Raw genomic sequence first — 55118 nt, 5'->3', positions numbered from 1 at the left:
ACATTCTGGCAGCAGTGACGGAATTTGAGGCTGGTGGCTTCCGGCAATTCCGGGAGCGCTGGCAGCGCCGTGACATCTTTAGCGGCCTGCCCCTCGTCACCCGTGAAGGTGAATTAAAGGGCCTGGGAGGCGGTATCGACGAAACCGGAAACTACCTCCTGAAAACAGCAGAGGGCGAAATACCGGTGCGGGCGGGCGATATCAGTTTGCGGGTGTCTGAATGATTCTGTTGATTGACGCTGGTAATACCCGCCTGAAATGGCGACTGACTGGAACAGGCGGCCCTCTTGAAGGGGCAGCGGTCATGGCAGATGCTGAGCCCCTGACAGGACTTTCAGGGTACTGGTCTGACATCGAAAGAATTCTGGTGTCGACGGTGGCCTCGGAAAGCGCCCGCGCGCAACTTCATGAACTGTTGCTTGCCCGGGCCAAGGTGCCTGTTGAATATTGCTGGGCTGAGTCGACGCGCGATGGCCTGTCCAATTCCTATGGGGATGTGTCGCGCATGGGGGCTGATCGATGGCATGCCATGCTGGCAGGCTGGGTCAGGTGTAAGGCTTCTTTCGCCGTTGTCGATGCTGGTAGCGCCGTCACCGTGGACTATGTGAATGCCAGCGGGCGACACCTCGGTGGCTACATTCTTCCTGGGCTCCAGATGATGCGCCGTAGTCTGAAAGTGGATGCGGCACGAATTGGATTTGAGCAGAGTGAGCAACTCGCCACCCGCCCGGGACAATCGACCGGCGAATGCGTCAACCACGGTCTGGCCTGGCTCACCGAGGCCCTTGTCCAGGGGATTCATCGCGATGCAAAAGCCTTTGGACTCTCTGCGATCTATCTGACCGGTGGCGATGCCCGGCGTTTGCAGGCCCTTGGTCTTGAGGCAAACGTAGTTGAGGGTATGGTGCTTGACGGTCTTGAGCGAATCGCCAGGGCGGGCGTTCTGTGATGAAGTGGCTGGCGTTTCTGTTGGCAGCTCTCAATCTGGCCGTTTGGTTTGTGCCGGCCTGGATCGAGCCATCCCGTTATGTTGGCGTTTCATCTGGAACCCTGCCACGTGTCTCCAGTCTGAAAGTGGCTTCCGAGACCATGGAGAGCCTCTCCCGGGAAGAGAGTTGTCTACGGATAACGCTCGGAATGTTTGATGCGAGGGATGACGCCGAGAATGTGGCGGCCGGTCTCAAGCATAGAGTCGGCATTGTTGAGGTTGAGAAGGAGTTACCGCCCCTGCATTGGGTATTGATTCCTCCGCAGCCGCCGGAAGCCGCGCGAGCCCAGTTCCGTGAGCTCTATCTTCAGGGCGTGGAATCGTACATTGTTTCCCGTGGAGAGTACCGTAACGCCATTTCCCTGGGGCTGTTCGAATCCCTTGAGGCTGCGCAATCGGTAATGGCAGAAAAAAAACAGGCAAATCTGAATGTAGTGCTGGCCAAGTTCCCTCGAAATCGTTTAGGATACGCGCTCGTTTTTGAGGTTGAATCCATGGCAGAAAGTGAATGGGTTCAAGCGGTTGAAGCGGAAACCGGTTACGAGTTCGATTTCGTTGAAAGCAATGCTTGTGAAGGTGTTGCAAGGCCGGAAAAAAATCCGTAGTATACCGCCCTCGCTGAACAGGCGAATGTGAGCTGGCGTAGCTCAGTTGGTAGAGCAGCTGACTTGTAATCAGCAGGTCGGGGGTTCGATTCCGTCCGCCAGCTCCACTTTAAGTTTTAAGCAGGTTCGCTTTTGCGGATTTGTTCGGGAGGGGTTCCCGAGTGGCCAAAGGGATCAGACTGTAAATCTGACGCGAAAGCTTCGCAGGTTCGAATCCTGCCCCCTCCACCACTAATTGCTCGCGGGCATCGTATAGTGGCTATTACCTCAGCCTTCCAAGCTGATGACGCGGGTTCGATTCCCGCTGCCCGCTCCAATTTGGTTTCAATGCTCATGTAGCTCAGTCGGTAGAGCACATCCTTGGTAAGGATGAGGTCACCGGTTCAATTCCGGTCATGAGCTCCATTTTTTATCCGGTCAACGTTGCGATCCTGGTTGATTAGGGAGATTGGTCGAAATGTCTAAAGCAAAGTTTGAGCGTAACAAGCCGCACGTAAACGTGGGCACCATCGGTCACGTTGACCATGGTAAGACCACTCTGACAGCCGCCCTGACTCGTGTGTGTCACGAAGTTTGGGGCACTGGCGAGAGCCGTGCTTTCGATCAGATCGATAACGCACCGGAAGAGCGTGCGCGTGGTATTACCATCGCGACCTCTCACGTAGAGTACGATTCTCCGACCCGTCACTACGCCCACGTAGACTGCCCGGGCCACGCTGACTATGTGAAGAACATGATCACTGGTGCGGCACAGATGGACGGCGCGATCCTGGTTTGCTCCGCAGCTGACGGCCCCATGCCGCAGACTCGTGAGCACATCCTGCTGTCCCGTCAGGTTGGCGTTCCTTTCATTGTCGTGTTCCTGAACAAGGCCGACATGGTAGACGACGAGGAGCTGCTGGAGCTGGTTGAGATGGAAGTTCGTGACCTGCTGAGCCAGTACGACTTCCCGGGTGACGACACTCCGATCATCACCGGTTCTGCCCTGATGGCGCTGGAAGGCAAAGACGACAACGAAATGGGTACTACCGCTGTCAAGAAGCTGGTAGAAGCCCTGGACGACTACATCCCTGAGCCGGAGCGTGCGATCGATCAGCCGTTCCTGATGCCGATCGAGGACGTATTCTCCATCTCCGGTCGTGGTACCGTAGTAACTGGCCGTGTTGAGCGTGGCATCATCAAGGTTGGTGACGAAGTGGAAATCGTGGGTATCCGCGACACCACCAAGACCACCTGTACCGGTGTTGAGATGTTCCGCAAGCTGCTGGACGAAGGTCGTGCCGGCGAGAACGTTGGTGTTCTGCTGCGTGGTACCAAGCGTGACGACGTTGAGCGTGGTCAGGTTCTGTGTGTGCCGGGCTCCATCAAGCCGCACACCAAGTTCGAGTGTGAAGTGTACGTACTGTCCAAAGAAGAAGGTGGTCGTCATACTCCGTTCTTCAAGGGCTACCGTCCGCAGTTCTACTTCCGGACCACTGACGTGACCGGTTCTTGCGAACTGCCGGAAGGCGTAGAAATGGTAATGCCGGGTGACAACGTGAAAATGACCGTCACCCTGATCGCTCCGATCGCCATGGAAGATGGCCTGCGCTTCGCGATTCGCGAAGGTGGTCGTACCGTTGGTGCCGGCGTGGTCGCCAAGATCATCGAGTAACCTTCGGGTTACTCGTTTGTTGTTGCGCTGAGTTGTTTCGGTGCAGGCCAGTAGCTCAATTGGCAGAGCAGCGGTCTCCAAAACCGCAGGTTGGGGGTTCGATTCCCTCCTGGCCTGCCATTTTTCAACATCCGGATACATAAGCTGATTCCTATGGAGTCAAAAGCCGTTCAGTCGACCAGCCGTTTCGATGCTCTGAAATGGCTGGTTGTTTTTGTTCTGATTGCCGTTGGTGTGGTTGGTAATCAGTATTTCAGTGCCGAGTCTGTGCTGTATCGGGTTCTGGCTCTTGTTGGGCTGGGTCTTGTTGCTGCATTTGTTGCGCTGCAGACCGAGCGTGGCCGTCGTTTTGCCACCCTGTTGAAGGAAGCACGCGTAGAGATCCGGAAAGTCGTCTGGCCCACCAGGCCTGAGCTGGTTCAGACCACGATTATTGTTGTGGTGTTTGTTCTGGTTGTGGCTCTGATCTTGTGGGGTATGGATTCGCTGATCAGCTGGCTGGTCGCCGGCTTCATCGGCTAACGGGAGTGGGCAATGGCTAAACGCTGGTACGTCGTTCATGCGTATTCTGGCTTTGAAAAGCACGTAATGCGCACTCTGAAGGAGCGTGTGGCGCTCGAAGGCATGGAAGACAAGTTTGGCGAGATCCTGGTTCCGACCGAGGAAGTCGTCGAAATGCGCGATGGCAAGAAGCGCAAGAGCGAGCGCAAGTTCTATCCCGGGTACGTATTGGTCCAGATGGAAATGGATGATGCCTCATGGCATCTTGTCAAGAATACTCCTCGGGTACTCGGCTTCATTGGTGGTACCAAGGACAAGCCGGCACCCATTACCGAACGCGAGGCTGAGGCAATCCTGCGTCGTGTAGAAAGCGGTGCTGACAAGCCCAAGCCGAAGACATTGTTCGAGCCGGGTGAGATTGTACGCGTTGTTGAAGGTCCGTTTGCAGACTTCAATGGCGTTGTTGAGGAAGTCGACTACGAGAAGAGTCGAGTTAAGGTTGCGGTCCTGATCTTTGGCCGTTCAACTCCGGTAGAGCTGGAGTTTGGTCAGGTCGAGAAAGACTGAGCGTAGCCTGAAAACCTGAGAGCTCGCGCGCCACGGCGACGCGGGCTTTTTGTGTCTGCTGAAGGCAGTTATATAAACGGGGAGCCGAGAGGCGTCAGAACCCACAGGAGAACTATCATGGCAAAGAAAATTGAAGCCTATATCAAGCTTCAGGTTGCTGCCGGTCAGGCCAACCCGAGTCCCCCCGTTGGTCCGGCCCTGGGTCAGCGCGGCGTAAACATCATGGAATTCTGTAAGGCCTTTAATGCCAAGACTCAAGGCATGGAGCCGGGCTTGCCGATTCCGACTGTCATCACCGTATACAGTGATCGCAGCTTTACCTTTGTTACCAAGACCCCGCCGGCGCCGGTGCTGCTGAAAAAAGCGGCTGGCATCAAGAGCGGTTCCGGTCGTCCGAACACGGACAAAGTGGGTACGGTAACCCGTGCTCAGCTGGAAGAAATTGCCAAGACCAAAGAGCCGGATCTGACTGCTGCCGACATGGAAGCAGCGGTTCGTACCATTGCCGGAACTGCCCGCAGCATGGGCCTGAACGTGGAGGGTCTGTAAGATGGCAAAGCTGAGCAAGCGTCAGAAGCTGATTCGTGAAAAAGTAGACTCTACCCGTGCCTACACCGTTGATGAGGCGGTAGCACTGTTGGCCGAGCTGGGCCAGAACGTCAAGTTCAAAGAGTCTGTAGACGTGGCCGTTAACCTTGGTGTTGATGCGCGTAAATCTGACCAGGTCGTACGTAGCAGCACTGTTCTGCCGCACGGTACTGGCAAGACTGTTCGTGTAGCTGTGTTCACTCAGGGTGCCAATGCCGAGAAAGCCACTGCTGCCGGTGCAGACGTGGTAGGTATGGATGATCTGGCTGACGAAGTGAAAAAAGGCAATATGGACTTCGACGTGGTTATTGCCACTCCGGATGCCATGCGTGTGGTTGGTCAGCTGGGCCAGATCCTTGGTCCGCGCGGCCTGATGCCGAACCCGAAGGTTGGTACTGTAACTGCAGACGTTGAGACTGCGGTCAAGAACGCCAAAGCCGGCCAGGTTCGCTACCGTACTGATAAAAACGGCATTATCCACGCTCCGCTGGGTAACGTTGAATTCTCTGCGCAGAACATCAAGGAAAACCTTGAAGCTCTGGTGGCAGATCTGAAAAAGGCCAAGCCTGCATCGTCGAAGGGTGTGTATCTGAAGAAGATCACCATCTCTTCCACGATGGGTCCTGGCCTGACTATCGATCAGGGTACTCTGAGCATCTGAGGCTCTGAGCGGTAGTTACTTTGTAGTCTGGGCGGAAGCCAAGGCTGTCAAAGACCGCAGGCCCCCGCAGCGCCCTCTTGAAGGGCGCCTCAAGGGTTAAAGCAACGCCTGCGCAGACGGTGTGACGACGTTCTCTCTGAACCCAAACACCGTTAGGCGTCCCGCGAGGGACATAGATGGGTTTGCTGGCATAAGCCGGCGAAATCGAGGAGAAAACCAGTGGCAATTAGACTCGAAGACAAGAAAGCGATCGTCGCTGAAGTCAACGAGACTGCTGGTACTGCTCTGTCTGTGGTTTTGGCTGACTACCGTGGTGTCACCTCCGGTGACATGACGGCGCTGCGTGCCAAGGCTCGTGCCGAAAACGTGCGTCTGAAGGTTGTTCGTAACAACCTGGCAAAGATCGCGATTCGTGGTACCGAGTTCGAGTGCATTGATCCGGCGCTGGTTGGTCCGACCATTCTGGCTTTCTCAATGGAAGATCCGGGTGCCGCTGCGCGCCTGCTGAAGGATTTTGCCAAAGAGAAAGAGGCGTTCGAAATCAAGGGTCTGGCTGTCGGCGGTGAGCTGATGGGTGCAGAACAGATTGATCGCCTGGCTACGCTGCCGACGCTGCACGAAGCGTTGACCAAGCTGGCCATTGTTACACAGGCACCAGTTACCAAGCTTGCACGTACCCTGAACGATATTCCGGGCAGGATCACACGTGTTGTAGCTGCAGTCCGAGACCAGAAGCAAGACGCTGCTTGATTCTGTTGAACACCATTTTTTACATTTTTGGGAGAAAGTCATGGCTCTGTCTAAAGACGATATTTTGAATGCAATTGCTGAAATGAGCGTAATGGAAGTTGTTGAGCTCGTAGAAGCAATGGAAGAGAAGTTTAACGTTTCTGCTGCTGCCGCTGTTGCTGCCGCTCCGGCTGCTGCCGCTGCTGGCGAAGCCGCCGAAGAGAAGACCGAGTTCGACGTAGTTCTGACCGGCGCTGGCGAGAAGAAAGTAAACGTTATCAAGGCCGTTCGTGAACTGACTGGCCTGGGCCTGAAAGAAGCCAAGGAAATGGTTGACGGCGCACCTTCTACTGTTAAGGAAGGCGCAAGCAAGGACGAGGCTGAAGAAGCCAAGAAGAAGCTTGAGGAAGCAGGCGCTTCTGTTGAGCTCAAGTAAGAGTCGGCTGTTGATCGACACCGTGCGTTAAGCATGGACGGGCTGGTGGCTTCGTGCCACCGGCCTTTTTCTGTTGTATATGCTATAGAGTCTGGTGTGCAATTGCAGGTTGATGTCAGATCTATAACCTACAGCCAGAGTCTTGTTCAAGACGGCGCGATAAGCCGAGCAACTCGGCCCCGAAGCAGAACATTTGATTGCTTCTTGATACCAGGTATCAGGTCTAAAGCTGGGGAATGCAGATGACTTACTCCTACACTGAGAAAAAGCGGATTCGCAAAGACTTTAGTAAATTGCCTTCCGTGATGGAAGTCCCCTATTTGCTGTCTATTCAGCTGGATTCGTTCCGGGACTACCTCCAAATGGAAACTGCGCCTGAAGACCGCCGGGAAACTGGTCTTCATGCAGCATTCAAATCCGTATTCCCGATCGTCAGTTATTCTGGCAACGCCGCGCTCGAGTATGTGAGCTACCGAATCGGCGAGCCAGTCTTTGACGTCAAGGAATGTCAGCTCAGGGGCGTAACTTACGCCGCGCCGCTACGGGTGAAGGTCCGCCTGATCATTTATGATAAGGAATCGTCCAACAAGGCGATCAAGGACATCAAAGAGCAAGAAGTCTACATGGGCGAAATGCCCCTGATGACCGAGAACGGTACCTTTGTTGTTAACGGTACCGAGCGTGTTATCGTTTCCCAGCTCCACCGTTCACCTGGTGTGTTCTTCGATCACGACAAGGGTAAGACCCATTCCTCCGGCAAGCTGTTGTACTCAGCCCGGGTGATTCCTTACCGTGGCTCCTGGCTGGACTTCGAGTTCGATCCGAAGGACGCCGTGTTCGTTCGTATCGACCGCCGTCGTAAGCTGCCGGCCTCCATTCTGTTGCGTGGTCTGGGCTACACCTCTGAGCAAATGCTCGAGATGTTCTTCGAAACCAGTAAGTTCAGCCTGGGCGCGGAAGTGTGCAAGCTGGAGCTGGTGCCAAGCCGTCTGCGTGGCGATATCGCAACCTTCGACATCAAAGACAATGACGGTAACGTAATTGTTGAAGAAGGCCGCCGGATCACTGCCCGTCACATCAAGCAGCTGGAAAAAGCCGGTATCACCGAGCTGGAAGTGCCGACCGAGTATCTCTACGGTCGTGTCCTGGCCAAGGACATGATCGATCAGTCTACCGGCGAAGTGCTGGTAGAATGCAACACCGAACTGACCGAGGAAGTGGTTACCAAGATCCTTGATGCCGGTGTTAAAGACATTGAAACCCTGTACACCAACGACCTGGATTGCGGTCCGTTCATGTCGGATACCCTGCGTATCGACCCGACCCGCACCCCGCTCGAAGCGTTGGTGGAAATCTACCGCATGATGCGCCCGGGCGAGCCGCCTACCAAGGAATCTGCGGAGAATCTGTTTAACAACCTGTTCTTCTCCGAAGAGCGTTACGATCTGTCCGCCGTTGGCCGGATGAAGTTGAATCGTCGCCTGGGCCGGGAAGAAAGCACCGGCGAAGGCACGCTGACGCACGACGATATCATCGACGTACTGAAGACTCTGATTGCCATTCGTAACGGCCAGGGCCAGGTGGATGACATTGATAACCTGGGCAACCGTCGTGTGCGTTGCGTGGGTGAAATGGCCGAAAACCAGTTCCGTGTTGGTCTGGTGCGTGTTGAACGTGCGGTTCGTGAGCGTCTGAGTCTCGCCGAAAGCGAAGGCCTGATGCCGCAGGACCTGATCAACGCCAAGCCGGTTGCGGCCGCTGTGAAAGAGTTCTTTGGCTCCAGTCAGCTGTCCCAGTTCATGGATCAGAACAACCCGTTGTCCGAGGTTACCCACAAGCGTCGTATTTCCGCGTTGGGCCCAGGTGGTCTGACCCGTGAACGCGCTGGCTTCGAAGTCCGTGACGTACATCCGACCCACTACGGCCGCGTGTGCCCGATCGAAACTCCGGAAGGCCCGAACATCGGTCTGATCAACTCGCTGGCAACCTACGCCCGGTCCAATTCCTACGGCTTCCTTGAGAGTCCGTACCGGAAGGTGGTTGATGGTGTGGTGACCGACGAGGTGGTTTACCTCTCTGCGATTGAAGAGAGCAACTACGTGATCGCCCAGGCCAGCGCCGCTACCGATGAAGGCAAGCGTCTGACTGACGAGCTGGTTACGGTGCGTCACCAGAACGAATTTACTGTAGCGCCTCCGGAAGCGGTTAACTTCATGGACGTATCTCCGCGCCAGGTTGTATCGGTCGCGGCGTCTCTGATCCCGTTCCTGGAGCACGACGATGCCAACCGGGCCCTGATGGGTGCGAACATGCAGCGTCAGGCGGTGCCGACCTTGAAGTCGCAGGTGCCTTTGGTGGGTACCGGTGTTGAGCGCACGGTGGCTCAGGACTCTGGCGTGTGTGTAACCGCGCGTCGCGGTGGTGTGATCGAAAGCGTGGATGCGGCCCGTATCGTGGTTCGCGTCAACAACGAAGAAACCGAAGCCGGTGATGCAGGTGTGGATATCTATAACCTCACCAAGTACACCCGCTCCAACCAGAACACCTGTATCAACCAGCGTTCTATCGTGCGTCAGGGTGACGTGATTGCCCGTGGCGATGTGTTGGCGGATGGTCCTTCTGTGGATCTGGGTGAGCTGGCTCTGGGTCAGAACATGCGCATCGCGTTCATGCCCTGGAACGGTTACAACTTTGAGGATTCCATTCTCATCTCCGAGAAAGTGGTTCAGGAAGACCGTCTGACCACCATCCACATTCAGGAACTGACCTGTGTGGCTCGTGATACCAAGCTGGGCAGCGAAGAAATCACCGCAGATATTCCGAACGTGGGTGAAAGCGCACTGTCCAAGCTGGATGAGTCTGGCATTGTCTACATCGGCGCTGAAGTGGGTCCCGGCGACATTCTGGTTGGTAAGGTAACGCCGAAAGGCGAAACCCAGCTGACCCCGGAAGAGAAGCTTCTGCGTGCCATCTTTGGTGAAAAAGCGTCTGACGTTAAGGACACATCTCAGCGTGTGCCGACCGGTACCCGTGGTACGGTCATTGACGTTCAGGTCTTCACCCGTGACGGTATCGAGAAAGATGCCCGAGCGTTTTCGATCGAGAAAGAGCAGCTGGACAAGTACCGTAAGGACCTGAAAGACGAGTACCGCATTGTTGAAGGTGCGACGTTCGAGCGTCTGATGGCCGCTCTGAAAGGTCAGGAAGTGATCAGTGGTCCTGGCCTGAAAAAGGGTGCGAAGCTGGAAGAAGCCTACCTGGCGGAACTGCCGCGAGCCGACTGGTTCAAGCTGCGCATGAAAGACGAAGCTTTGAACGAGTTGCTGGAGAAATCCGAGCAGGGCCTCGAGGATCGCAAGAAAGAGCACGAAGCTCGCTTTGACGACAAGAAGGGCAAGCTTCAGCAGGGCGACGATCTGGCTCCTGGCGTACTCAAGATTGTTAAGGTTTACCTGGCAATCAAGCGTCGTATTCAGCCGGGCGACAAGATGGCTGGCCGTCATGGTAACAAGGGTGTTATCTCTGCGGTTATGCCGATTGAAGACATGCCCTACGACGAGTTTGGCAATACCGTCGATATCGTTCTGAACCCGCTCGGTGTACCGTCGCGGATGAACGTTGGTCAGGTGCTTGAGACTCACCTGGGTGCTGCGGCGAAAGGCCTGGGTGAACGGATCAGTCGTATGCTGGACGAGCAGCGCAAGGTAGCTGAGCTTCGTAAGTTGCTGGACGAGATCTACAATCACTCGGACGAAGTGTTCAAGGTTGACCTTGATAGTCTGACTGACAAAGAGATTTTCGAGCTGTGCAACAACCTGCGTGGTGGCGTTCCCATGGCAACACCGGTCTTCGATGGTGCCAAGGAAGCTGAGGTGAAGAGAATGCTTGAGTTGGCTGGCCTGGATACTACCGGTCAGACCAAGCTCTATGACGGCCGTACCGGCGATGCGTTTGATCGTCCGGTAACTGTTGGCTATATGTACATTCTCAAGCTGAACCACCTGATCGACGACAAGATGCACGCTCGTTCTACCGGCTCTTACAGCCTGGTTACCCAGCAGCCGCTGGGTGGTAAGGCTCAGTTCGGTGGTCAGCGCTTCGGTGAGATGGAAGTCTGGGCTCTGGAGGCATACGGTGCCGCCTATACCCTGCAGGAAATGCTCACCGTCAAGTCTGACGACGTAAACGGTCGGACCAAGATGTACAAGAACATTGTCGATGGCGATCATCGTATGGAGCCGGGCATGCCTGAATCCTTCAACGTTCTTGTCAAGGAAATCCGCTCGTTGGGTATCGACATCGAGCTGGAATCCGAGTGAGCCGAATTGTTTTTGGCAGCGTGAGCGGGCACTCCGTGTGCCCGCCCGAGATTAACGCCATCCGGAGCTTTAACTGATGAAAGATTTGCTGAATCTTCTCAAGAGCCAGAATCAGAGCAAGGAATTCGACGCCATCCGCATTGGTCTGGCGTCGCCTGACATGATTCGTTCCTGGTCTTTTGGCGAAGTAAAAAAGCCTGAGACCATTAACTACCGTACCTTCAAGCCGGAGCGTGACGGTCTTTTCTGTGCCAAGATCTTCGGCCCGATCAAGGACTACGAGTGTCTGTGCGGAAAATACAAGCGCCTCAAGCACCGCGGTGTCATTTGCGAAAAGTGTGGTGTCGAGGTTGCCCTGGCGAGCGTTCGCCGTGAGCGCATGGGCCATATTGAGCTGGCCAGCCCGGTCGCCCATATCTGGTTCCTGAAGTCGCTGCCGTCCCGCATCGGTCTGATGCTGGACATGACCCTGCGTGATATCGAGCGGGTTCTTTACTTCGAGAGCTTTATTGTTATCGATCCGGGCATGACCACTCTGGAGAAGGGCCAACTGCTGAACGATGAGCAGTATTACGAAGCCCTGGAAGAGTTTGGTGACGAGTTCGACGCCCGCATGGGTGCGGAAGCCGTCAAGCAATTGCTGGAAGACATCGATCTGCAGGCCGAAGTTGACGCGCTGCGCGAAGAAATTCCGCAGACCAACTCCGAGACCAAGATCAAGAAATTCAGCAAGCGCCTGAAAATTCTGGAAGCGTTCCTGTATTCCGGTAACAAGCCGGGCGACATGGTCATGACCGTGCTGCCGGTTCTTCCGCCGGACCTGCGCCCGCTGGTTCCGCTGGATGGTGGCCGTTTTGCCACTTCCGACCTGAACGACCTGTACCGTCGGGTGATCAACCGGAACAACCGCCTCAAGCGCCTTTTGGAGCTGAATGCTCCGGACATCATCGTGCGTAACGAGAAGCGGATGCTGCAGGAAGCTGTGGATGCCCTGCTGGACAATGGCCGTCGTGGCCGTGCTATCACCGGCACCAACAAGCGCCCGCTGAAGTCCCTGGCTGACATGATCAAAGGTAAGCAGGGTCGTTTCCGTCAGAACCTGCTGGGTAAGCGTGTCGACTACTCCGGCCGTTCCGTCATCGTGGTTGGTCCGTACCTGCGCCTGCATCAGTGCGGTCTGCCCAAGAAGATGGCCCTGGAGCTGTTCAAGCCGTTTATTTTCTCCAAGCTTGAGCACCGCGGGCTGGCGACCACGATCAAGGCCGCCAAGAAGATGGTCGAGCGCGAGGAAGGCGTGGTCTGGGATATCCTGGACGAGGTCATCCGTGAGCACCCGATCCTGCTGAACCGTGCGCCGACCCTGCACCGTCTCGGTATCCAGGCGTTTGAACCGGTTCTCATCGAAGGTAAAGCGATTCAGCTGCACCCGCTGGTGTGTGCGGCCTACAACGCCGACTTCGACGGTGACCAGATGGCGGTACACGTACCGCTGACTCTGGAAGCCCAGCTCGAAGCCCGCGCGTTGATGATGTCCACCAACAACGTGTTGTCGCCCGCCAACGGCGAACCCATCATCGTACCGTCTCAGGACGTGGTACTGGGGCTGTACTACATGACCCGTGAGCGCCACGCCGCTCTGGGTGAAGGTATGGTCTTTGCTGACGTCAAGGAAGCCCATCGCGCCTACGGTGCCGGTCAGGTTGACCTGCAGGCGAAGGTGAAGGTCCGGGTCAAGGAAGTTGCGGTTGACGAAGACGGTAATCGTACCGAGAGCTTCCGCATTGTCGATACCACCGTTGGTCGCGCTCTGCTTTACGATATCGTGCCGGACGGCCTGCCGTTCGAGATCGTCAACAAGCCGATGGTGAAGAAGGCGATTTCCAACCTGATCAACACCTGTTACCGGGATGCTGGTCTGAAAGACACGGTCATCTTCGCTGACCAGTTGATGTACATGGGTTACCACTACGCAACCCGTTCCGGTATCTCGATCGGCTTTAACGATTTCGAGATTCCGCCGGAGAAGTACGAGCTGGTGGATGCGGCTTCCGACGAAGTAAAAGACATCGAAAACCAGTACGCATCCGGTCTTCTGACCCAGGGTGAGAAATACAACAAGGTGATCGACATCTGGTCCCGTGCCAACGACAAAGTGTCCAAGGCAATGATGGAGCGTCTGTCCAAAGAGCAGGTTATTGGCCCTGATGGCCAGCCAGTGAAGGGCGAAGACGGTGAAGACCTGATGCAGGAGTCCTTCAACTCCGTCTACATGATGGCCGATTCCGGTGCGCGGGGTTCCGCCGCCCAGATCCGTCAGCTGTCCGGTATGCGTGGTCTGATGGCCAAGCCGGATGGTTCCATCATCGAAACGCCGATTACGGCTAACTTCCGTGAAGGTCTGAACGTACTCCAGTACTTCATCTCGACTCACGGTGCTCGTAAAGGTCTGGCAGATACTGCACTGAAGACCGCGAACTCCGGTTACCTGACCCGCCGTCTGGTTGACGTGTCTCAGGATCTGGTGGTGACCGAGGAAGACTGTGGTACCGATGAAGGCCTGCTGATGACGCCGCACATCGAAGGCGGCGACGTGGTTGTGCCGCTGGGCGACCGGGTTCTGGGTCGTGTGACGGCTCGTGATGTGTTCACGCCGACTGACAAGGACAACGCTGTTGTTCCTGCGGGCACGCTGCTCGACGAAAAGACTGTCGAAATGGTTGAGCGCGCGGGTGTAGACGAAATCTGGGTACGCTCTGCGATTACCTGTGAGACCCGTCACGGCATCTGTTCCAAGTGTTACGGCCGTGATCTGGCCCGTGGCCACCAGGTGAACGTGGGCGAAGCGGTAGGTGTTATCGCAGCCCAGTCCATCGGTGAGCCGGGTACCCAGCTGACCATGCGTACCTTCCACATTGGTGGTGCCGCGAGCCGGGCGTCTGCGGTTGATAATATCCAGGTGAAGCATGGTGGTACGGTACGCCTGCACAACCTGAAGTCGATCGAGAAAACCGACGGTTCGCTGGTGGTGGTGTCCCGTTCCTCCGCGCTGGCCATTGCCGATGAGCAGGGTCGTGAGCGCGAGTGGTACAAGCTGCCGTACGGTGCCGTGCTGTCTGTGAAGAACGGTGATCAGGTAGAAGCCGGTGTTGTGGTTGCCAAGTGGGATCCGCACACGCACCCGATCATCGCGGAAGCGAAGGGCACCGCCAAGTTCGTCAACATGGAAGAGGGCATTACTGTCCGTACCCAGGCTGACGAGCTGACCGGTCTGTCCACGATGGAAGTGATTGACCCGAAAGAGCGTCCGGCTGCGGGTAAGGACATTCGTCCGGCCATTCAGCTGGTCGACGACTCGGGAGAGGAAGTGGAGCTGCCCGGGGGCGGTACCGCGATCTTCTTCCTGCCGGCTAACGCTCTGGTAACCATGGCGAATGGCGCCAAGATCGAGCTGGGTGATGTGGTCGCCCGTATTCCGCAGGAAAGCTCGAAGACCCGGGACATCACCGGTGGTCTGCCTCGGGTTGCCGACCTGTTCGAGGCCCGTCGTCCGAAAGAGTCCGCGATCCTCGCGGAGATCAGTGGCGTGGTTTCCTTCGGTAAAGAGACCAAAGGCAAGAAGCGCCTGGTGATCACGCCGAAGGATGACGATGCCTATGAGGTTCTGATTCCGAAGCATCGCCAGCTCAACGTGTTCGAAGGTGAAACCGTTGAAAAGGGTGAGGTGATCTCGGATGGTCCGTCGAACCCGCACGACATCCTGCGTCTGCTGGGTGTGGTCGAGCTGGCCAAGTACATCACCAACGAAATCCAGGACGTTTACCGTCTGCAGGGCGTTGTCATCAACGATAAACATATCGAGGTTATCGTTCGCCAGATGCTGCGCAAGGTCGAAATCACCGATCCGGGTGATACCACGCTGCTGTCGGGCGACCAGGTAGAAATTACCCAGGTGATGGAAGAGAACGAGAAGGCGAATGCGGCAGACAAAAAGCCTGCACGCTTCGAGCGTCTGCTGCTTGGTATCACCAAGGCATCGCTGGCGACCGAGTCCTTCATCTCTGCGGCCTCGTTCCAGGAAACCACCCGGGTTCTGACCGAGGGTGCGGTGACTGGCAAACGGGACTACCTGCGCGGCCTGAAGGAAAACGTGGTGGTAGGACGTCTGATACCGGCGGGTACGGGTCTTGCCTATCACAACGAGCGCCGTCGCAAGCGTGACCTGGAAGAGCAGGGCGTGACTGCGGCCGATGTCGAAGAAGCTCTGAGCGCCGAACTTAACCGCGAAAGCTGAGTTCACGCGCGCCACCCTCGGGGTAGATACCTACCTTCAGGGTGGTTAAAAAGAGATCAGTCATCTTGACTGACTCGGGGCGCAAGCTTAAACTTGCGTCCCTTAAATTTTACCCCCTGCATTGGGGGTAAGTTTCATTGGTATGGTTTTTTTTGGAGTTTGCTTACATGGCAACGATTAATCAGTTGGTGCGTAAGCCTCGTAAGCGCAAGGTAGCCAAGAGCGACGTTCCCGCGCTCCAGGCTTGCCCTCAGCGCCGTGGTGTGTGCACTCGTGTATACACCACTACGCCGAAGAAGCCGAACTCAGCACTGCGTAAAGTGTGCCGTGTTCGTCTGACTAACGGCTACGAGGTTTCCTCATACATTGGTGGTGAAGGTCACAACCTTCAGGAGCACAGTGTTGTGCTGATCCGTGGCGGTCGAGTAAAAGACCTTCCGGGTGTGCGCTATCACACTGTTCGCGGTACTTTGGACACCCAGGGTGTACAGAACCGTAAGCAGGGCCGCTCCAAGTACGGTGCAAAACGACCCAAGTCCTGATGTCCCGAGCGGGTGTCTTTTATCGTTGCTTGTCAGAACGGTAAGAGTAAGGCTGAGTAGCAGATGGCTATCTCAGGGGTTCCTGAAGACCTTTTAGATATATAAGGGCTTATCGATGCCTAGAAGAAGAGTTGCAGCTAAGCGGGAAATCATTCCCGATCCGAAATTCGGCAGTGCACGTCTTGCCAAGTTCATCAACCACGTGATGGAAAGCGGTAAGAAGTCTGTTGCAGAGCGCATTGTTTATGGCGCGCTCGATATTGTTGCCGAGAAATCCAAGGAAGAGCCGATCGAAATGTTCGAAAAGGCCCTGGAGAACATCCAGCCGATGGTGGAAGTAAAATCCCGTCGCGTGGGTGGTGCTACTTACCAGGTGCCTGTAGAAGTACGGCCTTCCCGTCAGAACGCGCTGGCTATGCGCTGGCTCGTCGAATACTCACGGAAGCGTGGTGAGAAGTCCATGGCGCAACGTCTGGCCGGCGAAATTCTTGACGCGGCAGACAGCAAAGGTGCCGCGGTGAAGAAGCGCGAAGACGTGCATCGTATGGCAGAAGCCAACAAAGCATTCTCTCACTTCCGTTTCTAACAAGCCGAGGTTTATATCGTGGCACGCAAGACTCCTATCAAACGTTACAGAAACATTGGTATCTGTGCGCACGTGGATGCGGGCAAGACCACTACAACCGAGCGTATTCTTTACTACACCGGTCGTAGTCACAAAATGGGTGAAACCCATGACGGCGCTTCCACTACAGACTGGATGGAGCAGGAGCAGGAGCGTGGTATCACCATCACGTCTGCCGCTGTTACAACCTTCTGGCAGGGTATGGACAAGCAATACCCCGAGCACCGCATCAACATTATCGACACACCGGGGCACGTTGACTTCACTATCGAAGTAGAGCGTTCTCTGCGGGTTCTCGATGGTGCCGTGGTTGTGTTCTGTGGTTCCTCTGGTGTTGAGCCGCAGTCTGAGACTGTATGGCGTCAGGCCAACAAGTATGAAGTTCCGCGCATGGTGTTCGTCAACAAGATGGACCGTGCCGGCGCTAACTTTATGCGCGTTGTTGAGCAGATCCGTAACCGTCTGGGCGCGACCACTGTGCCCATCCAGCTGCCGATTGGCGCGGAAGACGATTTCGAAGGCATCGTTGACCTGCTGCGCATGAAGGCCATCTACTGGAACGAAGCTGACCAGGGCATGACCTACGAGCTTCGCGACATTCCGGAATCCATGAAGGCGGAAGCCGAGAAGGCTCGCGAGCAGATGATTGAAGCTGCTGCCGAAGCCAACGAAGAGTATATGGATAAGTATCTGGAAGGCGAAGAGCTGACCTACGAAGAGATCAAGAAGGGTCTGCGCGATCGTACCATCGCCAACGAAATCGTTCTGGCGACCTGTGGTTCCGCGTTCAAGAACAAGGGTGTGCAGGCGGTACTTGATGCCGTTATCGAATTCCTGCCGGCTCCGGATGAGGTTAAAGCCATCCGCGGTGAGGTTGACGACGAAGGTACAGAAGAGACTCGTCCGGTTGACGACGATGCGCCGTTCGCTGCTCTGGCGTTCAAGATCGCCACCGACCCGTTCGTGGGCACGCTGACCTTCTTCCGGGTTTACTCCGGTAAGCTGGAATCCGGTAATGCTGTGTTCAACTCGGTTAAAGGCAAGAAAGAGCGTGTGGGCCGTATGGTTCAGATGCACGCCAACGACCGTGAAGAGATCAAGGAAGTTCTGGCGGGCGACATCGCCGCTGCCATTGGCCTGAAGAACGTGACCACCGGTGACACCCTGTGTGACGAGAACAACAAGATTGTTCTGGAGCGCATGGAGTTCCCTGAGCCGGTTATCTCCGTAGCTGTTGAGCCGAAGTCCAAAGCTGACCAGGAGAAGATGGGTGTGGCGCTGGGCAAACTGGCTCAGGAGGATCCTTCGTTCCGTGTTCGCACCGACGAAGAGTCCGGTCAGACCATCATCTCTGGTATGGGTGAGCTTCACCTGGACATCATCGTTGACCGTATGCGTCGCGAGTTCAAGGTTGAGGCCAACATCGGTAAGCCTCAGGTGGCTTATCGTGAGTGCATCCGTAAGCCGGTTGACGTTGAAGGTAAATTCGTTCGTCAGTCTGGTGGTCGCGGCCAGTACGGTCACGTAAAAGTGAAGTTGGAGCCGCTGCCTCTGGATGATGAAGATGGCGAAAACTTTATCTTTGTGAACGAGATCGTTGGTGGTGTGGTTCCCAAGGAATACATTCCGGCGGTTCAGCAGGGTATCGAGGAGCAGATGCAGAACGGCTGTCTGGCCGGCTATCCGCTGCTGGGTATCAAGGCGACGCTGTACGATGGTTCCTACCACGACGTCGACTCCAACGAAATGGCGTTCAAGATCGCTGGTTCCATGGCGATGAAGAAAGGCGCCCTCGAAGCAAATCCTGCCCTTCTTGAGCCGATCATGAAGGTAGAGGTTGTTACCCCTGAAGACTACATGGGTGACGTTGTTGGCGACCTGAACCGTCGTCGCGGCCTCGTGCAGGGTATGGATGAGAGCCCTGCGGGCAAGGTCATCCGTGCAGAAGTTCCGTTGTCGGAGATGTTCGGTTACGCCACCGACCTGCGTTCTGCAACACAGGGCCGGGCGTCTTATGCGATGGAGTTCTCCCGCTATGCGGAAGCTCCTTCGAACATTGCCGAAGCGATCATTAAAAAGGGTTGATCCCAGGACTTAAGAAACAGGAAGAGGTGTAACCGTGTCCAAAGCAAAGTTTGAGCGTAACAAGCCGCACGTAAACGTGGGCACCATCGGTCACGTTGACCATGGTAAGACCACTCTGACAGCCGCCCTGACTCGTGTGTGTCACGAAGTTTGGGGTACTGGCGAGAGCCGTGCTTTCGATCAGATCGATAACGCACCGGAAGAGCGTGCGCGTGGTATTACCATCGCGACCTCTCACGTAGAGTACGATTCTCCGACCCGTCACTACGCCCACGTAGACTGCCCGGGCCACGCTGACTATGTGAAGAACATGATCACTGGTGCGGCACAGATGGACGGCGCGATCCTGGTTTGCTCCGCAGCTGACGGCCCCATGCCGCAGACTCGTGAGCACATCCTGCTGTCCCGTCAGGTTGGCGTTCCTTTCATTGTCGTGTTCCTGAACAAGGCCGACATGGTAGACGACGAGGAGCTGCTGGAGCTGGTTGAGATGGAAGTTCGTGACCTGCTGAGCCAGTACGACTTCCCGGGTGACGACACTCCGATCATCACCGGTTCTGCCCTGATGGCGCTGGAAGGCAAAGACGACAACGAAATGGGTACTACCGCTGTGAAGAAGCTGGTAGAAGCCCTGGACGACTACATCCCTGAGCCGGAGCGTGCGATCGATCAGCCGTTCCTGATGCCGATCGAGGACGTATTCTCCATCTCCGGTCGTGGTACCGTAGTAACTGGTCGTGTTGAGCGTGGCATCATCAAGGTTGGTGACGAAGTGGAAATCGTGGGTATCCGCGACACCACCAAGACCACCTGTACCGGTGTTGAGATGTTCCGCAAGCTGCTGGACGAAGGTCGTGCCGGCGAGAACGTTGGTGTTCTGCTGCGTGGTACCAAGCGTGACGACGTTGAGCGTGGTCAGGTTCTGTGTGTACCGGGCTCCATCAAGCCGCACACCAAGTTCGAGTGTGAAGTGTACGTACTGTCCAAAGAAGAAGGTGGTCGTCATACTCCGTTCTTCAAGGGCTACCGTCCGCAGTTCTACTTCCGGACCACTGACGTGACCGGTTCTTGCGAACTGCCGGAAGGCGTAGAAATGGTAATGCCGGGTGACAACGTGAAAATGACCGTCACCCTGATCGCTCCGATCGCCATGGAAGATGGCCTGCGCTTCGCGATTCGCGAAGGTGGTCGTACCGTTGGTGCCGGCGTGGTCGCCAAGATCATCGAGTAATTTATTCGATTGATCAGGAAAAAGGGGCTGAGCGTTCAGCCCCTTTTTCTGTTTAGGTCGCAAATGTCGCTCAACCCTGTCAATGGCAATGCTGTTGACAGGGTTGGGTATTATGCATACAATGCGGCTCCTTTTTTTGAAGGTCGGCTAACTAGTAGCTGCTACGAGTGGAGTTTGGTGCATCATGCAAAGCCAAAAAATTCGAATCCGGTTGAAGGCGTTTGATTATCGCCTGATCGACCAGTCCACGCAGGAGATTGTCGATACCGCCAAGCGGACCGGCGCTCAGGTGCGTGGTCCCATTCCTCTGCCGACGCGGAAGGAAAAGTACACGGTATTGATCTCTCCGCACGTCAACAAAGACGCGCGTGATCAGTATGAAATTCGTACGCATAAGCGTTTGCTCGACATTGTTGAGCCGACGGAAAAGACAGTAGATGCTCTGATGAAACTGGACCTGGCAGCAGGTGTAGACGTTCAGATCAGCCTCGGCTAATACCGCCCGGTATTAGTCTGTGTAACTGTCATAGGCCATAGAGGGTGCAAGCCCCGTACACTTAAGAGGTGAAACATGGCAATTGGTGTTGTCGGTCGTAAGGCCGGTATGACCCGTATTTTTACGGATGAAGGGCAGGCGCTGCCTGTCACGGTAATTGAGGTTGAGCCCAACCGCATTACCCAACTCAAGACCCTCGAAAGCGACGGCTACCGTGCAGTGCAGGTAACCGTAGGTTCTCGTCGTTCCTCCCGTGTAAACAAGGCGGCTGCCGGGCACTTTGCAAAAGCAGGTGTTGAAGCTGGTCGTGGCGTTTGGGAATTCCGTCTGGCTGATGGCGAAGGTGAAGACCTGGCCGCCGGTGGCGAGCTGACCGTTTCCGTGTTTGAAGACGGTCAGGTGGTTGACGCAGTAGGTCAGTCCAAGGGTAAGGGTTTCCAGGGCGGTGTTAAGCGCTGGAACTTCTCCATGCAGGACGCTACTCACGGTAACTCCCTGTCTCATCGTGCTCCGGGTTCCATTGGTCAGAACCAGACTCCGGGTAAGGTGTTCAAGGGCAAGAAGATGGCCGGTCAGATGGGTAATGCGCAGGTTACTGTGCAGAACCTGAAAATCGTCCGTGTCGATGCCGAGCGCAACCTGCTGCTGGTAAGTGGTGCCGTACCTGGCGCAACTGGCGGCGACGTTGTCATCAAGCCTGCAGTTAAAGCCTGAGGAGCGGTGCGATGGAATTGACAATTACTGGTAGCGGCAAGGGGATTTCTGTTTCCGACGCTGCGTTTGCCAAAGATTTTAACGAAGCTCTGGTGCATCAGGTGGTTACTGCTTACATGGCAGCTGGCCGTCAGGGTACCAAGGCCCAGAAGACACGTTCCGAAGTCAGTGGTGGTGGCAAGAAGCCATGGCGTCAGAAGGGTACTGGTCGTGCCCGTGCTGGTACCATTCGTAGCCCGATCTGGCGTTCAGGCGGCGTAACCTTTGCTGCCAAGCCCCGTGACTTCGAGCAAAAGGTTAACCGCAAGATGTACCGTGCGGCGATGCGTTCCATTTTCTCCGAGCTGGTACGCCAGGAGCGTCTGGTTGTGGTTGACGACATGAATGTCGATACACCCAAGACCAAGGCCTTCACTGCCAAGCTGAGCGATCTGGGTGTGTCCAACGCCCTGATCCTGTCTGAGAATGTTGAGCAGAATCTGCACCTGGCTTCCCGCAACGTTCCTCATGTGGACGTTCGCGATGTGGCAGGTCTGGATCCGGTCAGCCTGGTTGCCTTCGAGAAAGTCGTGGTGACTGTTCCCGCTCTGAAGAAGATCGAGGAGATGCTGGGATGAATCAGGAACGTATTTACAAGGTCCTGTTAGGGCCGCACGTATCAGAAAAAGCGTCTCTGGCGGCAGAGCGTGGTCAGGTGGTGTTTCGTGTAGCGCCTGATGCGACCAAGCCCGAGATCAAGAAAGCCGTTGAGCAACTGTTCAACGTCACCGTCGAAGGTGTTCAGGTTCTGAACCGTAAGGGTAAGCTCAAGCGCACTATCCGCGGGTTCGGCAAGCGTAATGACATTCGTAAGGCTTACGTCAAGCTGGCAGAAGGTCAGGACATCGATTTTCTGGATGTGGAATAAGGTAAAGGGGTCGTAATATGCCGATCGTCAAAACCAAGCCAACATCTGCCGGACGCCGTCACGTTGTAAAACTTTACAACCCGGATCTGCACAAAGGACGTCCTTACGAGCCGTTGGTAGAAACAAAGAGTAAGTCTGGTGGCCGTAACAATGTTGGCCGCATTACTACTCGTCACATTGGTGGTGGTCATAAGCAGCACTACCGTGTTATCGACTTCAAGCGGACCAAAGATGGTATCCCGGCGGTCATTGAGCGCCTGGAATACGATCCTAACCGCTCTGCGCACATTGCACTGGTCAAATATGCCGATGGCGAGCGTCGTTACATTATCGCTCCCAAAGGTATGAAGGCTGGTGATCCTGTGCGCTCCGGCGTCGACGCGCCGATCAAGGTGGGCTCCACGCTGCCGCTCCGGAACATTCCGGTCGGTTCCGTAATCCACTGCGTCGAACTCAAGCCTGGCAAAGGTGCACAGCTGGCTCGCTCTGCGGGCGCATCCGTACAGCTGGTTGCTCGGGAAGGGGCGTATGCCACCATCCGCCTGCGTTCAGGTGAAATGCGTAAGGTGCTTGTAGATTGCCGTGCCACTCTGGGCGAAGTGTCCAACAGTGAGCATAGCCTCAAGCAGCTTGGTAAAGCGGGTGCATCACGTTGGCGCGGCAAACGGCCAACAGTACGTGGTGTTGCTATGAACCCAGTTGACCACCCGCATGGTGGTGGTGAAGGGCGTACCTCTGGCGGACGTCACCCGGTTACTCCGTGGGGTGTTCCGACCAAAGGGCATAAGACTCGTAAGAACAAGCGTACTGACAAGATGATAGTACGTCGTCGTTCGGCCAAGTAAACGACTACATAGAGGTAATTGCTGTGCCACGTTCTTTGAAGAAAGGTCCTTTTATAGACCTGCATCTGTTGAAGAAGGTCGAGGCAGCTCTGGAAGCAAATGACAAGCGGCCCATTAAAACCTGGTCCCGCCGGTCAACAGTCTTCCCGGAGATGGTAGGCCTGACCATTGCAGTCCACAACGGCAAGCAGCACGTGCCGGTTTATGTCACCGAAGATATGGTTGGACATAAGCTGGGTGAGTTCGCGGCAACGCGTACTTATCGTGGTCATGCGGCCGACAAGAAAGCTAAACGCTGATTCTGAGGTAATAGAAATGGAAGTAGCAGCCAAGTACAAGGGCGCTCGCCTCTCAGCTCAGAAAGCACGTCTTGTCGCTGACCAAGTACGCGGCAAGGCTGTTGAGGACGCCCTGAACATTCTGACTTTCAGCCCTAAGAAGGCAGCGGTTGTGATCAAGAAAGCTCTTGAATCCGCCATTGCCAACGCTGAGCACAACGAAGGTCTGGACGTAGATGATCTGCGGGTTTCCACCGTGATGGTGGATGAGGGCCCAACGCTCAAGCGAATCAAAGCTCGAGCCAAGGGGCGCGCTGACCGTATTTTCAAGCGCACCTGTCATATCACCGTCAAGGTCGCCGACAAGTAGGAGATGCTCAGATGGGTCATAAAGTAAATCCAACCGGCATTCGCCTGGGTGTGATCAAAGAGCACAACTCAGTGTGGTACGCCGACAAAAAGGACTACGCGAAGAATCTTCTGAATGATATTCAGGTTCGCGAATTCCTGGACAAGCGTCTGGTTAAGGCGTCTGTCAGCAAGATCGTGATCGAGCGCCCTGCTCAGAACGCCCGGATCACGATCCATACCGCCCGCCCCGGTATTGTTATCGGTAAGAAGGGTGAAGATGTTGACCGTCTGCGTCGCGAAGTCAGCGACATGATGGGTGTGCCTGTGCACATCAACATCGAAGAAGTCCGCAAGCCGGACCTGGATGCCCGCCTGGTAGCGCAAAACGTTGCCGGCCAGCTGGAGCGTCGTGTGATGTTCCGTCGCGCTATGAAGCGTGCGGTTCAAAACGCCATGCGTCAGGGAGCCAAGGGTATCAAGATTCAGGTTGGCGGTCGTCTTGGGGGTGCTGAAATCGCACGTTCCGAGTGGTATCGCGAAGGTCGTGTACCTCTGCACACACTGCGTGCAGATATTGATTATGCAACCTATGAAGCGCACACCACTTACGGCGTTATCGGCGTAAAGGTATGGATCTTCAAAGGTGAGATTCTTGGTGGTATGGAGCAGGTCCGTGCTGACAAGAAAGCCTCTGGGAAGAAAGGTTCTAAGTAAAGGGGCACTCTTATGCTGCAACCAAAACGCACCAAATTCCGCAAGGTAATGAAAGGCCGTAACACCGGTCTTGCTCAGCGCGCAAACAAGGTGAGCTTCGGTGAATACGGATTGAAGGCGACCAGCCGTGGGCGTATAACTGCGCGCCAGATTGAGGCAGCGCGTCGTACCATGACTCGCCGCATCAAGCGGGGCGGTAAGATCTGGATCCGCGTATTCCCGGATAAGCCGATCACCGGTAAGCCGCTGGAAGTACGTATGGGTAAAGGTAAAGGTTCTGTCGAGTATTGGGTGGCTGAGATTCAGCCAGGCCGCATGTTGTACGAGATGGAAGGTGTCGCGGAAGAAATCGCACGCGAAGCTTTCACTCTGGCTGCCGCCAAACTGCCGGTACAGACCACCTTTGTTAAGAGGACGGTGATGTGATGAAAGCAACAGAGCTGCGTGAAAAGTCAGTCGAGGAGCTGAACAAAGAGCTGATCGACCTCCTGAAGGAGCAGTTCAACCTGCGCATGCGCAAGGCGACAGGTCAGCTGAATCAGTCTCACCTTCTCGGCAAGGTGAAGCGCGATATCGCTCGCGTGAAAACAGTATTGAACGAAAAGGCAGGACAGTGACATGACCGAAGCTACCCAAACTGCCAGAACTCTGAGCGGCAAGGTCGTGAGCAACAAGATGGACAAGTCCATCGTGGTCCTGGTTGAGCGTCAGGTTAAACACCCGCTGTACGGTAAGTACATGAAGCGTTCAACCAAGATTCATGCACACGATGAAAGCAATCAGTGCAACATTGGTGACACCGTAACCATCCAGGAAACCCGTCCGGTCTCCAAGACCAAGAGCTGGGCCCTGGTGGAAGTTACCGAACGCGCTGCCAAGGTGTAATTCGCCCGGAGAACAACCATGATTCAGACTCAAACAATGCTTGAAGTCGCGGATAACAGTGGTGCACGTCAGGTTATGTGCATCAAGGTCCTGGGCGGATCTCACCGGCGTTATGCAACCGTTGGGGATATCATCAAGGTAACCGTCAAGGAAGCCATCCCCCGCGGCAAGGTGAAAAAAGGCCAGGTCCTGAAGGCTGTTGTAGTACGTACCCGTAAGGGTGTGCGTCGTCCGGACGGTTCTCTGATCCGTTTTGACGGTAACGCGGCGGTACTTCTGAACAATCAGGACGCTCCCATTGGTACCCGTATCTTCGGACCGGTTACCCGTGAACTGCGTAACGAGAAGTTCATGAAGATTATCTCACTGGCACCCGAAGTACTTTAAAGGACCAGAGGCCGGTTATGAAAAAGATCAAACGAGATGACGAAGTAATCGTCACCACGGGGAAAGATAAAGACAAACGTGGTAAAGTCCTGAAAGTTCTGGACGACGGTCGCGTGCTTGTTTCTGGCATCAATATGATGAAGAAGCACACAAAGCCGAACCCGATGCTTGGCACCCCGGGCGGTATCGTCGAAAAAGAAGCGCCTATCCAGGCTTCCAACGTGGCTATTTTTAATCCGCAGACCGGCAAAGCCGATCGTGTTGGCTTCCAGATCAAGGAAGACGGCACCAAAGTGCGGATCTTCAAGTCCACGAACGAAGCTGTCGATAACCAGTAAGCGGTGGTGGTTACGATGCTTAACATGAAAGAGCAGTACACTAAGGAAGTGGTACCCGCCCTGCAGAAAGAGTTCGGTTACAAGAACGTGATGCAGGTGCCGCGTATCGAGAAAATCACCCTGAACATGGGTGTTGGCGAAGCGGTTGGTGACAAGAAACTGATTGAAAATGCCGTGGCAGATCTTGAGCGCCTGGCAGGTCAAAAAGTGGTTGTTACCAAAGCGCGTAAATCCGTCGCGGGCTTCAAAATCCGTGAAGGTTGGCCGATTGGCTGTAAAGTGACCCTGCGCGGTGAGCGCATGTGGGATTTCTTTGATCGTCTGGTGCACATTGCGGTTCCCCGCATTCGTGACTTCCGCGGTCTGAACCCGAAATCCTTCGACGGTCGCGGTAACTACAGCATGGGTGTGCGTGAGCAGATCATCTTCCCGGAGATCGAGTACGACAAAGTCGACAAGATCCGCGGGTTGGATATCACCATCACCACCACTGCCGGTACCGACGACGAAGGTCGCGAACTGTTGAAAGCCTTTGGCTTTCCGTTCAAGAAATAAGGAACGAGTGACATGGCGAAGGTTTCAATGAAAAACCGTGAGCAAAAGCGCGAAAAACTGGTAGCAAAGTATGCTGCCAAGCGCGCCGAGCTCAAGGCGATTATCAAAAACCCGAATACCAGCGATGATGACCGTTGGGATGCACAGATGAAGCTCCAGCAGCTTCCGCGTGATTCATCTCCTTCGCGTCTTCGGAATCGTTGCCAGGTGACTGGTCGTCCCCACGGCGTTCTGCGCAAGTTCGAGCTGTCACGGATCAAACTCCGTGAATACGGCATGCGCGGTGACGTTCCGGGCCTGACCAAGGCAAGCTGGTAAGATAGGCCGCCTGACTTCGGTCAGGTGCCTGTTGGTAAGCGGTGCGGCAAGCCGCTGCACAACTAAAAAGATCAGGAGCCTCATACCAATGAGTATGCAAGACACGCTTGCGGATATGTTTACCCGTATCCGTAATGCCCAGATGGCGTCCAAAGCTGACGTAACGATGCCATCTTCAAAAATGAAGGTCTCAGTAGCCCAGGTCCTCAAGGACGAAGGCTACGTAGCAGATTTTTCTGTTTCAGCTGACGCGAAGCCCGAACTGACCATCACTCTGAAATACTTCGGTGGCAAGCCGGTTATTGAAGAGATTCAGCGGGTCAGCCGTCCGAGTCTGCGCCAGTACAAAGGCGCCGGGGAACTGCCGAAAGTAGCCGGTGGTCTGGGAGTCGCGATTGTCTCAACGTCCAGGGGCGTTATGACAGACCGCGCCGCACGAGCTGCAGGCGTGGGTGGCGAAGTCATCTGCACCGTATTCTAGGAGATACACATGTCCAGGGTTGCCAATAATCCTGTCGTGCTGCCTTCCGGTGTTGAGGTTAAGCTGAACGGACAGGAAATCAATGTGAAGGGTTCCAAAGGAGCGCTTCAGTTCACCATTCACCAGGCGGTTGAAGTAAAGCAGGAAGAAAATGTCCTGCGTTTTGCGGCCCGCGATGGTGCAAAACAGTCCCGCGCTCTTGCTGGTACTACTCGTGCGCTGGTTAACAATATGGTTACCGGCGTATCCACAGGCTGGGAGCGTAAGCTGCAGCTGACGGGCGTAGGTTACCGTGCGCAGGCGCAAGGTAAGAAGCTCAACCTGACACTGGGTTTTTCCCACCCGGTCGAGTATGAGCTGCCCGAGGGTGTTACCGCTGAAACTCCGTCCAATACGGAAGTTGTGATTCGCGGTATCGACAAGCAACAGGTTGGCCAGGTCGCTGCGGAAATCCGCGCGTTCCGTCCGCCCGAGCCGTATAAGGGCAAGGGTGTGCGTTATGCGGATGAGCAGGTCAGACGCAAAGAAGCCAAGAAGAAATAAGGCGGGACTATGAGCGCAAATAACGAAAGACTGCGTCGCGCGCGCAAAGTGCGCATGAAGATCCGTGAGCTGGGTACTGACCGTTTGTGCGTGCACCGTACACCGCGTCATATGTACGCCCAGGTTACGACTGCAGATGGCAGCAAAGTGCTTGCCACTGCCTCCACGTTGGATAAGGAGCTGCGCCAGGGTGCAACCGGTAACGTGGACGCTGCCAAGAAGGTCGGTCAGCTGATTGCTGAGCGCGCCAAGGCAGCAGGCATTGAGAAGGTCGCTTTTGACCGCTCAGGTTACCGTTATCACGGTCGTGTTCAGGCTCTTGCCGACGCTGCCCGTGAAGCTGGCTTGCAATTCTAAGAGGTGGAGAAGATGAGCGTTAACGAACAGAAGGCGCCTGAGCTCCAGGAGAAGCTGGTTCAGGTCAATCGCGTCGCCAAGGTAGTTAAAGGCGGCCGCATCTTTGCCTTCACTGCACTGACTGTAGTGGGTGATGGTAAAGGTCGCGTTGGTTTCGGTCGTGGCAAGGCCCGGGAAGTTCCGGTTGCCATCCAGAAGGCCATGGAAGCTGCACGCAAAAACATGGTAGACGTAGCGTTGGACGGCACTACCCTGCAGTACCCGGTTCGGGCGCAGCACGGTGGTTCCAAGGTCTACATGCAGCCTGCTTCTGAGGGTACCGGTATCATTGCCGGCGGTGCGATGCGCGCCGTACTCGAGGTGGCCGGTGTGCAGAACGTACTGTCCAAGTGTTACGGGTCCACCAACCCGGTGAACGTAGTACGTTCCACCATCAAGGGTCTGCAGGCCATGAAGGCGCCTGAAGACGTTGCAGCCAAGCGCGGTAAATCCGTGGAAGATATTCTGGGTTGAAGTCATGGCGAACGCAAAAACGATCAAAGTAACTCTGACCCGCAGCCCGATCGGCTGTCAGCCCAAGCACAAGCTGTGCGTCAAGGGCCTGGGTCTTCGTAAAATCGGTCACACCGTGGAAGTGGAAGATACTCCTTCCATTCGCGGCATGATCAACCGGGTAAATTACCTGGTTCGGGTTGAGGAGAACTAAGATGCGTCTGAACGAACTTGCTCCGGAACCCGGTTCACGTCCGTCCGCCAAGCGTGTCGGCCGTGGTATCGGTAGCGGTCTCGGCAAAACCGGCGGTCGTGGTCATAAAGGTCTGAAATCCCGTTCCGGTGGCTCCGTTGCCCCTGGTTTCGAGGGTGGTCAGCAGCCTTTGGCCCGTCGTCTGCCTAAGTTCGGTTTCACCTCGCGTCAGCAGCGTTACGTGGCGGAAATCCGCCTGAACGAGCTGGCCAAGGTTGAAGGCGACGTGGTGGATCTGGCGGCCCTGAAAAAGGCTGACATCATTCGCGAAGAAATTCGCGAGGCCAAGGTTATCCTGTCCGGCGAGCTGGACCGTGCGGTAACCGTGAAAGGCCTTCGAGTCACCAAGGGCGCACGCGAAGCGATTACCGCCGCGGGTGGTAAAGTCGAAGACTAAGACGAGTCGAGGACTAAATGGCCAAGACAGCATCATTGCCTGCGGGCGCCGGAAAAGGATTTGCAGAGCTGCGCTCGCGGCTCTGGTTCGTGTTTCTGGCGCTGCTGGTGTACCGGATCGGTGCCCACATTCCGGTTCCCGGTATCAACCCGGATCGGCTGGCGGCACTGTTTGATCAGAACCAGGGAACCATCCTGAGTCTGTTCAACATGTTCTCCGGTGGTGCGCTTGAGCGCATGAGTATCTTCGCACTCGGTATCATGCCGTACATTTCGGCTTCTATTATCATGCAGCTCATGACTGCGGTTAGTCCGCAGCTTGAGCAGCTTAAGAAAGAAGGCGAGGCTGGTCGTCGCAAGATCAGCCAGTATACGCGGTATGGTACGGTTATCCTGGCCCTGGTTCAGGGCTTTGGTATTTCTGTGGGTCTGGCATCACAGGGCGTTACCTTTAATGACAGCTTCAGCTTCCACTTTGTGGCGGTTGTGTCTTTTGTCTGCGGTGCGGTCTTCATGATGTGGCTTGGTGAGCAGATCACCGAAAGAGGTATCGGTAACGGTATTTCGCTGCTGATCTTCGCGGGTATTGTTGCCGGTCTTCCTGGCGCCATTGGCCAGACTCTGGAGCAGGCTCGTAACGGTGAAATGAGCTTGCTGGTTGTTCTCGGAATTGGTGTTCTGGCGATTGCTGTTGTCGGTTTCGTGGTCTTCATGGAGCGTGGCCAGCGGCGTTTGACCATCAACTATGCCAAACGGCAGCAGGGGCGTCGGGTGTTTGCCCAGCAGTCCAGCCACCTGCCGCTTAAGGTGAATATGGCCGGCGTCATTCCGCCGATCTTTGCCTCTTCGATTCTGCTGTTCCCGGCTTCTCTGGGGCAGTGGTTCGGTCAGGGCGAAGGTATGGAGTGGCTGAGCGATATCTCCCAGGCATTGGCACCGAGCCAGCCGTTGTATATTATCCTGTTCGCAGCAGCAGTTATCTTCTTCTGCTACTTCTATACAGCGCTGATGTACAACCCCAAGGAAGTTGCGGATAACCTCAAGCGTTCCGGCGCGTTTATCCCCGGTATTCGCCCCGGCGAACAGACGGCCAAGTACATCGATGGTGTGCTGACCCGTTTGACTCTGTTCGGTGCTATGTATATTGCAGCAGTGTCCCTGTTCCCTCAGTTCCTGATGGTGGCCGGGAATGTGCCTTTCTATCTTGGAGGTACCTCTCTGCTGATTGTTGTAGTCGTGGTGATGGATTTCATGGCTCAGGTTCAGTCGCACCTGATGTCTCACCAGTATGAATCGCTGATGAAGAAATCCAATCTCAAGGGCTATGGACGGAACGGCTGAACAAGTCGTTCCCCTTGAAAACTGGAGTCGACAATGAAAGTACGCGCTTCGGTAAAGAAAATTTGCCGTAACTGCAAAGTAATTCGACGCAATGGCTCAGTTCGAGTCATCTGCTCGGAGCCTCGTCACAAGCAGCGCCAGGGCTGATCCGTTACGGATAAGCACTGACATTGTAAAAGGGGTTCGGAATAGTGGCGCTTGACTCACAGGTGGGTCAGGCGCTATTATTTCGCGCCCTTTTTGTGGCGGAAAATTCACACAGCAAAGCTTTGAACGCGGAGTAATTTGGATGGCACGTATAGCCGGTGTCAATATACCCGATAACAAACATGCTGTTATCTCGCTGACCTACATCTTCGGTGTTGGCAAGACAACAGCCCAGAAGCTTTGCGATGCAACCGGCGTTAAGCCGGACGCCAAGGTCAAAGACCTGAGCGACGAGCAGCTTGAAGCACTTCGTACTGAAGTGGGCAAGTTTACCGTCGAAGGCGATCTGCGTCGTGAAGTACAGATGAACATCAAGCGTTTGAAGGATCTCGGTTGCTTCCGTGGTCTGCGTCATCGTCATGGCCTTCCGGTCCGTGGCCAGCGCACCAAGACCAACGCCCGCACCCGTAAAGGTCCTCGCAAACCTATTCGTAAGTAACAGGTAGGCAAACATGGCAAAGCCAGGTACACGTACCCGTAAAAAGGTGAAAAAGACGGTTGTTGATGGCGTCGCGCACATTCACGCGTCCTTCAACAACACCATCGTGACCATTTCGGACCGTCAGGGCAACGTCCTGTCCTGGGCCACTTCTGGTGGTTCCGGTTTCCGCGGCTCACGTAAGAGTACACCTTTTGCTGCGCAGGTAGCAGCTGAAAGAGCCGGTAATGCGGCTGCTGAATACGGCCTTAAAAACCTGGACGTAGAGGTTAAGGGTCCTGGGCCCGGACGTGAATCTGCAGTTCGCGCGCTGAATGCGTGTGGCTACAAGATCACCAACATCACTGATGTGACGCCGATTCCCCACAACGGCTGTCGTCCGCCCAAGAAGCGCCGCGTCTAACACAGGAGACAGTGAAATATGGCTCGTTATATAGGCCCGAAGTGCAAGCTGTCTCGTCGTGAAGGGACAGATCTTTTTCTGAAGAGCGGCGTTCGCGCGCTCGATTCCAAGTGCAACATCGAGACTCCGCCGGGTATGCACGGCGCGCGTCGCGGTCGTCTGTCCGAGTACGGCGTTCAGCTTCGTGAAAAACAGAAAGTTCGTCGTATCTACGGCGTTCTCGAAAAGCAGTTCCGCAACTATTACAAAGAGGCTGCCCGAGGCAAAGGTGCAACTGGTGAAAACCTGCTGCAACTGCTGGAAGGCCGGCTCGATAACGTTGTATATCGCATGGGTTTTGGTTCTACCCGTGCAGAAGCCCGTCAGCTCGTCTCTCACAAGGCGATCCTGGTCAATGATAAGCCGGTTAACATCCCGTCCTATCAGGTCAAGCCGGGCGACGTTGTGAGCGTGCGCGAGAAGGCCAAGAATCAGCTGCGTGTTAAAGGCGCGCTGGATCTGGCTTCAAGCCGTGCACCGGTAAGCTGGGTAGAGGTTGACGCCAACAAGATGTCCGGCGTTTACAAGTCAGTACCTGAGCGTACTGAACTGCCGGCCGACATCAACGAGAACCTCATCGTCGAGCTTTACTCCAAGTAAAGCCCAGTTAGCAACGATAGCAGATAGGGGCGTCTATGCAGCGTTCAGTACATGAGTTATTGACACCTCGTACCATTGACGTGAAAGAATCCAGCGCCACGCGCGCCAAGGTGACCCTGGAGCCGCTCGAGCGCGGTTTCGGGCACACCCTGGGCAGCGCGCTGCGTCGTATTCTTCTGTCTTCGATGCCGGGCTGCGCCGTGACTGAAGCACAGATCGACGGTGTCCTGCACGAGTACAGTGCCATTGAAGGTGTCCAGGAAGACGTCATCGAGATTCTGCTGAATCTCAAGGGCGTTGCCGTAAAGATGAACGGTCGTGACGATGCTGAGCTTACCCTCAGCAAGAAAGGTCCGGGCGTGGTGACTGCCGGCGATATCAAGCTGGACCACGATGTGGAAATCGCGAACCCGGAGCACGTGATCTGTCACTTGAGCGAAAACGGCGAAGTGAACATGCGCTTGCGCGTGGCACGTGGCCGTGGCTACGAGCCGGCTGATCAGCGTGGTCTGGACGAAGACGAAACTCGTGCCATCGGACGCTTGCAGCTGGATGCAACGTTCAGCCCGGTTCGTCGTGTGGCTTATGCCGTCGAGAGCGCTCGGGTTGAGCAGCGTACAGACCTGGACAAGCTGGTTATTGATCTGGAGACCAACGGTACCATCGATCCGGAAGAAGCGATTCGCCGGGCCGCTACCATTCTCCAGCAGCAGCTGGCTGTGTTCGTCGATTTCGATCATGAGAAAGAGCCAGAGCGTGTAGAGGAAGAGGAAGAAATTGATCCGATTCTGCTGCGCCCGGTCGATGATCTGGAGTTGACTGTACGTTCAGCTAACTGCTTGAAGGCTGAAAACATTTACTATATCGGCGATCTGATCCAGCGCACTGAAGTTGAGCTGCTGAAGACGCCTAATCTTGGCAAAAAGTCGCTGACCGAGATCAAGGACGTTCTAGCGTCCCGTGGTCTGTCTCTGGGTATGCGTCTTGATAACTGGCCGCCGGCAAGCCTTCGTGGTGATGACCGGGTTCTGGGCGGTTGATCGCCGATTAGTTTAAGGTAAGGAATCAGAGCAATGCGTCATCGTAAGAGTGGTCGTAAGTTCAACAGGACCAGTGCGCATCGCAAGGCCATGTTCCGTAACATGACTGCGTCACTGGTTGAGCACGAGCTGATCAAAACGACGCTCCCGAAAGCCAAAGAGCTGCGTCGGGTAGCTGAGCCGTTGATCACGCTCGCAAAGAATGATTCGGTAGCAAATCGTCGTCTGGCGTTCTCTCGCCTGCGTAACGATGCTGCGGTAGCCAAGCTGTTTGATGAGCTGGGTCCCCGTTACAGCGAGCGTCCGGGTGGTTACCTTCGTATTCTGAAGTGCGGTTTCCGTGCTGGCGATAATGCCCCTATGGCATTCGTTGAGCTGGTCGGCCGTCCTCTGGACATCGAAGCTGAAGAGATGGACGACGACGAAGAGTAAGTTCTTCTGAGTCCATAAAAAACCGGGTTCCGCGAGGTTCCCGGTTTTTTTGTGCCCGCCGTTCCGGCGGGCTATTTGGTGAGCATCGGTTTGAGGTAGCGTCCGGTGTGCGACGCCGGATTGGCGGCCACTTCCTCGGGCGTTCCTTCAGCAATAATCTGTCCGCCACCGGACCCACCTTCCGGGCCGAGGTCGACAATCCAGTCTGCGGTCTTGATGACGTCCAGGTTGTGCTCAATGACAACGATGGTATTGCCGTGATCGCGCAAGCGCTCTAGCACGTTCAAAAGTTGCTGGATATCGTAGAAGTGCAGGCCGGTGGTGGGCTCGTCCAGAATGTACAGGGTTTTGCCTGTGTCCCGTTTGGACAGCTCCTTAGCCAGTTTGACCCGCTGTGCTTCGCCCCCCGAGAGGGTCACTGCGCTCTGGCCCAAACGAATGTAAGACAGGCCCACGTCGATCAGCGTTTGCAGTTTTCTGGCGATGAAGGGGACGGCGTCAAAAAACTCGCGGCCCTCCTCAACGGTCATTTCCAGCACCTCGTGGATGTTTTTGCCTTTATACCGAACCTCAAGGGTTTCCCGGTTGTAGCGTTTGCCCTTACAGATGTCGCAGGGCACATAGACGTCTGGCAGGAAGTGCATTTCGACTTTGATGACACCATCGCCCTGGCAAGCCTCGCACCGGCCGCCCTTCACGTTGAAGGAGAAGCGGCCAGGTTTGTAGCCGCGTGAGCGTGCCTCCTGAGTGCCGGCGAAGAGTTCCCTGATGGGGGTAAACAGGCCGGTGTAAGTGGCGGGGTTAGACCTAGGTGTCCGTCCGATAGGGCTCTGGTCAATGTCGATCACCTTGTCGAGCTGATCAAGTCCTTTCAGGCTTTTGTAGGGCGCATGATTGAGGCTGGTCGCTTTGTTCAGTTTGGCGGCCGCGACCGGGTAGAGGGTGCTGTTAATCAGAGTTGATTTGCCTGAGCCCGATACCCCGGTAACGCAGGTCATCACGCCTAGCGGCAGCGTGAGCGTTACGTCCCGGAGATTGTTGCCAGAGGCGCCGGTCAGTACCAGCTTCTTGCCATTACCCTTGTTTCGCGCTTGCGGTACCGAGATCTCTTTTTCGCCACTGAGATACTGGCCAGTCATTGACGCCGGGTTGGCGATGATTTCCTCCGGGGTGCCCCGCGCGACAATCTCTCCGCCGTGGACGCCTGCGCCCGGGCCAATGTCGATCACATAGTCGGCCGCCCGGATGGCATCTTCGTCGTGTTCCACCACGATCACCGTGTTGCCCAGATCCCTTAGGTGGGTGAGGGTGGCGAGCAGTCGGTCGTTGTCCCGCTGGTGCAGGCCGATGGACGGCTCGTCCAGAATGTACATCACGCCCACCAGGCCTGCGCCTATCTGGCTGGCCAAGCGGATGCGCTGCGCCTCGCCGCCTGAAAGGGTGTCTGCGCTGCGTTCGAGAGTTAAATACTCGAGGCCCACGTTGACCAGAAACTGCAGCCGCTCCCGCACTTCTTTCAGGATTTTCTCGGCGATCTCACCTTTGCGTCCGGGCAGCGCGAGAGTGCTGAAGTAGCGATGGGCATCGCCCACGGGCAGGTGGGTAATTTCCGGAAGGTTTCGCTCTTCGATAAAGACGTGACGGGCACTGCGACGCAGGCGCGAACCGCCGCAATCTTTACAGGGCTGTGTACTCAGGTTGCGAGCCAGTTCCTCACGCATGCTCTGGGATTCCGTCTCGCGGTAACGGCGTTCCAGGTTGGGCAGTATGCCCTCGAACGGGTGGGCCTTTTCCATAATGTGGCCGCGGGAGTTAACATAGCGGAAGGGGATGTCCTCATCTCCGGAGCCATACAGGAGCACCTGCTGGAAGCTTTCAGGCAGCTCTTCCCAAGGCGTTTCCAGGTCAATGCCGTAGTGTTCGGCAACACTGGTCAGCATCTGGAAGTAGTAGACGGCGCGGCGGTCCCAGCCCTTGATGGCGCCTGATGCCAGGGTCGCTTCCGGGCTCTGGATTACCTTTTCGGCATCAAAGAACTGGCGCACTCCAAGGCCGTCGCAGGTGGGGCAGGCGCCGGCCGGGTTGTTGAATGAAAACAGGCGAGGTTCCAGTTCGCTCAGGGAATAACCGCACTGGGTGCAGGCATAGCGTGCCGAGAAGGTGTGCTCCTCACCTTCACCACTCATGGGCGCCACCAGGGCAATGCCATCGGCCAGCTCCAGGGCGGTTTCAAAGCTTTCGGCCAGTCGTTGTTCCAGCCCTTCCTTGACCTTGAATCGGTCGACCACAACGTCAATCTGGTGCTTGCGTTTCTTGTCCAGGGCAGGGACGTCGTCGATGTCGTACACCGTTCCGTCCACTCGCAGGCGGATGAAGCCCTGGCTGCGCATGGTGTCGATCACCTGCAGGTGTTCACCTTTGCGATCCCGGATCACCGGCGCCAGGATCATCAGTTTGCTGCCTTCCGGCATGGCGAGAACCTGGTCAACCATCTGGCTGACGGTCTGGGCTTCCAGCGGCTGGCCGTGGTCCGGGCAGCGTGGTTCTCCAGCACGGGCGAACAACAGTCTCAGGTAGTCGTAGATCTCAGTAATGGTTCCCACGGTGGAGCGGGGGTTGTGGGAGGTGGATTTCTGCTCGATGGAGATGGCCGGCGACAGGCCTTCAATATGATCCACATCGGGCTTTTCCATCATCGAGAGGAACTGCCGGGCGTAGGTGGATAGTGACTCGACATACCGGCGCTGGCCTTCGGCGTAGAGTGTATCGAACGCCAGTGAGGATTTGCCGGAGCCGGACAGACCGGTAATGACGATCAGTTTGTCCCTTGGCATATCCAGGTCGATGTTTTTCAGGTTGTGGGTGCGTGCGCCCTTGATCTGGATATGGTCCATAACACCTCGCTTGGTAAAAACTGCCAGTATATCGGTTTCGTGTCGTTCCGGCTAAGTGGGGTACGGCCCGCTGTGCGGGTGTCCCGTCGCCGGGGTGGTTCTGGTACAATTCGCCGCCTGCGGTTACCGGCCGCTCACCATTCATTCAAACCGCACGGGTAGGCATGAACGCGCTCGAAAAACGCTCAGTTGTGGCTCTGGCTTCGGTATACGCCATGCGTATGCTGGGCCTGTTTATGGTCATGCCCGTGTTTGTGCTGCTGGGTACGGACCTGCACGGTGCGACGCCGGCGCTATTGGGCCTGGCGATTGGTGCTTACGGCCTGAGTCAGGCGCTGCTTCAGATCCCCTTCGGCCTGTTGTCGGATCGGGTTGGCCGCAAGAAGATGATCTACCTGGGGCTTATTCTGTTTGCCAGCGGGAGCCTGCTGGCCGCGTCGACCGACTCAATATACGTTGTGATCGCCGGTCGGATTCTTCAAGGCGCCGGTGCCATCGCCAGTGTATTGATGGCACTGCTGTCAGACCTCACCCGAGAGGAAGAGCGCACCAAGGCCATGGCCACGGTGGGCATTTCCATTGGCCTGTCGTTTTCCGTGTCGCTGGTGCTGGGCCCGTTGCTGGGCGCGGCCTGGGGCTTGTCTGGCATCTTCTACGTGACGGCAGTGATGGCTCTGTTGGCCCTTGTTGTGGTCGCCAGGGTGGTGCCTACGCCACATACCCATAAAGTCAGCGCCGATACCCATCCTGCCCGCGAAATGGTCGGGCGCGTTCTGGCCGATGGCCGCCTGCTGCGGCTCGACTTCGGGATCTTTGTGCTGCACCTGGTTCTGACGGCCCTGTTCCTGGTCTTTCCGACCATGCTTCAGGATCAGTTGGGATTGGCCAGCAGCTCCCACTGGTGGTTCTATTTGAGTGTGATGGTGCTTTCTTTCTTTGCCATGGTGCCCTTTATCATCATTGGCGAAAAGAAACGCAAAATGAAGCCGATACTGTGCATGGCCATTGCCTTGCTGACAGCGGCAACAGCAACGCTGACCCAGGTGAATGCCAGTCTCTGGGCGGCCTGGGGTGTGCTATTTTTCTTCTTTATGGCGTTCAATCTTCTGGAAGCCAGTCTGCCTTCGTTAATCAGTAAAGAGGCTCCGGCTGCCAGTAAGGGAACGGCCATGGGGGTTTATTCCACCTCCCAGTTTTTTGGTGCTTTTCTGGGTGGGGCTTTGGGAGGTTATCTGCTGCAGAGCGCTGGCGTGGAGGGAGTGCTCTGGTTGATGGCAGGGTGCCTCCTGGTGTGGCTGCTGGCAGCCTTGACCATGCCGGCCCCGAGCTACACGACCAGCCTGGTTCTGGAGCTGAGGGGTGCACTGGAAAATACCTTTGACGACGTGGACCGTCAGCTACGGAGGCTGCCGGGCGTGAAGGACGTTGTGATTGTTGAAAATGCATCGACAGCCTACCTGAAGGTGGATCGTCAGCATTTTCGGGAAGATCAGCTTGCGGACTTTGACTTTGTCCGGCAGGGTAAGAGTACTTAAACACAGGATGCTGGCATGGACGGCTGGCACTCCGCAAAACATGATCAGGAGCATACGATGGCACGAGGCGTAAACAAGGTAATTCTCATTGGTAACCTGGGGCAGGACCCGGACACTCGTTATACCCCCAACGGCAACGCTGTGGTTAACCTGAACCTCGCCACAGACGAGAGTTACAAGGATCGCCAGACCGGACAGCTGGTGCCGAAGACCGAGTGGCATCGGGTTGTGTTGTTCGGCAAGGTGGCTGAGGTGGCTGGGCAATACCTGCGCAAAGGCTCCAAGGTCTACATTGAAGGCAAGCTGCAGACCCGGAAATGGCAGAACAAGGAAGGGCAGGATGTCTACACCACCGAAGTGGTTGTGGATATCAATGGCCAGATGCAGATGCTGGACAGCCGTGGCTCTGAGGGCGGTATGAATCCGGGGGCGCCCCAGGGACGGCCGCAGCAACAGCCGCAATACAATGCGCCGCCCCAGCAGGGTGGACAGGCTGGTGGCTACAACAACCCGGCACCCCAGCAGCAAGGTGGTGGCATGCCTGAGCCGATTGATGATTTTGATGACGATATTCCGTTCTAGTCGAGAGCATACGGATAAACTACCAGCGAGAGAGCTGAGCAGCAGCCGGGTGGGGGTCAGTCATCCCCCTCCGGCTGATCCATCCCCAACTCATTGATTTTCCGGGTCAGCGTATTCCGCCCCCAACCCAGCAGAATAGAGGCATCCCGGCGGCGGCCACTGGTGTGCTTCAATGCCGTTTCAATCATGATCTTTTCGAACTCGGGCACCGCGGTATCGAGTATGCCTTTCTTGCCGCGCTTCAGTTCCTGTTCTGCCCAGTTTCTCAGCCCTTCCTGCCAGGTGAGGCCGGTGGCGGCGTGCTCGGTGTCGGCCTGGTGTAGCAGTTCCGGGGGCAGGTCATCAATGTGGATTTCCCGGCCGCTGGCCATGACCGTCAGCCAGCGGCAGGTGTTTTCCAGCTGGCGGACGTTACCGGGCCAGGGCAGGGTGGTGAGGTATTCCTCGGCGTCCGGGCGCAGGATCTTGGGTTCTACTGCCAGCTCTTTGGCTGCTCGCTTGAGGAAGTGCTGCATCAGGCGTGGAATGTCTTCGCGGCGTTCAGCCAGCTTGGGCAGGTGCACGCGAATGACATTCAGGCGGTGGAACAGATCTTCCCGGAAGTTGCCGGCCTGTACCAGTTTTTCCAGGTCTTGATGGGTTGCGGCGATGATGCGCACATCCACTTTGATGGGGGTGGTGCCGCCTACCCGGTAAAACTCGCCATCGGCCAGCACCCGCAGCAGTCGAGTCTGAGTGTCGGCGGGCATGTCGCCGATTTCATCCAGAAACAGGGTGCCGCCGTTGGCCTGTTCAAAGCGGCCCTGGCGGGCGGCCCCGGCGCCGGTGAAGGCGCCTTTTTCGTGGCCGAACAATTCGGATTCAATAAGGTCTTTCGGAATTGCCGCCATGTTCAGGGCGATGAACGGGTTTCGTGCTCTGGGGCTGTGATTGTGCAGGGCCTGGGCCACCAGTTCTTTACCGGTGCCGCTCTCACCGTTGATCAGTACGGTGATGTTGGAGTGAGACAGCCGGCCAATGGCCCGGAAAACCTCCTGCATGGCCGGGGCTTCACCAATAATTTCGGTATTGCGCGGTGTGGCATCGGCCTGTGGTTCGCTGGCGGCGCGTTTTTCATGGCTGTGAGCAACGGCCCGTTTTACCAGTGCGACGGCGTCATCCACATCAAAGGGCTTGGGCAGGTATTCGAAGGCGCCGGTCTGGTAGCTGGTCACCGCGCTTTCAAGATCCGAGTGCGCGGTCATGATGATCACCGGCACATCCTGATGCAGTTCGACGATCTGGGAGAGCAGGGTAATACCGTCTACCCCCGGCATCCGGATATCGCTGATGATGGCGTCCGGTTGCTCGTGTTCCAGCCGCATCATGATGCTGTCGCCGCTGTCGAATACACGCGGTTGCATGCCAGCCTGGCTCAGGGCACGTTCCAGCACCCATCGAATACTTCTGTCATCGTCGATAATCCAGACGTTTGCCGGTTGGCTCATTTGCTGTCCTCCAGAGGCAGGAAGATGATGAAATCGGTTCTTCCGGGCTCACTCTCGCACTCCACCAGCCCCCGATGCTGGCCGATGATGCTTTGGGTAATGGAAAGGCCGAGTCCGGTGCCCGAGGCCCGACCACTGATCATGGGGTAGAAGATGTTCTGCAACAGCTCGGGCGGGATGCCTGGGCCGTTATCTATAATGTCGACCCGGCACACCAGTCGGTGACGACGGTGGCCGATGGTGAACTGTCGCAAGGCCCGGCTGCGAAAGGTAATGGTGGGCGTTGCGGAACGCCCGCTTGCGGCTTCGTTTTCGAACGCCGCCTCCATGGCGTTGCGGGCGATGTTCAGGAAGGCCTGGATCAGTTGCTCTTTGTCGCCGGGAAATTCCGGGATGCTCGGGTCGTAGTCGCGTCTCAGGCGCACTCGGCCTTTGCTTTCGGCCTCAATCAGAGTACGGACCCGCTCCAGAATTTCGTGGATATTGGTGGGCGCAATCTTCAGGGCTTTGTTCGGGCCGAGCATGCGATCCACCAGGCTGCGCAGACGGTCCGCCTCGTCGATAATCACACGGGTATATTCTCGCTGGTCGTCGTCTGAAAGCTCGCGGTCCAGCAGTTGCGCCGCGCCACGGATGCCGCCCAGCGGGTTCTTGATCTCGTGGGCCATGCCCCGCACCAGGATACGCGTGGTCTCCTGTTGCGAGATGATGTCTTCTTCCCGGCTGATACGCATCAGTCGGTCTCGGGGCTGGATCTCGATCAGCAGTTCGGTCGGGTCCAGGCTGATGGGAGTCACCGAGTAATCCACCGTCAGTCTGGCACCGCTGATCAAGGCAAATTCAGCTTCCCGGCGGGTGTAGGACTGTCCGTTCTCCACTGCGGCATGCAGAGTGGTCAGGGCATCCTCGGAATCCACCAGAACCTCCTGCAAGGGGAGGCCATGGCTTCGGGTCATACTGGTTTCAAACAGGCTCTCGGCGGCGGGGTTGAGGTAACGGATAGCCAGATTATCGCCAAGTACCAGTACTGCGGTTGTCAGGCTGTCCAGAATGCTCTTGTAACTGCTTCCGGATGTGGTGACTGGATGGGATGGCATGCGTTGCTTCCGTTCTCGACTCATTGGTTGTATCCCTGTGGCTGCAAAAAGCGAACCAGTTTTTTGATATCGGGTAGCCAATGGGCAAGGATCGGGCAGAACGGGCGCAGTGGCCGGTGCGCGCTGCTGTAGCTTGGTGCAGTAGTGAACGGTCAGGCGACAGGCAGCCCGGATTTTGCCCCTTGGCTGCCCAAAGTATGGTCATAACATGGTGCGATTGCACCAAAGTAGTGCGAATAAGGTTAGTTGAGAACGGATGGGCGATGAATCGTGAAGGTAATTGAGCTACCGGATTTCACGCGCACGCCGTTTTCATCAACGATATGAACGCCGGCATTATGGGTGCCCCGATCGATGTTGCTGACGGCTACCGAGCCTGAACTGCTCTGCCCGACCGGTTGTCCATCCAGGGTCACCTCAAACTTGTGGCCCCGTTTCAGTGGTGGTGTGCTTTGCACCTCGAAGGTGACGTTGCCGTTGCCGCTGTGAAAGGCCTGTTCATTTGCGGGATACTGGAACGAAACCGACTGGTAGGCTGCCCCCTCACGTTCTACCCGCTCGCGGAGTTGTTCGGGTTCCTGAACAACTTCCGGCTTTGGCAGGGTAATGGTGGTAACAGGTTTCACCTGGACCTCTTCACCGCCTTCCATGGGTTCATCGGAAAAGGTGACGTTGCCATAGGCATCAACGTGGCGGTAGACCTCGCTATATGCCGTGGTCGAGGCCAGCATCAGCAGGCCAGCGGCGAGTACGATCGGTGCTTTCATGGCAATAACCTGTGGTAATGAACTGGTTTGATTATCGATTGCGGGCAACGTCATTTCAACGTTGTGGCCCGCTTCCTTGGTTACATATCGTTAAGGGCGTGGGTCTTGGCTCAGAACTGGGATTGAGGCCACAAAAAAGCCCCGCACGGGGCGGGGCTTCTGGTCTGCATAGTCTGCACCGAATTGGTGCAGGGCTTTAGCAGGAGTAGTACAGATCGAACTCGACCGGGTGAGTGGTCATGTTCAGACGCTCGACTTCGCCACGCTTCAGGTCGATGTAGCCTTTGATCATGTCTTCGGTGAACACGCCGCCACGGGTCAGGAACTCGTGGTCTGCTTGCAGGCAGTCCAGGGCCTCGGACAGAGTCTCGGCAACCTTCGGAATGTTCAGGGCTTCTTCCTTCGGCAGGTCATACAGATCCTTGTCCATGGCATCGCCAGGGTGGATCTTGTTCTGGATACCGTCCAGGCCGGCCATCATCAGGGCAGCAAAGGCCAGGTACGGGTTAGCGGCCGGATCCGGGAAGCGCACTTCAATACGACGAGCTTTCGGGCTGTTCACGTACGGAATACGGATAGAGGCAGAACGGTTACGGGCGGAGTAGGCCAGCATAACCGGTGCTTCGTAACCCGGAACCAGACGCTTGTAGCTGTTGGTGGCCGGGTTGGTGAAGGCATTGATGGCCTTGGCATGCTTGATCACGCCACCGATGTAGTACAGAGCCGCTTCGCTCAGGCCTGCGTAGCTGTCGCCGGCAAACAGGTTCTTGCCGTCTTTGCTCAGGGACATATGCACGTGCATGCCGGAACCGTTGTCGCCTACAACCGGCTTGGGCATGAAGGTGGCGGTCTTACCGTAGGCGTGCGCTACGTTGTGCACGCAGTACTTCAGGATCTGAACTTCGTCTGCCTTGCGGGTCAGGGTGTTGGCGCCAACACCGATTTCACACTGGCCAGCGGTGCCCACTTCGTGGTGGTGTACTTCAATTTCCAGGCCCATGGATTCCATGGCGGCACACATGGCGCCACGCAGGTCGTGCAGGCTGTCAACCGGCGGAACCGGGAAGTAGCCGCCTTTCACGCCCGGGCGGTGGCCAATGTTGTTGCGGTCGAAGTCTTCGCCGGAAACCCACGCCGCTTCTTCAGAGTGGATGTGGTAAGAAGCGCCTTGCATGTCGACGTTCCACTTAACGGAATCGAACACGAAGAACTCAGGCTCAGGGCCGAACAGGGCGCCATCGGCAATGCCGGTGGACTTCAGGTATTCTTCGGCGCGACGGGCAACAGAACGGGGATCGCGCTCATAACCCTGCATGGTAGAAGGCTCTACAATGTTGCAGGTGATGTTGACGGTGGTTTCTTCGGTGAACGGGTCCAGAACGGCGGTTTCGTCGTCCGGCATCAGGATCATGTCGGATTCGTTGATGCCTTTCCAGCCGGCAATGGAGGAACCGTCGAACATCTTGCCGTCAGCAAAAAAGTCTTCGTCCGCCTCGGTGGCCGGCAGGGTCACGTGCTGCTCTTTACCGCGGCTGTCGGTGAAACGCAGGTCAATCCACTTGACTTCGTGTTCTTTGATCAAATCAATCGTCTTGGACATTGTGCATGCTCCGTAAGGTTTTACATGTTCGTTGTGCCGGATCGTTCAGTGTTCTGAGGCCCGATCTTTTTTCAGGTCAGGGAAGCTTACCAGAAGCTTGTGGCCCTTACCCTCACTATGCGGCTGCTTTGGGATAAGCAATCGGCTTGCCAGTTTTTGTCGGCTGCGCCAGAACAGCGCAGCGACAAGGCTTTCGGGCTAATGTGGCGCAGCTCCTTGGTCGAAGACGGCGCCTATTGCACCACCGCGGTGCACCATAGTGGTGCGAGTTGGCTAATAACGCATAATTATGGTGCAAGCCCCGATTGGTTACATATTAGGCACTAATCTTCATATTATCGCCATGGACTTTTCGATATACTGCGCGCCGCTAATTTCTTCAGGATACCCGTTGTGATTGATAAGCTTAGAAACGTTGCCATTATTGCCCACGTTGACCATGGCAAGACCACCCTGGTTGACCAGCTGCTGCGCCAGTCTGGCACGCTGGACCGGAAAGAGCTCGAGAACGAGCGTGTAATGGACTCCAACGACCAGGAAAAAGAACGTGGCATTACCATTCTGGCAAAAAACACTGCTCTAAAATGGAAAGACTACGACATCAATATCGTAGACACCCCGGGCCACGCTGACTTTGGTGGTGAAGTAGAGCGTGTAATGAGTATGGTGGACAGTGTGCTGCTGGTGGTGGATTCCATCGACGGCCCCATGCCGCAAACCCGTTTCGTAACCCAGAAAGCTTTCGTAGCGGGTCTGCGCCCGATTGTGGTTGTGAACAAGATTGACCGCCCGGGCGCGCGCCCGGACTGGGTTGTGGACCAGGTATTTGATCTGTTTGACAACCTGGGTGCCACCGACGAGCAGCTGGACTTCCCTATTGTTTACGCCAGTGCCCTGAATGGCATTGCCGGCATGGAGCACGAAAACCTCGACGACAACATGGATGCGGTATTCCAGTCGATCGTTGACCACGTGCCAGCGCCTTCGGTTGATCTGGATGGCCCGTTCCAGATGCAGATCTCCCAGCTGGACTACAACAGCTTCCTGGGTGTCATCGGTATCGGCCGAATCATGCGTGGTAAGGTAAAGACCAACACCCCGGTGGTGGCTATCGGTGCCGACGGCAAGAAGCGTAACGGTCGTATCCTGAAGATCATGGGCCATTCCGGCCTGCAGCGTGTGGAAGTTGAAGAAGCCCAGGCTGGCGATATTGTGTGTGTGAGTGGCCTGGACCAGCTGTATATTTCCGATACCCTGTGTGATCCCTCTAACGTTGAAGCGCTGCCGGCGCTGACCGTAGACGAGCCCACCGTATCCATGACCTTCCAGGTGAACGATTCCCCGTTCGCCGGTAAAGAAGGCAAGTATGTAACCAGCCGTAATATCAAAGAGCGTCTGGAAAAAGAGCTGCTGCACAACGTGGCGTTGCGGGTTGAAGAAGGCGATTCTGCCGACAAGTTCAAGGTGTCCGGTCGTGGTGAGCTGCACCTGTCGGTTCTGATCGAGAACATGCGCCGCGAAAACTTCGAGCTGGCCGTAGGCCGTCCGGAGGTGGTGATCAAGGAAGTCGACGGCGAGAAGCAAGAACCGTATGAAAACGTGATCATCGACATCGAAGAGCAGCATCAGGGCCCGATTATGGAGCAGATGGGCCTGCGCAAGGGTGACATGACCAACATGATCCCGGACGGTAAGGGCCGTATCCGCCTGGAATACACCATTCCGGCCCGTGGCCTGATCGGTTTCCGGAACACCTTCCTGACCATGACTTCCGGTACCGGCATCCTGACCTCCACCTTCAGCCACTACGGCCCGGTGAAAATGGGTGACGTAACCAGCCGTCAGAACGGCGTTATCGTTTCCATGGCGACCGGTACCGCGCTGACCTACTCGCTGGAAACCCTGCAGAGCCGGGGCAAGCTGTTCCTGGACCCGGGCCAGGAAATCTACGAAGGCCAGCTGTGTGGTATCCATAGCCGCGACAACGACCTGGTGGTTAACCCCACCAAGGGCAAGAAGCTGGACAACATGCGTGCCTCTGGTAAAGACGAAGTGATCGGCCTGGTGCCGCCCATCAAGTTCACTCTTGAGCAGGCGCTGGAGTTTATCGACGACGACGAACTGGTTGAGGTAACGCCCAAGTCCATTCGTCTGCGCAAAAAGCTCCTGACCGAAAACGAGCGTAAGCGCGCTAACAAGAAGTAACTCTTCCGGGGCCAGGAAATCGTTGTGAGGCAGTAAACGCTTCCGTCTGTTTTCCTGGCCCCTGTATTTTCCTCGCCCGTCTCAGCTAGACTGCCGTTATCCCCGAAACGGAGTTTTCCATGCTGACCCTCTATCCTGAAATCGAGCCCTACGCACGCCACCGACTGGCGGTGGATCATCCCCATGAGCTGTACCTCGAGGAATCCGGCAATCCGGACGGAATTCCGGTGATTGTCGTTCATGGCGGGCCGGGTGGCGGTTGTGAGGATTACCACCGGCGCTTTTTCGACGCCGAACGTTTCCGGATTATTTTGCTGGATCAGAGGGGCGCCGGACGATCGACCCCGTTGGCCGAGCTGGAGGGTAACAGCACAGACAAACTGGTTGAGGATCTTGAGGCGGTTCGGCATTTTCTCGGCATCGATCGCTGGTTGCTGTTTGGGGGAAGCTGGGGCTCCACGCTAAGCCTGGTCTATGCCGAAACCCATCCAGACCGGGTTCTGGGGTTGGTATTGAGAGGTATCTTTCTGTGCCGGCCCCAGGATATTCACTGGTTTTATCAGGACGGCGCCAGCCGGGTATTCCCGGATTACTGGCAGGACTACCTTGCCCAGATTCCGGAGGTGGAGCGGAATGATATGGTGTCGGCCTACTACCGGCGCCTGACCAGTGCCAATGAGCTGGTGCAGATTCAGGCCGCGAAAGCCTGGTCCGTCTGGGAAGGGCGGTGCGCCACATTGCATCCCAATCCCAAAGTAGTAGAGCATTTTGGCCACCCTCATGTGGCCATCGCGCTGGCCCGGATTGAATGCCACTATTTCATGAATCATGCGTTCCTTGAGCCCGACCAGATCGTGCGTGATGCCTCGCGGCTAAAGGACATTCCGGGCGTGATTGTTCACGGCCGCTATGACATGGTTTGCCCGCTGGATAATGCCCTCGCGCTGAGTAAGGCCTGGCCGGAGGCGGAATTTCAGATTATCCGGGATGCTGGCCACTCGGCATCCGAGCCGGCAATTGTGGATGCCCTGATGCGGGGCGTTGAGAATGTGGTTGCCAGAAGTCTTCCCTCTGTTGGCTGAGAATGCGACTTTTTATTGATCTGACAGGGTTGCGGTGGTCTTGCGGGCTCTATACACTTTTCGCGTTTCAGAAATTTAACCCTCGGTGTTAACGCTCAAGGGAATGAATGAAAGGACTGATCCAGCGCGTTTCGGAAGCCAGTGTAGCCGTGGATGGTGAAACGATTGCCCGTATTGGTCCCGGGTTGCTCTTGCTCCTCGGCGTAGAAAGGAACGATACACTGAATGAGGCAAAGGAACTGTGCCGAAAAATCCTCTCCTATCGGGTTTTCCCCGATGAGCAGGGCCGGATGAACGTGAATGTTCAGGATGCCGGTGGCTCATTACTTGTAGTCCCTCAGTTTACGCTTGCTGCTGACACGTCCTCTGGCACGCGCCCGGGTTTTTCCCTGGCGGCCGCACCGGAGCTGGCGAACCGGCTTTATGGTGACTTTGTGGCTGAAGCAAGTAGCCAGCTAGGCGTCGAGCGTGTAGGTACGGGGAAGTTTGGTGCAGATATGAAAGTGGCACTGATCAATGATGGCCCGGTTACCTTTATGTTGGAGTCTGCCCGGAGAGGGTAGTGCACAAAAATGTGACGCAGTTGCCAACAGTGCCTCACGAAAGTGCGTGATTTGGGGTATTGTTTTGTGGCCTCAGAATGTGAAGGTCTCGGTTGGAAGGTAACCGGTTGTTTTGTGGATTTTTTTGGTTATCTGGCCCTGAATTTGTTGTGGAAACGGGAGAGGTTGTTAGTCCAGGCTGATCTAACGACAAAGGTTACGAATGCAAATGGGGCTAAAAAATGGCCATTAAAAATTTGCAAAAAATGGAACATTGTATTAAAGCAGGTTCATCACGCAGAGCTTTAATAAAGCTGTGTAAGTGGTTGAGATCTAAGGCAAGCGTGCTTGTCTTATAAAAAGAAGAAAAGCTGTTCCCACAGGAATGACAGGGGCAGTCAGATACCCGGCAGGCAGAGCCAAGCGTTGTGCCGGCCAATAAAAATCGGGATTTAGACCCGTCGAAAACCTGAGTTAACTCAAAAAGGAAGACGCAACATGAAAAAAAACGATTCTTGCTTCTGCTATTGCAGCTGCAACCTTCTCTGGCGCTGCGCTGGCCCAGGAAAGCAACCTGCCGACTATCTACGGTAACATCCAGCTGGCCGTTACCCATGATAACGTCGACGGTGGCGGTTCCGAAGTTGAGCATTTCGACAATGGTTCTACCATTGGCGTGCTGCACGACCACCAGGTCGCTCCGGGTGTTGAAGGTTTCTTCAAAGCCGAATTCCACTTCAATGCTGACGATAACAACGACGCTGGCTCTGGCATCTATGAGATCGACGAAGCTTATGTAGGTGTTCGTGGCGATAACTTTGGTCAGATCTGGTAGGTAAGGACGATTCAACTTACGAGACAGCTGTTGACGAAATCAACCAGTTCTTCGAAGTTGCAACTCTGAGCCTGTCTCCGGGTTACCAGACTGGCGAAAGCGACCTGATTCAGTATCGCTCCCCGTCCTTCGGTGGTCTGACTCTGGGCGCAGCTGTTCAGTTCAAAGGTGATGGAGAAACTAGCGTTCGCCAAGTGGCTGACCCAGTAACTGGCGAGCTCAGCGATGTTGAAACTAGCGGCGAGAAAGCTTACCCATGGCAGCTCTCAGCAGTGTATGCAGTTGATGCTCTGGAACTGGCCTTCGCTGTTGACTCCAACGACGGTGCCGGTTCTTCCAACGAGAACACCTACGGCCTGCGTGCCAGCTACAACCTGGACAATCTGCGCCTGACAGGTGAGTTCCATACCACCAAAGATGCTCAGGACAAGTTTGGCGTAATGGGTGTTTACACTCTGGGCAAAAACCAGTTTGCACTCGCCTATGAGCTGGTTCAGTATGATGACAAGTATGCTGGAGACGACGCCGCTCGTCTGGCAGACAAGGATGTGGATACTGTTACCCTGCAGGCGCTGCACAACCTGTCTGACAACATGTATGTCTATGTCGAAGGCTACCTCGGTGGCGGTGACGACGGCGTATACGGCGTTGCTGACAAGAGCGAACGCTCTGTTGCAGCCGTTGGTGCAACTTACTACTTCTGATCAGCTAACCAGCTAATCAAGTAGTCTCAAAAACCGGTGACTCAGGTCACCGGTTTTTGTATTTTCAGGGGCCCGTTTTTTGGAGTCTGTCATGGCCGTCGAACTTGAAATCAAACTGACCCTATCGGAACGGGCGCAGGCGCAAGCCCTGGAGTGGTTGCTTGCGCAGCCTGAGGCCAAGCCTGGTGGTCAAAAACTCCTGGTGAATCGCTACTACGATACGCCGGACGCAGCGCTCAACAGGGCCAGGGCGGCACTTAGGGTGAGGCAATCCGGAAATCGCTACATCCAGACCCTGAAAACCCAGGGCGAATTTGTTGATGGCGCCCATCGCCGGCAGGAGTGGGAGTGGCCGCTGCTAGGGCCTGAGCTGGATCTGTCGCTGCTCGAAAGTACGCCCTTGAAAAAGCAGTTGGATCTTCAGCAACTCCAGGTGGCCTTTGAAACCAACTTCGCCCGCCAGGTGGTCATGCTGGAAACTGCGGATGCGCTTGTTGAAGTGGCCGTGGACTCCGGCGAGATTGTGGGTGGGGGACAATCCCGAGCCCTCCACGAAGTGGAGTTCGAGCTGAAATCCGGAAACCCAGCAGCACTGATTTCCTGGGCACGGATGTTGGCAGATGAAGTGCCAGTGTTTCTGAATCTGGTGAGCAAAGCCGAGCAGGGATACTACCTGGCCGGAATCTATCGACCGGAACCGGACCAGGCTCCTGGCGAGTTGTCTGTCACGGAGTTTCTCCAACAACTCAGTCTCAGTTGGCTTCTGCAAAAACCGCTGAATTGCCCAGAGGCTGCTCTGCTGCAGGTAAAAAACGCGGCTATACAAGCGGGAGTGCAAGTGTTGTGGGATGAAATCCAGCCAATAACAGGCCAACACGCCGTGCCAGAACTGATAGAAAAAGCGCCCCGTCTTGGCGCGCTTCAGTTGGCGCTGGCGGCAGCGTCTGCCACTAACTGAGCCCCAGCAGGGCCGTGGCCACGCTGAAGTAAATCAGCACGCCGCTGACATCGGCAATGGTGGTAATCAGCGGGGTACTGGCCGTTGCCGGGTCAAACTTCAGCTTGTCCAGCAGGAAAGGCAGCAGCATGCCGATCAGGCTGCCCACCATCACCACGGCGATCATGGTAACGGCTACCACAAAGGCAATTTCCGGCCCGGCGCGCATAAAGCCAACCACCATCACTGCAACAGCCATGGTAACGCCAAGGGCGCTGGCTACCAGGGTTTCTTTACCCAGCAATTTGCCCCAGTCGGCGACGGTAACATCACCAGTAGCCATACCCCGTACCATAAGCGTGGCTGACTGAGCCCCGGCATTACCGGCGCTGGCGACCAGAAGCGGCATGAAGAACAGCAAGGCAATGTGTTCGGAAATAATGTCTTCAAAATAGGCAATGCCGGCCCCGGTAAAGATGTTGGCAAACACCAGAATTACCAACCATTGCACCCGCGAGCGGTAGAGCGAGAAGGGTGTTGCATCCCTCAGGCCGGTTTCAAGTTTGCCCACCGTGGCGCCTTTGTGGATGTCTTCGGTGGCTTCTTCTTCCGCTACGTCCATGGCGTCATCGTAGGTGACGATGCCCACCAGCCGTTCGTCCTGATCCAGAATTGGCAATGCCAGCAAGTCGTAGCGTGATATCAGCCGGGCCACTTCTTCCTGGGGGGTGTCGGTGCTGGCGGTCACCAGGCCCGTAGCAATCAGGTCGTCCACCGGCGTGCCAGGCATTGCGGTAATCAGGTTCCGAAGGGAAACTGCACCCACCAGTTTGTGCTGGTCATCGATCACGTACGCCTGGTAGATGGTTTCTTTATCCGGCGCGGTGTTTCGGAGCAGGTTAATCGCCGCGCTGGCGGACATGCCGGTGCTGATCACCCGTATTCCGAGCTCATCAGGGCGCCGGCGGTGCCTTCCTCAAAGCTTGCCAGGCGCCGAAGGTCTTCCCGTTCTTTGCTGGCGAGGGACTGGAACAGGGTGTGCTGGCGCTTCTCATCCAGCAGGTTGAAGAAGTCGGCCCGTTCGTCCGAGGGCATGGCGGTTACCAGCTCAGCCAGGTCTTGGGTGGGCAACAGCTCCGCGATCAACGTTTGGGTGTTGGGGCCGATATAACCGAATACCTTGGCGCTTTGCTCTGTTGTCAGGGCCCGAAGAAGGCGGATGCCTTCCTCGTTATCCGGATTTTCCTCAACAAACTCCGCGAGGTCGGCGGCATTGAAGGTGGCCGCCGCGGCCTGAATCTGCGCTTCGTCACCGGTGGCGATCGCCTCAAAGAGGGGTTGATAGAATTCGGAGTCCAGGTATGACATGCGTTACCTTACTCTTTCGGAGTCATTGTTTCGGCTGTCTGCTCGTTGTGATTGTGCAGGTCTCGCCACTGCTTGAGGAATTCCCTGTACCGGTCCAGGGCCTCCTCAACCACAGATACAGATGGGGTGTCGGTTGATCGGACCAGCACAATCAGTCCCTTGCCCTCAACCTCTTCGTTGGTGGGAGGGTGACAAATCACTTCATTGTCGTGATCGATGTAGGCCAGTGCGGTGCCAATACCGTGGCGAACCAGGGCGCTGACGATGTCAGCCCAGGTCAGGTCGTCCAGTCCCAGGTCGTAGCGGTGGGGGTGGTCACGCTCGTAGTTGAACATGTCTTCCAGCACTTTCTCTGAACCCGGCGCCACCACCGCGCGCACCATGATTTCCGGATAGGTTCGAACCGGCCGGATGATGGTTCTCACCCCCAGGGCCTTGAAGCGATCCCGGTTGGCATCACTCACGCATTCCACGGTGGTTTTGCCGCCAAGGTTGGACTCTGCCAGCCGGTGCGCGATATCGAAGGTCAGGCTGTCTGACATAGGGTCTGATTCGTCGGCTGCCAGCACGATGATGTGCTTGGCGCTGCCAGCATGCACGGACTTCAGCGCTTCCGGGTCGTTCCCTGCGCCGTGAAAATGAACGACGCCGCAGTCGGACAGTTCTGCTGGCAGCCCTCCCGGAAATTGCCGCGTAAGCAGCATAATCGGCACTGTGTGGTACTCAGGGACCGAGCGAATCTGCGAGGCGAATCGCATGAAGTACTGCTCGCCGCCGCTTCGAGGTGTGTTGATGATGACAATGTGGTCTTTCATTTTGTAAATCCAGCGTCCAGTCAGTATGCGTTCTCTGCGGTAGAAACGGTATTCGATGTAATCACTGACGATCAGGGTCAGTAGCGTAATGGCGGAGATAAACATCAGCAGGATGGTGCTGATGCGGCCAACGGGCGTTACCGGCGAGTAGTCACCATAGCCAACGGTAACCAGTGTCGTCATGGTGAGCCACACGGCTTCGAAGAATGAGAGCGGTTCTGCTGCCCAGAGGATCAGCGTATGCGTGACAACGAGTCCGCCGAGGATAGTAAAGAGTCGGTTTATCCGGCTTCGGATGAGCCCGCCCATAGGGAGGTGAGATTGGGTGTGCTCCGGATTCAGAGGGCGTCTATTTCGCATCATGGAGAGCGGGTGCCTGTTCAGTCCTTGGCGAGTTCGTTATACAGTACCTGAAATATATCAGAGAGACAGAGGGTTGCGTTATGTCTGAGCCATGGGCTTCACTGCCGGGAGCGCTCAAGGAGGAGATTTCCGGATGCTGGCCATCGGTATTCCCGGAGGGGCTGCCAGGCTGGCTGGCTGGTGACCATGTCTCAGAAGCCGATGTGGCAGAGGCTATTTCCCGGAGCCTGTTTCTCCGGCAAACCCTTGAGCGACATCCGGAGCAGATTCGCCCCGCCGTTGCTGCCCGGCCTCTGACCGAACCAACCACAGAGGCCTGGCTGGCTGATCGCTGGCGGGATTACCTCCAGGGCGTTGACTCTGAACCGGCCTTGCATGCAGCACTTCGCCAGTACCGTCGGGAAATCCAGTTCCGCATTATCTGGCGTGACCTGATGAACTGGGCAGACCTGAACGAAACCATGCTGGCCACCAGCGCCTTTGCCGACGTGGCCATTGATGGCGCTCTCAGCTGGCTTTATGAAAAGGCCTGTGAGGAATTCGGTACCCCCATGGGTCGTGACCCGGTGACCGGTGCCCACGTGCCCCAGAAAATGGTGGTGCTGGGTATGGGTAAGCTGGGCGGTCGGGAGCTCAACGTTTCCTCGGATATCGACCTGATCTTTGCCTTTCCCTCCAAGGGGGAAACCGAAGGTGGCCGCCGGGCCCTGGATAACCAGCAGTTCTTCATCCGCCTTGGCCAGCGACTGATTCAGGCGCTGGACCAGATTACGGCGGATGGTTTTGTGTTCCGGGTGGACATGCGCCTGCGGCCCTACGGCCAGAGTGGCGCGCTCGCTCTTAGCTTTGCCGCCCTGGAAACCTATTACCAGGATCAGGGGCGCGATTGGGAACGTTACGCCATGGTCAAGGCCCGCGTTGTGGCTGGCGACCGGCGTGCCGGTGAGGTGTTGATGGCGAGCCTCAAGCCCTTTGTTTACCGCAAATACATTGATTTCAGTGCGTTCGAGTCACTTCGTAGCATGAAAGACATGATCAGCCGGGAAGTTCGCCGCAAGGGGCTGGAGAACAATATCAAACTGGGCAGTGGCGGTATCCGCGAGATCGAATTCGTGGTGCAGGCTTTCCAGCTGATCCGCGGCGGCCGAGACCGGGAGCTGCAACAGCGGGAATTGCTGAATATCCTCAAGGAACTGGAAGAGCTGGAGCTGCTGCCGTCTTCTGTTGTGAAGGAGTTGCGCGAGGCCTATGTGTTTCTGCGCAACCTGGAACACGCCCTGCAGGGTATGGAAGACAAGCAGACCCAGGTTCTGCCGGACGATGAACTGTCGCAGGCCCGGGTTGCGCGCATTATGGAGTTTGATGACTGGGCCGCCTTCCAGCATGCGCTGGATGAACACCGCAACCGCGTGGCCCGGCACTTCGCCAACATCATTGCGACCGAGGACGAGGAAGGCGATTCCGAAAACGGCGTTGATGACGGCTGTTACGAGCTCTGGCTGGCAGAAATGGAAGAGCCCGCCGCTATAGAGTGGCTGGCGGAAAAGGGCTTCGAAAACCCGGAAGACAGTTACAAGCGCCTGGCGAGCCTGCGGGATAGCCGAACCGTGCAGACCCTGCAAACCCAAGGCCGCAAACGCCTCAACCAGTTCATGCCGTTATTGCTGAACGCGTTGATGGATGTTGAGAATGCGTCGGAAACCCTCGACCGGGTATTGCAGCTGGTCGAGGCCATTTTGCGCCGCACCGCCTACATGGTGCTGCTGGTGGAAAACCCCGGCGCGCTTACGCAGCTGGTGCGCCTGTGTAGCGACAGCCCCTGGATTGCCCGCCTGCTGGCAGAAACCCCGCTGCTGCTGGACGAACTGCTGAATGCCGAGAGCCTGTACAGCCCGCCTGCCAAGGAAGAGCTGCAGGACGACCTGCGCCAGCAGATGCTGCGCATTCCCTATGAAGACCTGGAAGAGCAGATGGAGGCGTTGCGCTACTTCAAAAAGGCCCATGTGCTGCGGGTGGCGGCTTCTGAGCTCAAGGGAACTTTGCCCCTGATGAAGGTGAGTGATTACCTGACCTGGATTGCCGAAGTGGTGCTGGACCATGTGGTGGATGTGGCCTTCTCCAACCTCGTCAGCCGCCATGGTTATCCGCGCCGGGCCGATGGTTCGGCGTGTGACACAGACTTCGCCATCATCGGTTACGGCAAGCTCGGCGGTATCGAACTCGGTTACACCTCGGACCTCGACTTGGTGTTTGTGCATCAGGCCGATCCGCAACTGGCCACCGATGGTGACAAGCCCATCGACAACGCGGTGTTCTACACCCGCCTGGGCCAGCGCATTGTGCACATTCTCAGCACCCAGACGCCCTCAGGCCAGCTTTATGAAGTGGATATGCGGTTGCGCCCGTCCGGTAACTCCGGCTTGCTGGTGAGTACCCTGCAGGCCTTTGAGAAATACCAGCAGAACGATGCTTGGACCTGGGAGCACCAGGCCCTGGCCCGGGCCCGTGGCGTGGCCGGCTGCCCGGATACCCTTCAAGCCTTCGAGGATATTCGCCACCAGATTCTGTGCGCGCCAAGGGATAAAACCGCCCTGCGCCAGGAGGTGGTGGAGATGCGGGAGAAAATGCGCAGCAGCCTCGGCACGCCGGAAATCCGGCGGGACGAAGTGTTT

General features: G+C 56.2%; 61 protein-coding genes and 5 tRNA genes (2 of these 66 cut by a window edge). 58 read left to right on the top strand and 8 right to left on the bottom strand.

Annotation, left to right across the window (positions count from 1 at the left end):
* The 49 genes from QPL98_RS12760 to rplQ form a co-directional block, all read left to right on the top strand.
* A protein-coding gene (locus tag QPL98_RS12760) for a biotin--[acetyl-CoA-carboxylase] ligase (protein WP_303293371.1) crosses the window boundary here: on the top strand, positions 1 to 224 show its 3' portion. The gene continues 736 nt to the left of window position 1, outside the view; 224 of the gene's 960 nt are visible here — the last part of the coding sequence; its start codon lies beyond the left edge, outside the window; it ends in the stop codon at positions 222 to 224.
* Positions 221 to 949: a type III pantothenate kinase gene (locus QPL98_RS12755; protein WP_303293370.1), complete on the top strand. Its 729-nt coding sequence runs from the start codon at positions 221 to 223 to the stop codon at positions 947 to 949. The genes QPL98_RS12760 and QPL98_RS12755 overlap by 4 nt, the downstream gene beginning before the upstream one ends.
* Positions 949 to 1593, top strand: a complete 645-nt coding sequence (locus QPL98_RS12750; protein WP_114434842.1) for a hypothetical protein — start codon at positions 949 to 951, stop codon at positions 1591 to 1593. Before QPL98_RS12755 ends, QPL98_RS12750 begins: the two co-directional genes overlap by 1 nt.
* A gap of 31 nt (positions 1594 to 1624) precedes the next feature.
* Positions 1625 to 1700, top strand: a tRNA-Thr gene (locus tag QPL98_RS12745).
* A gap of 40 nt (positions 1701 to 1740) precedes the next feature.
* Positions 1741 to 1824: transfer RNA gene (locus QPL98_RS12740), tRNA-Tyr, on the top strand.
* A gap of 10 nt (positions 1825 to 1834) precedes the next feature.
* Positions 1835 to 1909 (top strand) — tRNA-Gly (locus QPL98_RS12735).
* 13 nt (positions 1910 to 1922) lie between these two features.
* A tRNA-Thr gene (locus QPL98_RS12730) sits at positions 1923 to 1998 on the top strand.
* A 52-nt stretch (positions 1999 to 2050) separates the two neighbouring features.
* Entirely contained in the window at positions 2051 to 3247 is a 1197-nt protein-coding gene (gene tuf, locus QPL98_RS12725) for an elongation factor Tu (RefSeq protein WP_011784245.1), read from the top strand.
* 44 nt (positions 3248 to 3291) lie between these two features.
* Positions 3292 to 3367 (top strand) — tRNA-Trp (locus QPL98_RS12720).
* Positions 3368 to 3400: 33 nt separating this feature from the next.
* Positions 3401 to 3769: a preprotein translocase subunit SecE gene (secE, locus tag QPL98_RS12715; protein ID WP_011784235.1), complete on the top strand. Its 369-nt coding sequence runs from the start codon at positions 3401 to 3403 to the stop codon at positions 3767 to 3769.
* A gap of 12 nt (positions 3770 to 3781) precedes the next feature.
* Positions 3782 to 4315, top strand: coding sequence for a transcription termination/antitermination protein NusG (gene nusG / locus QPL98_RS12710; protein ID WP_011784236.1), 534 nt, complete (start codon positions 3782 to 3784; stop codon positions 4313 to 4315).
* A gap of 117 nt (positions 4316 to 4432) precedes the next feature.
* Entirely contained in the window at positions 4433 to 4864 is a 432-nt protein-coding gene (rplK, locus tag QPL98_RS12705; RefSeq protein ID WP_014420481.1) for a 50S ribosomal protein L11, read from the top strand.
* A 1-nt stretch (position 4865) separates the two neighbouring features.
* Entirely contained in the window at positions 4866 to 5564 is a 699-nt protein-coding gene (rplA, locus tag QPL98_RS12700) for a 50S ribosomal protein L1 (protein WP_014420482.1), read from the top strand.
* Between the two features lie 219 nt (positions 5565 to 5783).
* Positions 5784 to 6314 (top strand): 50S ribosomal protein L10, encoded by a 531-nt coding sequence (gene rplJ / locus QPL98_RS12695; protein WP_014420483.1) that lies wholly within the window; start codon positions 5784 to 5786, stop codon positions 6312 to 6314.
* Between the two features lie 40 nt (positions 6315 to 6354).
* Positions 6355 to 6729: a 50S ribosomal protein L7/L12 gene (rplL, locus tag QPL98_RS12690; RefSeq protein WP_011784240.1), complete on the top strand. Its 375-nt coding sequence runs from the start codon at positions 6355 to 6357 to the stop codon at positions 6727 to 6729.
* A gap of 242 nt (positions 6730 to 6971) precedes the next feature.
* Positions 6972 to 11048 (top strand): DNA-directed RNA polymerase subunit beta, encoded by a 4077-nt coding sequence (gene rpoB, locus QPL98_RS12685; RefSeq protein WP_303293368.1) that lies wholly within the window; start codon positions 6972 to 6974, stop codon positions 11046 to 11048.
* Between the two features lie 76 nt (positions 11049 to 11124).
* Positions 11125 to 15339 carry a DNA-directed RNA polymerase subunit beta' gene (rpoC, locus tag QPL98_RS12680; protein ID WP_303293367.1) on the top strand — a complete coding sequence of 1405 codons (4215 nt, stop codon included), beginning with the start codon at positions 11125 to 11127 and terminating at the stop codon, positions 15337 to 15339.
* 167 nt (positions 15340 to 15506) lie between these two features.
* Positions 15507 to 15881: a 30S ribosomal protein S12 gene (gene rpsL / locus QPL98_RS12675; protein WP_008174844.1), complete on the top strand. Its 375-nt coding sequence runs from the start codon at positions 15507 to 15509 to the stop codon at positions 15879 to 15881.
* Positions 15882 to 15996: 115 nt separating this feature from the next.
* Positions 15997 to 16467, top strand: a complete 471-nt coding sequence (gene rpsG, locus QPL98_RS12670) for a 30S ribosomal protein S7 (protein WP_011784243.1) — start codon at positions 15997 to 15999, stop codon at positions 16465 to 16467.
* An 18-nt stretch (positions 16468 to 16485) separates the two neighbouring features.
* Complete coding sequence (fusA, locus tag QPL98_RS12665) at positions 16486 to 18591, top strand: elongation factor G (protein ID WP_023011585.1); 2106 nt, start codon at positions 16486 to 16488, stop codon at positions 18589 to 18591.
* Between the two features lie 34 nt (positions 18592 to 18625).
* Positions 18626 to 19822 (top strand): elongation factor Tu, encoded by a 1197-nt coding sequence (gene tuf / locus QPL98_RS12660; protein ID WP_011784245.1) that lies wholly within the window; start codon positions 18626 to 18628, stop codon positions 19820 to 19822.
* A gap of 184 nt (positions 19823 to 20006) precedes the next feature.
* Positions 20007 to 20318 carry a 30S ribosomal protein S10 gene (gene rpsJ / locus QPL98_RS12655; RefSeq protein ID WP_004580743.1) on the top strand — a complete coding sequence of 104 codons (312 nt, stop codon included), beginning with the start codon at positions 20007 to 20009 and terminating at the stop codon, positions 20316 to 20318.
* 75 nt (positions 20319 to 20393) lie between these two features.
* Positions 20394 to 21032 (top strand): 50S ribosomal protein L3, encoded by a 639-nt coding sequence (gene rplC / locus QPL98_RS12650; protein ID WP_011784246.1) that lies wholly within the window; start codon positions 20394 to 20396, stop codon positions 21030 to 21032.
* A gap of 11 nt (positions 21033 to 21043) precedes the next feature.
* Positions 21044 to 21649: a 50S ribosomal protein L4 gene (gene rplD / locus QPL98_RS12645; RefSeq protein WP_011784247.1), complete on the top strand. Its 606-nt coding sequence runs from the start codon at positions 21044 to 21046 to the stop codon at positions 21647 to 21649.
* On the top strand, positions 21646 to 21939 hold the full coding sequence (gene rplW, locus QPL98_RS12640) for a 50S ribosomal protein L23 (protein WP_008174862.1): 294 nt from the start codon (positions 21646 to 21648) through the stop codon (positions 21937 to 21939). Before rplD ends, rplW begins: the two co-directional genes overlap by 4 nt.
* A 17-nt stretch (positions 21940 to 21956) precedes the next feature.
* On the top strand, positions 21957 to 22784 hold the full coding sequence (rplB, locus tag QPL98_RS12635; protein ID WP_011784248.1) for a 50S ribosomal protein L2: 828 nt from the start codon (positions 21957 to 21959) through the stop codon (positions 22782 to 22784).
* Between the two features lie 23 nt (positions 22785 to 22807).
* Positions 22808 to 23083 carry a 30S ribosomal protein S19 gene (rpsS, locus tag QPL98_RS12630; RefSeq protein WP_007154011.1) on the top strand — a complete coding sequence of 92 codons (276 nt, stop codon included), beginning with the start codon at positions 22808 to 22810 and terminating at the stop codon, positions 23081 to 23083.
* A 16-nt stretch (positions 23084 to 23099) separates the two neighbouring features.
* Positions 23100 to 23432 carry a 50S ribosomal protein L22 gene (gene rplV, locus QPL98_RS12625; RefSeq protein WP_008940674.1) on the top strand — a complete coding sequence of 111 codons (333 nt, stop codon included), beginning with the start codon at positions 23100 to 23102 and terminating at the stop codon, positions 23430 to 23432.
* Positions 23433 to 23443: 11 nt separating this feature from the next.
* The gene (rpsC, locus tag QPL98_RS12620) at positions 23444 to 24127 is read left to right on the top strand and encodes a 30S ribosomal protein S3 (protein WP_011784249.1); all 684 of its coding nucleotides are present in this window, start codon (positions 23444 to 23446) and stop codon (positions 24125 to 24127) included.
* A 12-nt stretch (positions 24128 to 24139) separates the two neighbouring features.
* Positions 24140 to 24553 carry a 50S ribosomal protein L16 gene (gene rplP / locus QPL98_RS12615; protein WP_011784250.1) on the top strand — a complete coding sequence of 138 codons (414 nt, stop codon included), beginning with the start codon at positions 24140 to 24142 and terminating at the stop codon, positions 24551 to 24553.
* Entirely contained in the window at positions 24553 to 24744 is a 192-nt protein-coding gene (gene rpmC, locus QPL98_RS12610; protein ID WP_008174877.1) for a 50S ribosomal protein L29, read from the top strand. Before rplP ends, rpmC begins: the two co-directional genes overlap by 1 nt.
* A 1-nt stretch (position 24745) precedes the next feature.
* Positions 24746 to 25012: a 30S ribosomal protein S17 gene (rpsQ, locus tag QPL98_RS12605; protein ID WP_011784251.1), complete on the top strand. Its 267-nt coding sequence runs from the start codon at positions 24746 to 24748 to the stop codon at positions 25010 to 25012.
* Positions 25013 to 25030: 18 nt separating this feature from the next.
* Positions 25031 to 25399, top strand: a complete 369-nt coding sequence (gene rplN, locus QPL98_RS12600) for a 50S ribosomal protein L14 (protein ID WP_011784252.1) — start codon at positions 25031 to 25033, stop codon at positions 25397 to 25399.
* Positions 25400 to 25416: 17 nt separating this feature from the next.
* Positions 25417 to 25737 carry a 50S ribosomal protein L24 gene (rplX, locus tag QPL98_RS12595; RefSeq protein ID WP_011784253.1) on the top strand — a complete coding sequence of 107 codons (321 nt, stop codon included), beginning with the start codon at positions 25417 to 25419 and terminating at the stop codon, positions 25735 to 25737.
* A gap of 15 nt (positions 25738 to 25752) precedes the next feature.
* On the top strand, positions 25753 to 26292 hold the full coding sequence (rplE, locus tag QPL98_RS12590; RefSeq protein ID WP_011784254.1) for a 50S ribosomal protein L5: 540 nt from the start codon (positions 25753 to 25755) through the stop codon (positions 26290 to 26292).
* A gap of 12 nt (positions 26293 to 26304) precedes the next feature.
* Positions 26305 to 26610, top strand: a complete 306-nt coding sequence (gene rpsN / locus QPL98_RS12585) for a 30S ribosomal protein S14 (RefSeq protein ID WP_011784255.1) — start codon at positions 26305 to 26307, stop codon at positions 26608 to 26610.
* Positions 26611 to 26698: 88 nt separating this feature from the next.
* Complete coding sequence (gene rpsH / locus QPL98_RS12580; protein WP_011784256.1) at positions 26699 to 27091, top strand: 30S ribosomal protein S8; 393 nt, start codon at positions 26699 to 26701, stop codon at positions 27089 to 27091.
* Between the two features lie 9 nt (positions 27092 to 27100).
* Positions 27101 to 27634, top strand: coding sequence for a 50S ribosomal protein L6 (gene rplF / locus QPL98_RS12575; protein WP_011784257.1), 534 nt, complete (start codon positions 27101 to 27103; stop codon positions 27632 to 27634).
* A 9-nt stretch (positions 27635 to 27643) separates the two neighbouring features.
* Positions 27644 to 27991, top strand: a complete 348-nt coding sequence (rplR, locus tag QPL98_RS12570; protein WP_011784258.1) for a 50S ribosomal protein L18 — start codon at positions 27644 to 27646, stop codon at positions 27989 to 27991.
* Between the two features lie 12 nt (positions 27992 to 28003).
* Entirely contained in the window at positions 28004 to 28504 is a 501-nt protein-coding gene (rpsE, locus tag QPL98_RS12565; protein WP_023010932.1) for a 30S ribosomal protein S5, read from the top strand.
* 4 nt (positions 28505 to 28508) lie between these two features.
* On the top strand, positions 28509 to 28697 hold the full coding sequence (gene rpmD, locus QPL98_RS12560) for a 50S ribosomal protein L30 (RefSeq protein ID WP_008174894.1): 189 nt from the start codon (positions 28509 to 28511) through the stop codon (positions 28695 to 28697).
* A 1-nt stretch (position 28698) separates the two neighbouring features.
* A complete protein-coding gene (rplO, locus tag QPL98_RS12555) occupies positions 28699 to 29133 on the top strand; it encodes a 50S ribosomal protein L15 (RefSeq protein ID WP_011784260.1) in 435 nt (144 codons plus the stop codon).
* A gap of 17 nt (positions 29134 to 29150) precedes the next feature.
* On the top strand, positions 29151 to 30473 hold the full coding sequence (secY, locus tag QPL98_RS12550) for a preprotein translocase subunit SecY (RefSeq protein WP_011784261.1): 1323 nt from the start codon (positions 29151 to 29153) through the stop codon (positions 30471 to 30473).
* A gap of 33 nt (positions 30474 to 30506) precedes the next feature.
* Complete coding sequence (gene rpmJ / locus QPL98_RS12545; protein WP_008174902.1) at positions 30507 to 30620, top strand: 50S ribosomal protein L36; 114 nt, start codon at positions 30507 to 30509, stop codon at positions 30618 to 30620.
* Positions 30621 to 30762: 142 nt separating this feature from the next.
* Complete coding sequence (rpsM, locus tag QPL98_RS12540; protein WP_011784262.1) at positions 30763 to 31119, top strand: 30S ribosomal protein S13; 357 nt, start codon at positions 30763 to 30765, stop codon at positions 31117 to 31119.
* A 13-nt stretch (positions 31120 to 31132) separates the two neighbouring features.
* Positions 31133 to 31522, top strand: a complete 390-nt coding sequence (gene rpsK, locus QPL98_RS12535) for a 30S ribosomal protein S11 (protein WP_007153992.1) — start codon at positions 31133 to 31135, stop codon at positions 31520 to 31522.
* 18 nt (positions 31523 to 31540) lie between these two features.
* Complete coding sequence (gene rpsD / locus QPL98_RS12530; RefSeq protein ID WP_014420494.1) at positions 31541 to 32161, top strand: 30S ribosomal protein S4; 621 nt, start codon at positions 31541 to 31543, stop codon at positions 32159 to 32161.
* 35 nt (positions 32162 to 32196) lie between these two features.
* A complete protein-coding gene (rpoA, locus tag QPL98_RS12525) occupies positions 32197 to 33201 on the top strand; it encodes a DNA-directed RNA polymerase subunit alpha (protein WP_008174911.1) in 1005 nt (334 codons plus the stop codon).
* Positions 33202 to 33234: 33 nt separating this feature from the next.
* Positions 33235 to 33633 (top strand): 50S ribosomal protein L17, encoded by a 399-nt coding sequence (rplQ, locus tag QPL98_RS12520; protein WP_022992024.1) that lies wholly within the window; start codon positions 33235 to 33237, stop codon positions 33631 to 33633.
* Between the two features lie 71 nt (positions 33634 to 33704).
* On the opposite strand, the gene uvrA is transcribed toward rplQ, so the two are convergent.
* Complete coding sequence (gene uvrA / locus QPL98_RS12515; RefSeq protein WP_303293365.1) at positions 33705 to 36527, bottom strand: excinuclease ABC subunit UvrA; 2823 nt, start codon at positions 36525 to 36527, stop codon at positions 33705 to 33707.
* Between the two features lie 164 nt (positions 36528 to 36691).
* Between uvrA and QPL98_RS12510 the strand changes: the two genes are divergently transcribed.
* Both QPL98_RS12510 and ssb read left to right on the top strand, forming a co-directional pair.
* On the top strand, positions 36692 to 38062 hold the full coding sequence (locus QPL98_RS12510; RefSeq protein WP_153741279.1) for an MFS transporter: 1371 nt from the start codon (positions 36692 to 36694) through the stop codon (positions 38060 to 38062).
* Between the two features lie 57 nt (positions 38063 to 38119).
* The gene (ssb, locus tag QPL98_RS12505; protein WP_113880451.1) at positions 38120 to 38644 is read left to right on the top strand and encodes a single-stranded DNA-binding protein; all 525 of its coding nucleotides are present in this window, start codon (positions 38120 to 38122) and stop codon (positions 38642 to 38644) included.
* A 56-nt stretch (positions 38645 to 38700) separates the two neighbouring features.
* Here ssb and ntrC read toward each other — a convergent pair whose 3' ends face one another.
* The 4 genes from ntrC to glnA all read right to left on the bottom strand — a co-directional run bounded on the left by ntrC (position 38701) and on the right by glnA (position 43595).
* Positions 38701 to 40131 (bottom strand): nitrogen regulation protein NR(I), encoded by a 1431-nt coding sequence (gene ntrC / locus QPL98_RS12500; RefSeq protein WP_303293364.1) that lies wholly within the window; start codon positions 40129 to 40131, stop codon positions 38701 to 38703.
* Complete coding sequence (gene glnL, locus QPL98_RS12495) at positions 40128 to 41228, bottom strand: nitrogen regulation protein NR(II) (RefSeq protein WP_303293363.1); 1101 nt, start codon at positions 41226 to 41228, stop codon at positions 40128 to 40130. The genes ntrC and glnL overlap by 4 nt, the downstream gene beginning before the upstream one ends.
* A 242-nt stretch (positions 41229 to 41470) precedes the next feature.
* Entirely contained in the window at positions 41471 to 41995 is a 525-nt protein-coding gene (locus QPL98_RS12490) for a DUF4124 domain-containing protein (protein ID WP_303293362.1), read from the bottom strand.
* 196 nt (positions 41996 to 42191) lie between these two features.
* Positions 42192 to 43595 carry a glutamate--ammonia ligase gene (gene glnA, locus QPL98_RS12485; RefSeq protein ID WP_011784288.1) on the bottom strand — a complete coding sequence of 468 codons (1404 nt, stop codon included), beginning with the start codon at positions 43593 to 43595 and terminating at the stop codon, positions 42192 to 42194.
* Positions 43596 to 43988: 393 nt separating this feature from the next.
* On the opposite strand from glnA, the gene typA reads away from it, so the two are divergent.
* The 6 genes from typA to QPL98_RS12460 all read left to right on the top strand — a co-directional run bounded on the left by typA (position 43989) and on the right by QPL98_RS12460 (position 49921).
* Positions 43989 to 45800 (top strand): translational GTPase TypA, encoded by a 1812-nt coding sequence (gene typA, locus QPL98_RS12480; RefSeq protein ID WP_303293361.1) that lies wholly within the window; start codon positions 43989 to 43991, stop codon positions 45798 to 45800.
* A gap of 119 nt (positions 45801 to 45919) precedes the next feature.
* Complete coding sequence (gene pip / locus QPL98_RS12475) at positions 45920 to 46882, top strand: prolyl aminopeptidase (protein WP_153741284.1); 963 nt, start codon at positions 45920 to 45922, stop codon at positions 46880 to 46882.
* Positions 46883 to 46989: 107 nt separating this feature from the next.
* A complete protein-coding gene (gene dtd, locus QPL98_RS12470) occupies positions 46990 to 47445 on the top strand; it encodes a D-aminoacyl-tRNA deacylase (RefSeq protein ID WP_153741285.1) in 456 nt (151 codons plus the stop codon).
* Between the two features lie 490 nt (positions 47446 to 47935).
* The gene (locus QPL98_RS19455; protein WP_323127176.1) at positions 47936 to 48259 is read left to right on the top strand and encodes a porin; all 324 of its coding nucleotides are present in this window, start codon (positions 47936 to 47938) and stop codon (positions 48257 to 48259) included.
* A complete protein-coding gene (locus tag QPL98_RS12465) occupies positions 48253 to 48963 on the top strand; it encodes a porin (RefSeq protein ID WP_323127175.1) in 711 nt (236 codons plus the stop codon). The genes QPL98_RS19455 and QPL98_RS12465 overlap by 7 nt, the downstream gene beginning before the upstream one ends.
* 91 nt (positions 48964 to 49054) lie before the next feature.
* On the top strand, positions 49055 to 49921 hold the full coding sequence (locus QPL98_RS12460; protein ID WP_199452551.1) for a CYTH domain-containing protein: 867 nt from the start codon (positions 49055 to 49057) through the stop codon (positions 49919 to 49921).
* Here QPL98_RS12460 and mgtE read toward each other — a convergent pair.
* Genes mgtE through QPL98_RS12445 form a run of 3 tightly spaced genes read right to left on the bottom strand, consistent with a single transcriptional unit; the run spans position 49914 to position 52446 of the window.
* Positions 49914 to 50837 carry a magnesium transporter gene (gene mgtE / locus QPL98_RS12455; RefSeq protein WP_278350767.1) on the bottom strand — a complete coding sequence of 308 codons (924 nt, stop codon included), beginning with the start codon at positions 50835 to 50837 and terminating at the stop codon, positions 49914 to 49916. The two genes, QPL98_RS12460 and mgtE, sit on opposite strands and share 8 nt — an antisense overlap.
* Positions 50834 to 51268: a hypothetical protein gene (locus tag QPL98_RS12450; RefSeq protein ID WP_228285540.1), complete on the bottom strand. Its 435-nt coding sequence runs from the start codon at positions 51266 to 51268 to the stop codon at positions 50834 to 50836. Before QPL98_RS12450 ends, mgtE begins: the two co-directional genes overlap by 4 nt.
* Before the next feature lie 8 nt (positions 51269 to 51276).
* Positions 51277 to 52446 (bottom strand): potassium channel family protein, encoded by a 1170-nt coding sequence (locus QPL98_RS12445; RefSeq protein ID WP_199452550.1) that lies wholly within the window; start codon positions 52444 to 52446, stop codon positions 51277 to 51279.
* An 80-nt stretch (positions 52447 to 52526) separates the two neighbouring features.
* Between QPL98_RS12445 and glnE the strand changes: the two genes are divergently transcribed.
* Positions 52527 to 55118, top strand: partial view of a bifunctional [glutamate--ammonia ligase]-adenylyl-L-tyrosine phosphorylase/[glutamate--ammonia-ligase] adenylyltransferase gene (glnE, locus tag QPL98_RS12440; RefSeq protein ID WP_303293360.1) — the 5' portion only. 309 nt of this gene lie beyond the right edge of the window; 2592 of the gene's 2901 nt are visible here — the first part of the coding sequence; it begins with the start codon at positions 52527 to 52529; its stop codon lies beyond the right edge, outside the window.

Source organism: Marinobacter sp. ST-43 (assembly GCF_030541085.1).
GTDB lineage: Bacteria > Pseudomonadota > Gammaproteobacteria > Pseudomonadales > Oleiphilaceae > Marinobacter > Marinobacter nauticus.
This window is presented reverse-complemented; position numbering and strand designations above follow the sequence as displayed.

What these genes read in the sequence shown, in the direction of transcription:
- rpsH (WP_011784256.1), top strand. Translation starts at nt 26,699, where the DNA reads ATGAGTATGCAAGACACGCTTGCGGATATGTTTACCCGTATCCGTAAT.
- rpsM (WP_011784262.1), top strand. Translation starts at nt 30,763, where the DNA reads ATGGCACGTATAGCCGGTGTCAATATACCCGATAACAAACATGCTGTT.
- secE (WP_011784235.1), top strand. Translation starts at nt 3,401, where the DNA reads ATGGAGTCAAAAGCCGTTCAGTCGACCAGCCGTTTCGATGCTCTGAAA.
- rpsE (WP_023010932.1), top strand. Translation starts at nt 28,004, where the DNA reads ATGAGCGTTAACGAACAGAAGGCGCCTGAGCTCCAGGAGAAGCTGGTT.
- rpmJ (WP_008174902.1), top strand. Translation starts at nt 30,507, where the DNA reads ATGAAAGTACGCGCTTCGGTAAAGAAAATTTGCCGTAACTGCAAAGTA.
- rplB (WP_011784248.1), top strand. Translation starts at nt 21,957, where the DNA reads ATGCCGATCGTCAAAACCAAGCCAACATCTGCCGGACGCCGTCACGTT.
- rplD (WP_011784247.1), top strand. Translation starts at nt 21,044, where the DNA reads ATGGAATTGACAATTACTGGTAGCGGCAAGGGGATTTCTGTTTCCGAC.
- tuf (WP_011784245.1), top strand. Translation starts at nt 2,051, where the DNA reads ATGTCTAAAGCAAAGTTTGAGCGTAACAAGCCGCACGTAAACGTGGGC.
- glnA (WP_011784288.1), bottom strand. Translation starts at nt 43,595, where the DNA reads ATGTCCAAGACGATTGATTTGATCAAAGAACACGAAGTCAAGTGGATT.
- QPL98_RS12750 (WP_114434842.1), top strand. Translation starts at nt 949, where the DNA reads ATGAAGTGGCTGGCGTTTCTGTTGGCAGCTCTCAATCTGGCCGTTTGG.
- rplA (WP_014420482.1), top strand. Translation starts at nt 4,866, where the DNA reads ATGGCAAAGCTGAGCAAGCGTCAGAAGCTGATTCGTGAAAAAGTAGAC.
- QPL98_RS12460 (WP_199452551.1), top strand. Translation starts at nt 49,055, where the DNA reads ATGGCCGTCGAACTTGAAATCAAACTGACCCTATCGGAACGGGCGCAG.
- rpsK (WP_007153992.1), top strand. Translation starts at nt 31,133, where the DNA reads ATGGCAAAGCCAGGTACACGTACCCGTAAAAAGGTGAAAAAGACGGTT.
- rpoC (WP_303293367.1), top strand. Translation starts at nt 11,125, where the DNA reads ATGAAAGATTTGCTGAATCTTCTCAAGAGCCAGAATCAGAGCAAGGAA.
- rplQ (WP_022992024.1), top strand. Translation starts at nt 33,235, where the DNA reads ATGCGTCATCGTAAGAGTGGTCGTAAGTTCAACAGGACCAGTGCGCAT.
- rpsG (WP_011784243.1), top strand. Translation starts at nt 15,997, where the DNA reads ATGCCTAGAAGAAGAGTTGCAGCTAAGCGGGAAATCATTCCCGATCCG.
- rplL (WP_011784240.1), top strand. Translation starts at nt 6,355, where the DNA reads ATGGCTCTGTCTAAAGACGATATTTTGAATGCAATTGCTGAAATGAGC.
- rplP (WP_011784250.1), top strand. Translation starts at nt 24,140, where the DNA reads ATGCTGCAACCAAAACGCACCAAATTCCGCAAGGTAATGAAAGGCCGT.
- rplW (WP_008174862.1), top strand. Translation starts at nt 21,646, where the DNA reads ATGAATCAGGAACGTATTTACAAGGTCCTGTTAGGGCCGCACGTATCA.
- rpmC (WP_008174877.1), top strand. Translation starts at nt 24,553, where the DNA reads ATGAAAGCAACAGAGCTGCGTGAAAAGTCAGTCGAGGAGCTGAACAAA.
- secY (WP_011784261.1), top strand. Translation starts at nt 29,151, where the DNA reads ATGGCCAAGACAGCATCATTGCCTGCGGGCGCCGGAAAAGGATTTGCA.
- rplO (WP_011784260.1), top strand. Translation starts at nt 28,699, where the DNA reads ATGCGTCTGAACGAACTTGCTCCGGAACCCGGTTCACGTCCGTCCGCC.
- rpsC (WP_011784249.1), top strand. Translation starts at nt 23,444, where the DNA reads ATGGGTCATAAAGTAAATCCAACCGGCATTCGCCTGGGTGTGATCAAA.
- rpsQ (WP_011784251.1), top strand. Translation starts at nt 24,746, where the DNA reads ATGACCGAAGCTACCCAAACTGCCAGAACTCTGAGCGGCAAGGTCGTG.
- QPL98_RS12755 (WP_303293370.1), top strand. Translation starts at nt 221, where the DNA reads ATGATTCTGTTGATTGACGCTGGTAATACCCGCCTGAAATGGCGACTG.
- rplN (WP_011784252.1), top strand. Translation starts at nt 25,031, where the DNA reads ATGATTCAGACTCAAACAATGCTTGAAGTCGCGGATAACAGTGGTGCA.
- QPL98_RS12510 (WP_153741279.1), top strand. Translation starts at nt 36,692, where the DNA reads ATGAACGCGCTCGAAAAACGCTCAGTTGTGGCTCTGGCTTCGGTATAC.
- rpsN (WP_011784255.1), top strand. Translation starts at nt 26,305, where the DNA reads ATGGCGAAGGTTTCAATGAAAAACCGTGAGCAAAAGCGCGAAAAACTG.
- dtd (WP_153741285.1), top strand. Translation starts at nt 46,990, where the DNA reads ATGAAAGGACTGATCCAGCGCGTTTCGGAAGCCAGTGTAGCCGTGGAT.
- ntrC (WP_303293364.1), bottom strand. Translation starts at nt 40,131, where the DNA reads ATGAGCCAACCGGCAAACGTCTGGATTATCGACGATGACAGAAGTATT.
- rplF (WP_011784257.1), top strand. Translation starts at nt 27,101, where the DNA reads ATGTCCAGGGTTGCCAATAATCCTGTCGTGCTGCCTTCCGGTGTTGAG.
- rplC (WP_011784246.1), top strand. Translation starts at nt 20,394, where the DNA reads ATGGCAATTGGTGTTGTCGGTCGTAAGGCCGGTATGACCCGTATTTTT.
- rpoA (WP_008174911.1), top strand. Translation starts at nt 32,197, where the DNA reads ATGCAGCGTTCAGTACATGAGTTATTGACACCTCGTACCATTGACGTG.
- QPL98_RS12490 (WP_303293362.1), bottom strand. Translation starts at nt 41,995, where the DNA reads ATGAAAGCACCGATCGTACTCGCCGCTGGCCTGCTGATGCTGGCCTCG.
- rpsD (WP_014420494.1), top strand. Translation starts at nt 31,541, where the DNA reads ATGGCTCGTTATATAGGCCCGAAGTGCAAGCTGTCTCGTCGTGAAGGG.
- rplE (WP_011784254.1), top strand. Translation starts at nt 25,753, where the DNA reads ATGCTTAACATGAAAGAGCAGTACACTAAGGAAGTGGTACCCGCCCTG.
- rplK (WP_014420481.1), top strand. Translation starts at nt 4,433, where the DNA reads ATGGCAAAGAAAATTGAAGCCTATATCAAGCTTCAGGTTGCTGCCGGT.
- QPL98_RS12445 (WP_199452550.1), bottom strand. Translation starts at nt 52,446, where the DNA reads ATGATGCGAAATAGACGCCCTCTGAATCCGGAGCACACCCAATCTCAC.
- QPL98_RS12450 (WP_228285540.1), bottom strand. Translation starts at nt 51,268, where the DNA reads ATGTCATACCTGGACTCCGAATTCTATCAACCCCTCTTTGAGGCGATC.
- pip (WP_153741284.1), top strand. Translation starts at nt 45,920, where the DNA reads ATGCTGACCCTCTATCCTGAAATCGAGCCCTACGCACGCCACCGACTG.
- rpoB (WP_303293368.1), top strand. Translation starts at nt 6,972, where the DNA reads ATGACTTACTCCTACACTGAGAAAAAGCGGATTCGCAAAGACTTTAGT.
- rpsL (WP_008174844.1), top strand. Translation starts at nt 15,507, where the DNA reads ATGGCAACGATTAATCAGTTGGTGCGTAAGCCTCGTAAGCGCAAGGTA.
- rplX (WP_011784253.1), top strand. Translation starts at nt 25,417, where the DNA reads ATGAAAAAGATCAAACGAGATGACGAAGTAATCGTCACCACGGGGAAA.
- glnL (WP_303293363.1), bottom strand. Translation starts at nt 41,228, where the DNA reads ATGCCATCCCATCCAGTCACCACATCCGGAAGCAGTTACAAGAGCATT.
- nusG (WP_011784236.1), top strand. Translation starts at nt 3,782, where the DNA reads ATGGCTAAACGCTGGTACGTCGTTCATGCGTATTCTGGCTTTGAAAAG.
- rplV (WP_008940674.1), top strand. Translation starts at nt 23,100, where the DNA reads ATGGAAGTAGCAGCCAAGTACAAGGGCGCTCGCCTCTCAGCTCAGAAA.
- rpsJ (WP_004580743.1), top strand. Translation starts at nt 20,007, where the DNA reads ATGCAAAGCCAAAAAATTCGAATCCGGTTGAAGGCGTTTGATTATCGC.
- uvrA (WP_303293365.1), bottom strand. Translation starts at nt 36,527, where the DNA reads ATGGACCATATCCAGATCAAGGGCGCACGCACCCACAACCTGAAAAAC.
- rpmD (WP_008174894.1), top strand. Translation starts at nt 28,509, where the DNA reads ATGGCGAACGCAAAAACGATCAAAGTAACTCTGACCCGCAGCCCGATC.
- rplR (WP_011784258.1), top strand. Translation starts at nt 27,644, where the DNA reads ATGAGCGCAAATAACGAAAGACTGCGTCGCGCGCGCAAAGTGCGCATG.
- ssb (WP_113880451.1), top strand. Translation starts at nt 38,120, where the DNA reads ATGGCACGAGGCGTAAACAAGGTAATTCTCATTGGTAACCTGGGGCAG.